We start from the raw sequence: 57,538 nt of genomic DNA on the forward strand, positions 1-57,538 counted from the left end.
GGGGGGGGGGGGGGGGGGGGCCCGCGCGGCGGGGGGGGGGGGGGTGGGGGGGGGGGGGGCCCCCCGGGGGGGGGGCCCCCGGGGGGGGGGGGCCCGGGGGGGGGGCCCCCCCCGCCGCCGTTCGGTCGGTGACCGGTGGACCTTAGATCAGGCCGTCCAGCTCGCGCAGCAGTGCGGCCTTCGGGCGCGCGCCGGTGATCTGCTTCACCGGCTGGCCGCCCTTGTAGAGGATCAGGGTCGGGATCGAGATGACGTTGTACTCGGCGGCGGTCACCTGGTTGGCGTCCACGTCGAGCTTGGCGACGGTCAGCTTGTCACCCTGCTCGGCCGCGATCTCCTCGAGGATCGGGGCAACCTGGCGGCACGGGCCGCACCAGGTGGCCCAGAAGTCGACCAGTACGGGCTTCTCGCTGTCCAGGACGTCGGACTTGAACGTCGCGTCGGTGACGGTGGTGGTGGCGCCGGCCACGGGAACTCCTCGGGTTCGGACGGAGGGGGCTGCCAGGAGAACAACGGGAGGGCCGTTTCTGTTTCTGCCTGGCCGGGGCGGGGTGTTCCACGTGGAACACCCCCGCGGGGATCGCTCGGTGGCGAGGGGGTCAGACCGCCACGGCGGCGGCCTTGGACTCCAGGTCGTCCAGCGCGGCGAGGTAGCGCTCGGCGTCCAGTGCGGCGGAGCAACCGGTGCCGGAGGCGGTGATGGCCTGGCGGTAGGTGTGGTCCACGACGTCGCCGGCGCCGAACACGCCCTCGATGTTGGTCCGGGTCGAGGGGGACTCGACCTTGAGGTAGCCCTCCGCGTCGAGGTCCAGCTGGCCCTTGAACAGGTCCGTGCGCGGGTCGTGGCCGATCGCGATGAACAGGCCGGTGACGGCCAGCTCGCGGGTCTCGCCCGTGGTGGTGTCGCGCAGGGTGACGCCGGTCAGCTTCGGGTCGCCGTGGATGGCCTCGACCGCGCTGTCCCACTCGAAGCGGATCTTCGGGTCGGCGAAGGCGCGCTCCTGCATCGCCTTCGAGGCGCGCAGGGTGTCCCGGCGGTGGATGATCGTGACGCTCTTGGCGAAGCGGGAGAGGAAGGTCGCCTCCTCCAGGGCGGTGTCGCCGCCGCCGACCACCGCGATGTCCTGGTCGCGGAAGAAGAAGCCGTCGCAGGTCGCGCACCAGGAGACACCGCGGCCGGAGAGCTTGTCCTCGTTCGGCAGGCCGAGCTTGCGGTGCTGGGAGCCGGTGGTGACGATCACGGCGCGGGCCTTGTGCACATTGCCCTCGGAGTCGGTGACGGTCTTGATGTCACCGGTGAGGTCGACCGCGACGATGTCGTCCGGGATCAGCTCGGCGCCGAAGCGCTCGGCCTGCGCCCGCATGTTGTCCATCAGCTCGGGGCCCATGATGCCGTCCCGGAAGCCCGGGAAGTTCTCGACCTCGGTGGTGTTCATCAGGGCACCACCAGCGGTGACGGCCCCCTCGAAGACCAGCGGCTTGAGGGAGGCACGGGCCGTGTAGAGCGCAGCCGTGTACCCGGCCGGGCCGGAACCGATGATGATCACGTTACGGACGTCGCTCACTGCTTCTCCTGGTTCGCATCGCGACCCGCGTTTGCTGCGGGGAGGGCGGTCCTGCTCCGCCGCCCGGGACAACGACTGACCAGTCTCTCGCATTCCCAGGCCGATCAGTACCATGCGCCCGGAGTGTGGGAGCGGCGTGGCGTCCTGGTCGTCGATCGCATGGGAACGGTCCCGCGACGGCTGGGAACGCCTGGTCAGCCCTTGGGGACGGTCCGCTGCAGCACGATCGGGCCGCAGTCGGGGGAGCGCAGGTAGACGTCCACGAACCCGGGCCGGCCGGGGGCCGGGTAGACCAGGACCTCGACCGGGGCACCCTGGAAACTGCCCCGGTCGGTGGCCAGCGGGGTGCCGGCGGCGGGGGCCGGACAGGGGGCCGGGGTGTTGAGCTCCGGCCGGATGCCCTCGGCGGGTGCCGCGGCGTCGGACTTGGCGGGTCCGGTGGCGCGCAGCCCGGGAGCGCTGCCGGAGCGGGCCAGCAGCTGCTGCACCTGGGCGGTGAGTTGGTCCTCCCGGTAGACGGTGACCGGACCGGTGCTGCGGGGGGTGCGGGCGCTCTGGTCGCCGGCGGAGGTGCCCGCCGGGGCGCCCGCGGCGACCGAGGGGCGGTCGGCCGGGGCGGAGGAGTTCAGCAGCAGTGCCCCGCCGAGCCCGAGGGCGGCCAGTACGGCGGTCGCGCCGAGGAGCAGACCGGCCCGCCGCCGACGCGGGCGAGGGCGAGGGCGGCCGGGCCCGGTGGCGGAGACGGGGCGGGACGGGGGCGCGGAGGGCGCTGCTGCGGCCCGTACGGGCGGAGCCGGGGTGACCGTCCGGCGGTCCGTTCCGGCGGCCTCCTGGGGGCGGTCGGCGGCCTCGGTGCGGGCGGCCTGGGCCAGGGCGGCGTCCAGCCGGGCGGCGATGTCGGCGGGCATCGGCTCGGGCTCGACGGCACCGAGCAGCGCCTGCACCTCGGCCAGCGCGTCGACGGTCTCCCGGCACTCGGCGCAGCCGTCCAGGTGCCGGCGCAGCGCCTCGGCGGTCCCGGCGGGCTCGATCAGGCCCTCGGCGAGGTCGGCGAGCTCCTCGACGGAGGGGTGGGCGTCGGCGGGTTCGGGGGAGGAGATGGGGGCGGTCGTCATCGCGTGCTCGCATCTCCTTCCAGCATCGTCCGGCCGGTGCTCGGGCCTGCCCCTGTGACGGTGCGGGGGCCCGACGGGTTCCCCGGGGTGCCCCGGCGTGACGGCGGGGCCGCGCCGGGGGCGCTCGGTGTCTCTCGTACGGGTGCCCCGCGTCCCGGCGTTCCGCGCGCCGGTGTTCCACGTGGAACACCGGACTCGTCGTCCGCCTCGCGCAGGTGCCGGACCAGCGGCAGCAGCCGGGCCCGGCCGCGCGCGCAACGGCTCTTCACCGTGCCCACCGGGACGCCCAGCAGCTCGGCGGCCTCGGCGACCGGGTAGCCCTGCATGTCGACCAGGACCAGTGCGGCCCGCTGCTCGGGGGGCAGTTCGGCGAGCGCCGCGGTCAGCTCGCGGTGCACCTCGGCCCGGACCACCGGGGAGTCGGCCGGTTCGGCGGAGCCGACCAGGGTGTCCAGCCGCTGGGGGTCGTCGTCCAGCGGGGTGGTGCGGCGGGTGGCCCTGCGCCGGGCGCGGTCCAGGCAGGCGTTGACCACGATCCGGTGCAGCCAGGTGGTGACCGCCGAGCGCCCCTGGAAGCCGGCGGCGGCCCGGAAGGCGGAGACCAGGGCGTCCTGGAGGGCGTCCGCGGCCTCCTCGCGGTCGCCGAGGGTGCGCAGGGCGACCGCCCAGAGCCGGTCGCGGTGGCGGTTCACCAGGAGGCCGAAGGCCTCCCGGTCACCGGCGACGTGCCGGGCGAGCAACGCCGCGTCGTCGTCCGCCACTGTCACCCCTTGTCGCCGTCGTCCGGTGCGTGCGGGCGCGCGGTCAGCCGAAGACCTTCACCTCGTTGACCACACCGCGATAACCGCCACCCGTATCCTTCGGCAGGCTGGTCAGCCAGATCAAGAGATAACGCGTGTTCGTCGGGCTGCTCAGGGTGAAGTCGACCGTGCTGCCGCTCTGCTTGTCCAGCACGTTGTAGGCCTCGGGCTGGGCGCCCTGCGGGCTGACGGCGGCCTGGGCGTTCGGCACCCGCAGCTCGGCCGTGGTGGTGCCGGTGAACTGGACGTTCACCGAGCTGACCGACTGCGCCGAGCCGAGGTCGATGAGCAGGCCGGTGCCGTCCTTGAACGGTGGCTTGGGGCCGAAGGGGTCGTTGTAGGTCTTGGTCACCCAGGCGGTGTTCGGGTCCCCGTCGAAGACCTTCGGAAGCAGCCAGAGGGACTCCGGCGAGTCGCCCCGCGGGTTGTAGGAGAAGGCTTCCTTGATCTGGATCGGCACCGGGGTGTGCGCCGTCGGTTGCGCGCTCGGCGCGGTGGTGCTGACCGTGGGCTGAGGGGTGGCGACGGTCTGACCGGGGGTGTTGCGCAGGCTGCCGACGAACTGCCAGGAAGCGACGCCGATCGCACCCAGCGCGATCGTCCAGGCGGTGGCCTTGACCACCCGGCGCAGCCGCCGCTTGGTGCGCCGGGAGGCGGTCGGCCGGGAGGAGGGCGGCAGCGGGGAGACCGTCGTGTCGGCCACCCGGGTCGGGTTGGGCGCGGTGGGCAGCGCATGGGTGTTGTGCCGGGGCGGGGCCTGGAAGGCGGGCAGCTCCGGTTCGGGCTGGCGGATCTTGGGCAGCCGGGCGATCGCCCGGACCAGCTCCTCCGGGGTGGTGATCGGCTCGGCGTGGTGCGGCGGGTGGTCGAACAGGGCCCGCGCGGCGAGCTCGGACAGGCCCTTGTGGACGCCCGCGCGGACCTGGTCCGGTGCGGCGTTCTGCAGGCCCTTCGGCAGCCCCTGGAGGTCGTAGCGGTCCTCGGGGTACGGCCAGCGGTGGGTGAGCGCGGTGAACAGCAGTGCGCCGATCGCACGGGTGTCGGTGCGCTGGGCGTCCTCGTCGGAGTCCTCGGCGGGCAGCCCGCGCAGGGCGGCGTCCACCGCGATGCCGTTGATCCGGTACTGGCCGCTGTCGGTGCGCAGCACACAGCGCGGGGTGAGCCGCAGGTGGGCCTGGCCGCGGCGGTGGGCGGCGGCGACCGCGTCGGCGACCTGGCGGACCATCTGGTACGCCTCGTGCGGCTCCATCGGGCCGTTGACGAGCAGCTTGGCGAGGTCGGAGGCGCGCGGCAGCCACTCCCGCACGACGTAGACCAGCTCGCCCTCCTGGACGGCGTCCAGGACCTGTACGAAGCGCGGGTCGCCGAGCAGGGCGGCGGACTTGGCGGCGGCCAGCACCTTGCGGGCGCGCTGGTGGCCGGAGGCCATCAGGTGGACACCGACGGCCCGGCGCAGCTTCTCGTCGACGGCGCGCCAGCTGCTGAAGGTCTCGGTCTGGGAGATGCACTCCTCCAGCCGGTACCGGTGGCCGATCATGTCGCCGCTGTGCCGCATCGGCGCCGGGAGGGTGCGCGGGAGGGTGGCGGTGTCGCGCGGGTCGACCGTGGGCTGCGGGTCGGTGGGACGGCGCTTGGCGGCGGCCGGCTCCGGGGCGGGGGCGGGCTTCTTCGGGGCGGAGCCGGCGGCCAGTTCGGCGGCGATCTCCTGGACCGAGAGCGGTGCGGTGATCTCCGAGGTCTCCTCGCTGACGGAGGCCTCCGGTCGGGGCTCCGCGGGAGTGTCCGCGTCGTCGGCCGCGGGGGACTCGTCGGCCTCGGCGGCCGCCTCGTCGTCGGTCTCGTCGTCGGCCTCGGGGGCGTTCGCGGAGGGTGCGTCGGCGGAGGGGGCGTCGGCGGCGTCCGCCGGGGCGGCCTTCCCGCTCCCGAGCTCATCGATCGCCGCGGCCAGCGCGGCCTCGTCCGCCGCCGCGTCAGCTGCTGACGTGTCGACGACCGCCTTGGTGCCATCAGCCACCGTGGTCCTGCCTCCCCTTGTGTCGCCCCGGCTCGAGAGAGTCGCTGGAGCCCGCGGATTGGCCGCCCTGTGCTCCAGGACAATTGTGCCCACTCTTCTCCACCGGGTACGACCGCTGAAAGGTCCGCTCGGTTGCGTAGGGGTGGAGAGATGTGGTGCAGATCCGACACCGGGCCGCCACCTTGTGGGCCCGGGGGCGCCCGGTACGGGTGGCGGCACAGCATTCGGCCGGACGGGCGGAGGGGGTGGTCGCCCCGGTTGACGCCCGGTCAGGGCGCCCGCTCGTCCGGCCGGTTGACGCGGCGGTCAGCGGCCCAGTCGGCCTCGGACCATGCCCAGCATGGCGTTCATCTCCTCGATCCGCAGGCGCTTCGCGATGAACACAAACACCAGCATCTGGAGGCCGCCGCCCAGGACCACCGACAGCACGCTGGTCACCCAGCCGGCGAGCACCTGCTGGACCGCCAGGCTGACGCCGAGGCCGACCACCGCGGCCGGGACGCAGGCGGCGGCCAGCCGGCTGTAGGTCTTGCCGATCCGCTTGGTGTCCAGTCCACCGATCTTCTTCTTCAGCTTCGGCAGGGCGACCGTCACTCCGACGGCGTAGGCGAGGCCGTAGCCGAAGGACATCCCGATCACCGCCCACTGCGCGGGCAGCACCAGCCAGCAGATCACCGAGAAGCCGGCCTGGCAGGCCGCTACCCAGACGGTGTTGCTGAACGGCGTCCGGGTGTCCTCGTAGGCGTAGAAGCCGCGCAGCATCACGTACTGGGCCGAGTACGGGATCAGCCCGAGTGCGAAGGCCGAGAGCATCAGACCGAGGTTGGTCGCGTTGCTCAGGGCGGTGGTGCCGCCGCCGATCGCGTAGATCGAGCGGCCGATCGCCGGGCCGAGCGCCAGGAACAGGAAGGCCGCCGGGACGACCGCCACCGCGGTGGTGCGCAGTCCGTACGACAGGTCGTCGCGGACGGCTCCGGCGTCCTCGTCGGCCGCCGCTCGGGAGAGTCGGGGGAGCACCGCGCTCATGATCGAGACGGTGATGACGGCCTGCGGGAGCTGCCAGATCAGCAGGGCGTTGGAGAAGGCCGAGAGGCCGACGCCCTGGTGGCCGGTCTTCTCGGCGGCGTCGCCGGCTGCGGTGGCCAACTGGGTGATGACCAGGTAGCCGGCCTGGTTGGCGAGCACGAACAGGAAGGTCCACTTGGCCAGCCGGGCCGCCTTGCCCAAGCCGTGGCCGCGCCAGTCGAAGCGCGGCTTGTAGTGGAATCCGGCCGCCCGCAGGTACGGGATCATCGACAGTGCCTGGACGGCCAGGCCGAGCAGGGTGCCCAGGCCGAGCAGCCGGATGCCCTGCGGTGAGATGGTCTCCGGGGTCACGCCGGTGTTGCCGTAGCCGCCGTAGACCCAGGTGTACGCAGCGAAGGTGAAGATCACCACGATGTTGTTGAGGACCGGGGTCCACATCATCGCGCCGAATCGGCCGCGGGCGTTGAGGATCTGGCCCATGACCACATGGACGCCCATGAAGAAGATCGTGGGCAGGCAGTACCGGGCGAGTGCGACCGTCGTGTCGGCGCGGGCAGGGTTGGTCATCATCGAGTGCGAGATGACCTGCACCAGCAGCGGCGCCCCGAGCACAGCGAGAAACACCACGCCGCCGAGGCCGACGATCACCAGGGTGAGCAGCCGACTGGCGTAGGCCGCGCCGCCGTCCTCGTCGTTCTTCATGCTGCGCACCAGCTGCGGCACGAAGACCGCGTTCAGTGCGCCGCCGCCGATCAGGATGTACAGCAGGGTCGGCAGGGTGTACGCGGCGTTGTACGAGTCACCCATCACCGCGACGCCGATGGCTGCGGTGATCGCCATGGTCCGGACGAAGCCGGTGCCCCGGGAGACCAGGGTGCCGGCCGCCATGATCGCGCTGGAGTTCAGCAGGCTGGCGACCTTGCCGCCACCCCCGCCGGCGGCCGGGGCCGGCTCGGCGGCCTGCTCCTGCTCCTGCGGCTGCGCGGCGTGCTCCCCGGCGAGGTCCGCCGGCGGCTCGACCGCCGGGGGCACCGCCACGGCGGCCACCTGCATGGTGGCCTCCTCCTCGGAGAGCGGCGGGTCGAACTCGATCGGCGGCACGAAGGGGCGCTGCCCGTCCGGGCCGCCGTACTGCGGCGGCCCCGGGTAGCCGCCCGTGGGCGGGAACGGCGCGGGGGCGGCCGGCGGGACCGGCGCGGCCGGGAACGGCGCGGCCGGGGGCACGGGCGCGGTCGGTTGGGCCGGGGCGGGCTGGGGCACCGGCGGCGGGCCCGCGGGCTCCGCCTGGTGGCCGCCGAACAGCGCGTCCACCCCGACGTACTCGGTGGTCTCGCTGTCCCAGGCCGAGTGCGCCGGGCCGGGCTCCCACTGCGGCTGGGGCTGCTCGGCGCCGCCCCACTGGCCGCCCGCCGGGGCCGGCGGCTGCTGCTGCGGCCAGGCGGCCTGCGCCGGGGTGTCCCAGCCGGGCTGCGTCGGCGGCACCGGGGGTGAGAACGGGGTCGGCGACGAGAACTGGGCCGGCGGCACCGGCGTCGGGTAGCCGCCGCCCTGCGGCGGCAGCTGCGGCGGCACGTCGTACGCGGTGGCCGGCGGCTGCGGGGCCGCGGGCCGCCCGGCCCGAAGGCCGTACGGGTCCTGGTCGTCCTGCGGGGTCCCGTACGCGTCGCCCGCGTACGGGTCCTGGGCGTAGGTGTCGGCCACGTACCAGTCGCCGGACGGCGACTCGGCGCCCGGCCGGCTCTCACCGCGGCCAGGCGGCCGCTCCTCGCTGCGCCCGGTCATGTCACCTCTTCGCTGTCGTGGGGGGAGGCCGGCCCGGCGTTACGGGGGGTCGGCGGTATCAAGGACCAACCTTCTCATCACTGGCGGTCCGATCCCGGCCATCCGGGCTGCTGGCGCGTGGTGTCTGCGCGGGACCGTCGCCGGCGGAGTCGTCCGCCGGGCCCTCTTCCGGGCCCTCCTCCGGGGCCTCCGGCTCCGCTTCGGCGGCGTCCCCGGTGCCGTCCGTCGCGGGGCCGTCCCCGACCGGCTGGTCGCCGTCCTCGTGCGGCTGCCCGCCGCGGCGCTTGCGCTGGCGGACGAAGCGCAGTGCGGCCAGCAGCAGCAGGACGCCGGCGCCGGCGAAGACGTACAGCACCCCGTTGGTCACCGAGGTGACCTCGACCCGGAACGTCTTGGCCTCGCCGTACTTCTGCGGGTTGGGGCCGGTGGTATACAGCTGGGCGGTCATGGTGACCGGGCCGTTGTTGCGCGCCTCGGCCGGGAACCGCAGGGTGACGCTCTGCGAGGCCGGGATGACCAGGTCCTCCGCCTTGCCCACCCACACCCTGTTCTGCTGGTTCGAGCTGAGCACCAGCTTCAGGTTGGTGACCGTCTGGGTGAGGTCGTTCTTCACGCTGACCTGCAGCAGGCCGGTGTTCCCGGCCAGGGTGACCACCTTCTTGTCCGGCACCTTGACGGCGCCGGTGAGGTCGTCCAGGTACTTCTTGACACTGTCGCGGTAGGCGCTGCCGGCCGGGCCCTGGGCCCGCCACTCGGTGGAGAGCGAGCGGACCATGGCGGCGCTGAACGGGCCGCGCACCCGCTGCGGCAGGGTGAGTACCCGCATCAGGATGTCCAGCTTCTGCTGGATCTCGTCGGTGGTGCTCAGGTCGGCGGCCGACAGCTCGGTGGCCCGGGCCTGGGTCGGGTAGTCGGCGGGCGAGGGGACGGCGGTGTTGGCCTTCGGGTCCGGTGCGGACTGGGCGAGCGTGTCCAGCTTCACCGGGGTCAGCCACTTGTCGGTCGCCGTCTGCAGCGCGCCGGCCAGCACCTTGGCGGTGGCGGCGGACAGCTCGCGCGGCGGCATGACCAGCAGTCCGCGCTGGTTCTGCGGCTGCTCGTGGGTGATCGTGTAGGTCTCGGCCAGGAAGCGCTGGGTCGCCTCGGTCTGGTCCTTGGGGCTGGTCAGGTCCTTCTGGAAGAGCGAGGAGACCGCGTCGTCGGCGACCAGGGCGTTCTGTCCGTTGCCGATCGGGCGCACCGCGGTCGGGGTGTAGTTCACCGAGTCCGGCTCCGGCATGCTCGCGCCGTTGACCAGCACCAGCCCGTCGCCCGCCTGCCGGGCGATGCCGGCGATCTGCTGGTCGAGGTAGCCCTGGTAGGGCCAGGCGACGTCCGAGCGGGTGTCCACGGACAGCCGGCCCTCGACGGTCAGCCGGCCGGCGGTGGCCGCCTTGTTCAGGGCGGTGCCCATCCCGGTCAGATCTGCGCCGTTGTGCGCGATCGAGGCGAGGTCCGGGTCGGCGTACGGCAGCGCGACCACCTGGCTGCCCTGCTTGGCGACGGCCGCGCGCAGCTTGTCCAGCCAGGCCGTGGCGGAGGTCGAGCCGGTGCCCGGGACGGTGTTGTCGTCCCTGGCCGGCTTGCCCGGATCCGTGCCCGGCTTCTGCACCCGGTACTGCTTGTTGGTCATCGCGAACGCGGCGTCCAGCAGGTCCGGGTCGACCACCCAGGTCAGGTTGGACAGCTTGGAGCCGGTGTCCACCAGCTCGTACAGCCGGCCGCCCGGCGCGAACTCGGCGGCCAGGCTGTCGTCGCGCAGCACCGGGACGGTCTGGTCGTTGTCGGAGACGGTCTGCGCGGCCAGCACCGGGGCGTGCACCAGCGGCCAGAGCGTGGTGATCTTCGTCGGCTGGGCCTCGGTGCCGCCCTGGCTGTACGGCAGGAAGCTGCGGGCGATGCCCAGGGCCCGGTCGCGCGGGTTGTCGGCGGTCGCGCCCCAGGCGTCCACCGCGAGCTCGTAGACGCCGCTGTCGGACAGCCCGAGGTCGCTCACCGCGACGCTCAGGGTGTACGGCTGGCTCTGGCCCGGGTTCAGTTCCGGCAGGGCGTACTGCGGGCTGTCCAGCTCCACGCCGTCGGCGCTGCCGGGCGCGTTGCGGGTGGCCACCAGCTGCAGCTCGCTGCGCCGCTGCAGCGGTTTGCTGGAGGCCGGCCTGCGGATCGCCGCGTGGGCGCCCTTGAGCGCCGACTTGCCGGCGTTGGTGACGTGCCCGCTGATGCTCACGGTGCCGTTCGGGGCGGCGACCTGCGGGGCCACCGTCTCGATGGTCAGCGCCACCGGGTACTCCGCGGTGGTCGTGGCGTCGGCGGCCGGGCGGATGTCGCCGCCGGTCGGCAGCGCCACGGCCGGGGCGGCCGTGAACAGGGTCAGGGCGGCCGCGCAGGCGGCGGCGAAGCGGCGGGCGCGGTGGCCCCGGTTCCGTCCGTCGGCGGCGCGTTCCGCGGGACGTTCGGCGGGGCCCGCGGCCCGTCCAGGCTGTCGGTGCGCCCCCAGGCCCGAGTGCCGTGCCGGCTCACTCACTCGCTTCGCCCTCGCCGTTCTCGATCGATCGCTCGCTGCTGATGCTGATGCTGTCCGCCCGGCGCTGCCGCCGGACGTTCCCCGCTCGACGTTCTTCGCCTGACGCCGTTCGCCGCACTGCTGCCGCGGAGGGTTCCGTCGGCGGTGGCGGCACGCGACACCGCATCCCCGGTTCCGGTGCGCGAGACTCGTCCACCGGCATGGTAACGATCCAGCCAGGCGTGCAGTGTTGCGGGCTGTGGGGTGAGACGCCCAAAACGCGCGGGCGGTTGACCTGTCGGGGCACGTACCCTTGTGAGCCGTGTCCACTGCCAATGAGTCCAACGCGCGCACCGATCGTTCCAGCACCGCCGTCCAGGTCGTCCCAGGCCTGAGCGAGGCCCAGACCCTGGGGCTGCAAGAGCTGCTGCGGGTGTCGCCGGTCGCCGACGAGATCGCCCGCCGGTTCCAGGCGGCCGGTCACCGGCTGGCGCTGGTCGGCGGCTCGGTGCGGGACGCGCTGCTCGGCCGGCTCGGCAACGACCTGGACTTCACCACCGACGCCCGCCCGCAGCAGGTGCTCAAGCTGGTCAAGGGCTGGGCGGACGCGGTCTGGGACGTCGGCATCGCCTTCGGCACGGTCGGCGCCCGCAAGGACACCGCCGAGGGCTCCTTCCTGATCGAGATCACCACCTACCGCTCCGAGGCCTACGACCGCACCTCGCGCAAGCCCGAGGTGACCTACGGCGACACCATCGAGGAGGACCTGGTCCGCCGGGACTTCACGGTCAACGCGATGGCTGTCGACCTGCCCGGCCGCGGCTTCGTCGACCCGCACCACGGCCTGGACGACCTGGAGGCCCGGGTGCTGCGCACCCCCGCCACCCCCGAGGAGTCCTTCTCCGACGACCCGCTGCGGATGATGCGGGCCGCCCGCTTCGCCGCCCAGCTGGACTTCGACCCGGCGCCCGAGGTGGTCGCCGCGATGACGGAGATGGCCGAGCGGATCGCCATCGTCTCGGCCGAGCGGGTCCAGGCCGAGCTGAACAAGCTGCTGCTGGCCAAGTACCCGGTGAAGGGCCTGCGGCTGCTGGTCGACACCGGGCTGGCCGGGTACGTGCTGCCGGAGCTGCCCGCACTGCGGCTGGAGCGTGACGAGCACCACCGGCACAAGGACGTCTACGAGCACTCGCTGACCGTCCTGGAGCAGGCCATCGCCCTGGAGCAGGACGGCCCGGACCTCGCCCTGCGGCTGGCCGCGCTGCTGCACGACATCGGCAAGCCGCGCACCCGCCGCTTCGAGCTGGACGGCCGGGTCTCCTTCCACCACCACGAGGTGGTCGGCGCCAAGATGACCCGCAAGCGGATGCGCGAGCTGAAGTACTCCAAGGAGCTCACCGAGGACGTCTCGCGCCTGGTCGAGCTGCACCTGCGCTTCCACGGCTACGGCGGCGGCGAGTGGACCGACTCCGCGGTGCGCCGCTACGTGACCGACGCCGGGCCGCTGCTGGAGCGCCTGCACAAGCTGACCCGCTCGGACTGCACCACCCGCAACCGCAAGAAGGCCGCCGCGCTGTCGCGCACCTACGACGGCCTGGAGCAGCGGATCTCCGAGCTGAAGGCGCAGGAGGAGCTGGACGCCGTCCGCCCGGCGCTGGACGGCAACCAGATCATGGAGCTGCTCGGCGTCAAGCCCGGTCCGCTGGTCGGCAAGGCGTACAAGCACATGCTCGAACTGCGGCTGGAGCACGGCCCGATGGAGCACGACGAGGCGGTCGCGGCGCTGCGGGCCTGGTGGGCCGGGCAGCAGGGCTGACGTCCGTTCACGACGCGAGGGGTGGTCCCGGCACTCGGCCGGGGCCACCCCTCGCGGTCGTACCGGCGCCGGTTACTTGAGCTGCTTGAGGCAGAGCACGTAGTCCAGGGCCGGGAGGCTGGGGTGCTTGCTGGTGTACCAGCTGTCCGCCTTCGGCTGCTTCTCGCAGACCTTCTGGTCGGAGGTGGCGAAGTACTTGTACACCACCTTGTACTGCGCCTTGGAGTCGGTGCAGGGCAGCACGCTGACCTTCGGGTGGCTGTCGGTGGTCTCGCTGGTGCCGTTCTCGTTGCGCAGGCAGTCGCCGATCTTGGCGTCGTCCGGGCCGTCCGTCGAGTCGGTCGGGGTGGGCGTGGTGACCGGCGGCAGGGTGATGCTCGGCAGCGGCGGCAGGGTGAAGGTCGGCGAGGGGAAGGGCGGCGGGCTGTAGGTGGGCATCGGCAGCGGCGACGGCGAGAAGGTGATCGGCGCCGGCGTCGGGCCCGGGTTCGCGTTGTTGTTGTCGTCCTTCGGGCCGAGCACGCCGGTGGCGGCCAGGATCACGGTGACGACCAGGGAGACCGGCAGCAGCAGCATCGCCATGTGCGGCCGCCGGCCCAGCGGGACACCCGGGTCGAGCTGCGGCCCGTGGGTGCCCGGCATCGGCGGCGGCAGCCGCTTGATCCGGCCGTTGGCGCCGAGGTTCAGCAGCAGCGTGATCGGTGCCAGGATCAGCGACGCCGGGCTCCACCAGCCCTGGACCAGGGTCCGGGCGGACATGTCGCGCACGGTGGCCGTCCCGCAGGTGCGGCAGAACGGACCGTGCATCCGCAGCATCCGGTAGGCCAGGACCAGGCCCTGGTGGCCGCGGACGGTGGCGCTCACCGCCGGGTAGCCGCCGCAGAAGCGGCAGGTCTGGCCGTCCATCGGGGCCGGCGGCGGGTATCCGTAGCCGTAGCCGGGCGGCTGGGCGTCGTACGGCGGCTCCGGCGGCGGGGCGCTCGGGTAGCCGTACCCGGGCGGGCCCGCGGTCGGCGGGGGCGGCGCGCCGTACGGGCTGCCGCCGGAGTACGGGTTGCCGTCGCCCGGCGGTGGGCCGAACGGCATCTGGGGCGGAGGCGGAACGGACAAGTGGTCCCCCCGGAGAAGGGTGGTGGTGGACGAGTTCAGGACTTCTTCACCGGCGGGTAGCCGGTGGTGCTGGGTGCGGTGGGGGCCAGCGAACCGAGGCAGAGCACGTACCGCTTGGTGTTCCAGCGGCGGCCGGTCTTGCCGTAGACGGCGCGGGTGGTCTGCGGCGTCTGCTGGCAGCGGTTCACGTCGGTGGTGCCGGTGAACTTCGCCAGCACCTTGTAATTCGCCTTGGAGTCACTGCACTTGACGATTTCGACATCGCTGTGGCCGCTCACCCGGACGCAGTCGCCGACCTTGGCGCTGCTGACGCTCGGGCCGACCACGAAGTAGGCCACGGCCAGCCCGGCGGCGCAGACGGCCCCAAGGGCGATCCGCACTTTGGACCGGAGGCCGCGTTCGGCGGTTGGCGCCGAGGGAGCGGGGGCGGGCTGTGGCTGCGGGTACGGCTGCCCGTAGGGAGCCTGGGCGTATGGCTGTTGCCCGTACGGGGGCTGGGCGTACGGCGCCTGCCCGTACGGGGGCTGGGCGTACGGCGCCTGCCCGTACGGGGGCTGGGTGTACGGCGCCTGCCCGTAGGCCGGTGGGGGCGGCCCGAAGCCGGCCGGGGCCGCCGGCGTGGGTGGTGGCGGCCCGTACGGGCCGGGCGGTGTGCTCATCAGTTCGTCCCCCGAGACCAAGTGCTGTCGCTCCGACAGGTCTACGTACCCTAGCGACTGGGTCGGACGCAATCCGTCCGGAGCCCACAAGGGGTTTCGGGACCAGGCGGTTTCCATTCCGGGACAGCGCGGTTTCGGACAACGCGGTTGCCGGGCGCGGCGGTTCGCCGCACCGGGGCCTTCGGCGGCGCGGTTTCAGGAGTGCCGGTCGCCGGGCAGCGGACCGGAGCGGCGGGCGGCCCGCAGGTAGAGCACCGCGGTGAACGCGTACACCGCCGCGACCCCGACGACCACCCCGACCGACCGGCCGGACAGCGGCAGCACCAGGGCGGTGACCATGGCGGCGGCCACGAAGGCGACGTTGAACAGCACGTCGTAGATGGCGAAGACCCGGCCGCGGTACTCGTCCTCGACCGACTCCTGGACCACGGTGTCGGCGCAGATCTTGGTTCCCTGGGTGACCACCCCGAGCAGCAGCGCGGCGATCAGGCAGGGCGCCGGGGCGAAGAACAGGCCCAGCGCGGGGACGAAGACGACGGGGGCGAGCAGGCAGACCGTCATCCAGCCGGTCAGGCCCAGCCGCCGGGTGCACCAGGGGCTGACCACGGCGGCGACGAAGAATCCGGCGGCCGACAAGCCGACCGCCTGGCCGAGGGTGGCCAGCCCGGCGGCGCTGTCGGCCGGGTCGTTGAAGGTGTACCGGGCGAGCATCACCACGACCACGATCAGCACGCCGTAGCAGAACCGGGCCGCGGTGACGGCGGCCAGCGCGTGGACGGCGCTCCGGCAGTCCCGCCGCAGGTGGCGCAGGGCGGCGCCGAGTTCGACGGCGGCCCGCACCAGCGCCTGGCTGAGCGCCGGGTGGTCGCCGTGCTTCTCCGGGCCGAGCAGGTCCCGGTCCATCCGGCGGGCGGCCAGCGCGGCCGACAGGTAGAGCAGCGAGGCGACCGTGACCAGCGCGGCGTCCGCCCGCGGCCCGGGGGTCATCACCTGGTGCAGCAGGAAGCCGATCCCCCCGCCCGAGGCGGCGGCAACCGTCCCGAGGGTGGGGGACAGGGCGTTGGCGGTGACCAGGTGGTCCTGCTCCACCACCCGGGGCAGGGCCGCGGACAGGCCGGCCAGGATGAACCGGTTGAGCGCGGTGACCAGCAGCGCGGAAGCGAAGAACAGCCAGGTCGGGGCCTGGACCAGGAGCAGCGCGGCGGTGCCCAGGCCCAGCCCGAAGCGGGCCAGGTTGCCGAAGTAGAGCACCTGGCGGCGGCGCCAGCGGTCCAGCAGCACCCCGGCGAACGGGCCGATCACCGAGAACGGCAGCAGCATCACGGCCAGCACCGAGGCGATGTCGGCGGGCGAGGACTGCTTCTCGGGGGAGAAGACCACGTAGGCGGCGAGCGAGACCTGGAAGACGCCGTCCGAGAGCTGGGAGAGCACCCGGGCGGTCAGCAGCCGTCGGAAGTCCCGGCCGCGGAGCAGACCGAGGAGCGTGGCACGGTGCGCGGACTGGTGTGTGCTGCCGTTCTCGGTGATCGCCACCCGCCCAGGGTGCCATGGAACCGGGCACCGTTTCACGTGAAACATTGGCCGCGAAATGGTGAAGGGCCCACGATCCGGTGATGGTGGGCCCTTCTAGGGAGCTATGAGCGACGACGAGTCGTCGGCTCAGCGCTCAGTGCTCAGTGCTCAGCGCTCGACCTCGCCGCGGATGAACTTCTCGACGTTCTCCTTGGCCTCGTCGTCGAAGTACTGGACCGGCGGGGACTTCATGAAGTACGAGGAGGCCGACAGGATCGGGCCGCCGATGCCGCGGTCCTTGGCGATCTTCGCGGCGCGCACGGCGTCGATGATGACACCGGCGGAGTTCGGGGAGTCCCAGACCTCGAGCTTGTACTCCAGGTTCAGCGGGACGTCACCGAACGCGCGACCCTCCAGGCGGACGTACGCCCACTTGCGGTCGTCCAGCCAGGCCACGTAGTCCGAGGGACCGATGTGGACGTTCTTGGCGCCCAGCTCGCGGTCGCGGATCTGCGAGGTGACGGCCTGGGTCTTGGAGATCTTCTTGGACTCCAGGCGCTCGCGCTCGAGCATGTTCTTGAAGTCCATGTTGCCGCCGACGTTCAGCTGCATGGTGCGCTCGAGGATGACACCGCGGTCCTCGAACAGCTTGGCCATCACGCGGTGCGTGATGGTGGCGCCGACCTGGGACTTGATGTCGTCACCGACGATCGGCACGCCGGCCTCGGTGAACTTGTCCGCCCACTCCTTGGTGCCCGCGATGAACACCGGCAGGGCGTTCACGAAGGCGACCTTGGCGTCGATGGCGCACTGGGCGTAGAACTTGGCCGCCTGCTCGGAACCGACGGGCAGGTAGCAGACCAGGACGTCGACCTGCTTGTCCTTGAGGACCTGGACGACGTCGACCGGGGCCTCGTCCGACTCCTCGATGGTCTCCAGGTAGTACTTGCCCAGGCCGTCGAGGGTGTGGCCGCGCTGGACGGTCACGCCGGTCGGCGGCACGTCGCAGATCTTGATGGTGTTGTTCTCGCTGTTGCCGATGGCGTCGGCCAGGTCGAAGCCGACCTTCTTGGCGTCGACGTCGAACGCGGCGACGAACTCCACGTCACGGACGTGGTAGTCACCGAACTGGACGTGCATCAGCCCGGGGACCTTGCCGGCCGGGTCGGCGTCCTTGTAGTACTCGACACCCTGCACCAGCGAGGCGGCGCAGTTGCCCACGCCGACGATGGCTACGCGAACCGAACCCATTTCCGGTTGCTCCCTGTGATCTCATGAGTACCGCCGAAATCGGCGGTACTCGTCCTGCTTCTTCGATGACTGCTTGTCCGGGCGCGAGGCGCCCTCTCCTGCCGCGTGGCACAGGGCTGACGCGGTGTCAGCGCTCCTGGGCGGAGCGCCCCGGGCGGTCGTACGGTGGCCCGGACGGGTCCGGGGACCCGGTCTCCTGGCCACGGCCGTCCGAAGTCTGGTGGGGTCCGGCGGCGGTGCCGCCGGTGGCGGGCCCGGTCCGGCCGGTGCGGTTGGCCCGCTCGGTCTCGATCAGCTCGTTGAGCCACCGGACCTCGCGTTCCACCGACTCCAGTCCGTGCCGCTGGAGTTCGACGGTGTAGTCGTCGAACCGTTCGCGGGCCCGGGCCAGTGAGCTGCGCATCCGCTCCAGACGCTCCTCCAGCCGGCTCCGGCGACCTTCCAGGACGCGCATCCGGACCGCCCGGTCGGTCTGGCCGAAGAATGCGAAGTGGACGCCGAACCGCTCGTCCTCCCACGCATCGGGGCCGGAGTCGGCGAGCAGCTCCTCGAAGCGCTGCTTGCCCTCGGGGGAGAGCCGGTAGACGATCTTCGACCGCTTGCCGTTGAGCGCGGTGGCCGGGACGTATTCGACGTCCGGGTTGTCCTCGACCAGGAAACCCTGGGCGACCAGGCTCTTCAGGCACGGGTAGAGCGTTCCGTAGGAGAGTGCCCGCAGTGCTCCGAGCAGGATGTTGAGCCGCTTGCGCAGTTCGTAGCCGTGCATCGGGGCGTCATGGAGCAGGCCGAGAACGGCGAACTCCAGCACTCCTGAGCGCCTGCCCACTGCCGTCGTTCTCCTCCCTCTCGACCTTCGTCCCGGCCGCTGCATCTGGCGGTATACCGCTTCGATGTATCGGCTCGATATATCGAGAACAGTAAACCCGGCCCTCGGAACGGGCAAGGGGGGCACGCGTGAATGTGATCACAAGCCGACGCGCGGGTGGGGTTGGCAACGGGCGTGTAATGATCTGTCGCCGTTTTGCGGTAATTGACGGCTGATGCCCGATTAGTTGCTATTCCGTGCTGCGTACGCTGTCGCGTGTGCACGAGGACCAACCTCCGGGGTTAGGGCGGTCCGGGCATCGGACGTGAACCCTGCCTTCAGGCTGGACAGGCCTGGCGAGGAGTGGCTGGAACATGAGCGAGCGACGGCGAAGGACGCCCAACCCGGGCGGTGACGGGCAGCAGCCCCCGGGAGGCGGTGGCCGTCGGGGTGGACCCGGTCCCGACGAGCTGAGCTCGGAAGGGCTCGGCCGTCGGCGCCCGCCCGGCGTCCGGGAGACTGCTCAGCAGCCCCGGATGGGCCGTGCCGAGATGCGCAAGGCCGCGCAGAATAAGGGCAAGGGGGGCGGCCGACGGAATGCCGCCGCCGCTTCCGCCGCCGCGGCCGCCGGCCCCGGCAAGAAGCGCTTCATCGACTACCCCCGGTGGGGCAAGACCGGCGTCCGGCGCTGGCTGCCGTCCTGGAAGCAGTGGCTGAGCGCCTTCCTGCTCTTCTTCGCCACCGGCGTCGGCATCGTGTTCTACCTCTACCAGACCACGACGGTCCCGGACCTCAAGGACCTGGTGAAGGAGCAGAACACGATCTACTACTGGGCCGACGGCAGCGAGATGACCCGCAAGGGCGACACCAACCGTCAGATCGTCGAGCTCAGCGACATCAGCCCCAACCTGCAGAACGCCGTCATCTCGGCGGAGAACGAGACCTTCCGCACCGACAGCGGCATCGACCCCAAGGGCATGCTGCGCGCCGTCTACAACATGGCGAAGGGCGGGGAGACCCAGGGCGCCTCGACGATCACCCAGCAGTACGTCAAGAACGCATACCTGAGCCAGGAGCAGACCCTCAGCCGCAAGCTGAAGGAGTTCTTCATCACGCTGAAGATCAACCAGCAGATGGGGAAGCCCGACATCCTCAAGGGCTATCTCAACACCAGCTGGTTCGGCCGCAACGCCAACGGCGCGCAGGCCGCCGCCCAGGCGTACTACGGCGTCAACGCCAAGGACCTGAACCTCTGCCAGAGCGCCATGCTGGCCGGACTGCTGAAGGGCGCGAACTACTACGACCCCTCCAAGCCGGCCAACCACGACCGCGCCGTGGAGCGCTGGAAGTGGATCCTGGACCGGATGGTGATCACCCACAACACCACCCCGGAGGAGCGTGCCAAGTGCACCACGTTCCCCGAGCCGATCCAGCAGAAGCCCAGCTCCAACATGAACGGTGAGGTCAGCTACCTGGTCGACACCGTCAACCAGTACGTGATGTCCACCGACAAGTCGATCACCCAGCAGATGATCGACAAGGGCGGCCTGAAGATCTACACCACCTTCGAGAAGGACAAGGTCGACGCCCTGAAGAAGGCGGTCGACGACGTCAAGGCGGAGAACCTCAACCCGCAGAAGCGCCCCGACAACGACACCTTCATCCAGTTCGGCTCGGCCAGCATCCGCCCCGGCGACGGTGCGATCGTCGCCCTCTACGGCGGTGACGGCGTGGAGAACGGCCACTTCGACAACAACGCCAACGCGACGGGCGTCCAGGTCGGTTCGACCTTCAAGCCCTTCGTGCTGGCCACCGCGATGCAGGTCGGCGTGCAGACCGCGAAGGGCGACGACGGCAAGCCGAAGCGGATCAACGCGGACAGCCGCTACCTCTCCGACGACCTGTCCGAGATCCGCAAGCCGGACGGCTCGCTGGTGATCGGCGACGACGGCAAGCCCTACCGGCAGAAGAACGAGGACGCCGGCAAGCGCGGCTACGTCTCGCTGCGCCAGGCCATGCAGTTCTCGTACAACGTGCCCTTCGTCCAGCTGAACCAGGACGTCGGCGGCCAGAACGTGGCCGACATCGCGGTGCAGATGGGCATCAAGAAGGACAGCCTGGCCGACCCGAAGACCCCGACCTTCCCGCTCGGCACCTCCACCATCAGCCCGATCCGGATGGCCACCGCCTACGGCACCCTCGCGGCCAGCGGCAAGGAGGCCGAGCCCTACTCGGCCACCAAGGTCGAGGTGGACGGCAAGGAGCGCCCGGGCTTCGGCAAGAAGGACACCAAGGTCGCCCTGGAGCCGGCCGTCGCCGACAACGTCACCGACGTGCTGGTGAACGTGGCGAAGAACGGTACCGGTACCAAGACCAACACGCTGGGCCGCCCGGTGGCCGGCAAGACCGGTACCACCGACCAGAACAAGTCGGCCTGGTGGGTCGGCTACACCCCGCAGCTGGTGACCAGCGTCGCGATGTGGCGCGAGGACCCGAACAAGCACGACCGGCTCTCGCTGAACGGCACCGGCGGCAAGGAGTCCATCCACGGTGGTGACATCCCGACGGACGTCTTCACCCGGTACATGAAGGCCGCGCTGGCCAACGAGAAGAAGATGGACTTCCCGAACCCGCAGCCGGTCGGCACCGAGGTGGACTCCTCCGGTGCGCCGTCCACGGCCACGGCCACGCCGACCCAGACCCCGACCCAGACCGCGACCGAGACCCCGTCGGCCCAGGCGCAGCCGACCCAGGCGCAGCCGACCCAGGCGCCGCCGCCGCAGCCCACCCAGGGCGGGGGCTGTGTGCCGGGTGTGGACTGCCAGCCGACCCAGGCCCCGCCCCACCCGCCCCACCCGCCGACGCCCACCTGCGGCCTGTTGGGCTGCACGACACCGACGCCGACCGACACCAACCCGCCGGGTGGCGGCAACGGTGGCGGCAGTGGCGGTGGCAAGCCGACCACGGGCGGCAAGCCGACTCCGAGCAGTACGGCCACGCCGTAGGGCACGGCCGGTCGGTGAGACGCTGAAACGGCGGTGGCGGTCCTCCTCGGAGGGCCGCCACCGCCGTTTCGTCACCTTTCGCCGCCCGCGCCCCCTGCGTACCACCCGTACCGCCGGGGCCACCGCGGGGTCCTCCTCGTCCCGGCGCATCCGGTGCGGCAGGATGTCCGGCATGACGTCGAGCGATCGTGACGAAACCGCGGGCCCGCACGGGCCCGGCGCCGCCGCAGGGCCCACCCCGGCAGCCGTCGCCACGGCCGCGCCGCCGGCCAACACCGTGGTCGTCCCGGCCGACGAGGACCGGGTGGCGGCGGCCGGCAGCGAGGTGTTCGGCGGCCCGCCCGGCCGCCGCGCGCTGCTCGGCGTCTCCTGGTGGATCCCGGCGCGCTTCCTGGCGCTGGTGGTGATCGTGGTCTCGGCGCTCGGCATGGTGCACAACCTGCCCTGCTACCAGCAGGCCTGGTTCCAGCCGGGGTCGCCGCAGTACATCCACGCCTGTTACAGCGACATCCCGCACCTGTTCTCCGGCCGCGGCTTCGCGGCCGGGCTGCACCCGTACGTGGACCGCATCCCGGGCAGCTCGGGGGACCTCCAGTACCTGGAGTACCCGGTGCTGACCGGTCTGTTCATGCAGGTCGCGGCCTGGCTGACGCCCGGCGGCGGCGACCAGCAGAGCCAGGAGCAGTGGTTCTGGGCGATCAACGCCGGGATGCTGATGGCCTGCGCGGTGGTCGCGGTGGTGGCGCTCTCGCGCACCCACCGCCGCCGCCCCTGGGACGCCCTGCTGTTCGGGCTCTCGCCCGTGCTGCTGCTGAACGGCACGGTCAACTGGGACCTGCTCGCGGTCGCCCTGGCCGCCGTGGCGATGGCCTGGTGGGCGCGCTCCCGGCCGGGCTGGGCCGGGGTGTTCATCGGCCTGGCGACCGCCGCCAAGCTCTACCCGCTGCTGCTGATCGGCCCGCTGCTGGTGCTCTGCTGGCGGGCCGGGAAGTGGCGCGAGTTCCGGGTGATGCTGGGCGGCGCGGTGGGCGCCTGGCTGGTGGTCAACCTGCCGATCATGCTGGCCAACTGGCAGGGCTGGTCGACCTTCTACGTCTTCAGCAAGCACCGCGGCGAGGACTACGGCTCGTTCTGGCTGATCCTGATGCAGAACCGCGGCGTCGGGCTGGCCGACCTCGACCTCTACATCGGGGTGCTGATGGTGCTGGGCTGCGCGGCCATAGCGTGGCTGGGCCTCTCGGCGCCCCGCCGGCCGCGCCTCGCGCAGCTGGCCTTCCTGGTGGTCGCGCTGTTCGTGCTGGTCAACAAGGTGTACTCGCCGCAGTACGCGCTCTGGCTGCTGCCGCTCGCGGCGCTGGCCCGGCCGCGCTGGCGGGACATCCTGATCTGGCAGGCCTGCGAGGTGCTGTACACCCTGGGGATCTGGTCCCACCTGGGCTTCGTGACCGGGCCCAAGCAGCACGGGATCGGCGAGCCCTGGTACCACTTCGCGATCGTGCTGCACCTGCTCGGCACGCTCTACCTGGTCGTGCTGGTGGTCCGCGACGCCCTGCACGCGGACCGCGACCCGGTTCGCTGGGACGGCAGCGACGACCCCTCCGGCGGGGTGCTCGACCGTGCCCCGGACGTGTTCGTGCTGGGCGCCGCCCGGCGGCTGCACGAGGAGGAGAGCTACGCCGCCTACGCGCCGGCCGGCTCCGAACAGTGGCTCAAGGAGCCCGAACTGCCGAAGCCGGCCGAGAAGCGGTAAGACCTCGAACGAGCCGTTGGGCCGCGAGCGAGCCGAGCCCCCAAAAAGGGGGCGTCGCTCAGCGGTCCACCACGCGGTCGAAGTGCGTGGTGGTGTGCCGGACCTGGAGGCCCAGCTCCTCGCCGATCGCGGGGGGCGTGGTCTCCCCGTCCAGGAACAGCAGCGAGACCTGCATGTGCGGCGGCTCGGCGAACCAGAGCTGCTTGCCGGCCCAGTGGAACGGCGACTTGGTCTTGTTGACGGTCGCCAGACCGGCCCGGGCGATGCCCTTGGCGCGCGCACCCATGCTCGCCACGTACTTGGGCGCCTCCAGGCCGATGCCGTGCGCGGTGCCGCCGGCGACCACCAGGATGTGGCCGTCGGAGGGCGCCGGGTGCTGGCGGTAGCCGTAGCGGTCGCCCTTCTTCAGCGGGGTGACGTCCAGCACCGTGGCCCGGACCTCCAGCGCGGCGTGGTCGCCCAGCCAGAGCCGGGTGCCGATCCGGGCCCGGAAGACGGTGCCCGGGTAGCGCTGGGTCAGCTGGTTCATGCCGGCCGCGCCGAGGTGGCTGACGAAGACGGTGTGCACCGGGATGCCGGCCGCCTTGGCGGTGTCCACCCAGTACGCGACCTCCTCGATCGGGCTGGAGCCGTCCGGCCGGTCCATCGGCAGGTGCAGCGCCAGGCCCTCGAAGGAGACCCCGTCCAGCTCGCCGGCCACCGTCCGCAGGTCGGCCGCGCTCACGCCGTGCCGGCGCATGGTGGTCATGCACTCCAGCACCACTCGGGCGCCGTGCAGCGCCCGCAGCGCGTCCACGCTGGCCACCGTCCGGATCACCCGGGCGTGCGGCAGCGGGAGCACCTCCTCGCCGATCCGGTACGGGGTGAGCACCAGCAGCTCGCCGCCGTACCACTCGGCGGCGTCGGCCGCCTCGTAGGCGGTGCCGACGGCCAGCACCCCGGTGCCGAGCAGCATCGCCTCCTCGGCCAGCCGGTGGTTGCCCAGGCCGTAGCCGTTCCCCTTGGCGACCGGCACCAGGCCGGGGAACTCGGCCAGCACGGACCGCTGGTGGGTCCGCCAGCGTTCGGTGTCGAGGTAGAGCGACAGCGTCATCGGGGCAGCCTCCTCAGCGGCGGGACATGTAGAGGTCGAGGGCCTTGTGCAGCAGCTTGTTCAGCGGGAAGTCCCACTCGCCGAGGTACTCGGCCGCCTGGCCGCCGGTGCCGACCTTGAACTGGATCAGACCGAACAGGTGGTCGTTCTCGTCCAGGGTGTCACTGATTCCGCGCAGGTCGTACACGCCGCCGCCGAGGGCGTAGGCGTCGCGCATCATCCGCCACTGGATCGCGTTGGACGGCTTGACCTCGCGCTTGTGGTTGGCCGAGGCGCCGTAGGAGTACCAGACGTGCTCGCCGACCACCAGCATCGTGGTCGAGGCCAGCGGCTCGCCCTCGTGGTAGGCGATGTAGAGCCGCATCCGGTTCGGGTCCTCGGCGTTGAGGGCGTTCCACATCCGCTGGAAGTAGGACAGCGGGCGCGGGGTGAACTTGTCGCGCTCGGCGGTCACCAGGTAGAGCTGGTGGAAGATCGGCAGCTCGTCGTAGCCGCCCTGGACCACCTCGACGCCGCTCTTCTCGGCCTTCTTGATGTTGCGGCGCCAGAGCTGGTTGAAGCCCTTCTGGATGTCGTCCAGCGAGCGGTTGGCCAGCGGCACCTGGTAGACGTAGCGCGGCTGGACGTCGCCGAAGCCGGCGCCGCCGTCCTCGCCCTGCAGCCAGCCGGCCTTGCGCAGTCGGTCGGCCACCTCGAAGGCGCGCGGCTCGTACCAGTCGGCCTCGATGTCGCGCAGGCGCTTGGCCTGCTTGCCGGCGATGGCCTCCTTGATGGTGGGGGCGTTCCAGCGGCGGATGACCACCGGCGGGCCCATCTTCACCGAGAACGCGCCCTGCGACTTCAGGTGCGCCAGCATCGGGGAGAGCCAGCGGTCGAGGTCGCGGTCGAACCAGTCGATGACCGGGCCCTCGGGCAGGTAGGCGAGGTAGCGCTTGACCTTGGGCAGCTGGCGGTAGAGCACCAGGCCGGCACCGACCAGCTGGTTGTGCTCGTCGAACCAGCCGATCGACTCGGAGCGCCACTCGGCCTTCACGTCACCCCAGGCCGGCACCTGCATGTGGCTGGCCGAGGCGCGGCTCCTGATGAAGGCGAGGTGCTCCTCGCGGGTGATCGTCCTCAGGCGAAGGCTCATTGCTCGGTGCTCCTCGTCGGTCGGGCTGCGGTGGCCCCAGGTTCTCGGGGTGACCCTATCGTCCGGGGTCCGGGGGCTCGCTGCTGCGGGCACGACGGCGCCCCCGTCGCGTACCTGTCTTCTTGCAGATACGCGACGGGGGCGCCGAGGGTTCCGTGGGCCCGCCGGCTCAGCCCACCAGACCGCCGCGGGCGATGCCGAGGTAGAAGCCGATCGCGGAGGCGCCGAGCGTGATCATCAGGACGAAGCGCTCGGCGGTGGTGACCGAGACGTACATGCCCCAGAGCCCCGTGACGATCCCGGCCAGGCCGGTCCACGAGGTCAGCACGTGCAGGTTGTGGAAGAACGAGGTGGTGAAGGCGATCACGCCCAGCACGGCGGTCAGTGCCACCAGGGTGTTCTCGCGGGGGTGCGGGTGGCCGTCGGTGTTCAGCGTGAGCGCGGGCATGCGGTGGACGGACTGGGCCATGAGTCCCACCTCCTGGCGTGGAGACGAACGGGCAGGAATCCCGTTCCGTCCAGATTGCGGCGGTTGGGTCGCTCTCACAACCCCTATGCGTTTTGTTCGGCCGTCCGGGTGCAGGTAGGCTGTGCCGTCTGCACTGGTGTAGTTGTGCCCCCTTCTGCCCTCTTCCGGGCGACATCCTCTTTCGGGTGAGCGGGGGCCGACTGTCGGACCCGGCCGCTACGGTGGGCCGGAGTCGTCACTGCTCCGGTGCCGACGCTACGCACAACCCTCCTGCCACGGAGAGACCGTGGCCGCTGAGTCCAAAGGAGGTGGGTTACTCATGCGTCACTACGAGGTGATGGTCATCCTCGACCCCTCGGTCGAGGAGCGCGCTGTCTCCCCCCTGATCGAGAACTTCCTCACTGTCGTCCGCAACGGCGGCGGCAAGGTGGAGAAGGTCGACACCTGGGGTCGTCGCCGTCTGGCTTACGAGATCAACAAGCAGTCCGAGGGCATCTACTCGGTCATCGACCTGAAGGCCACGCCTGAGCTCGTCAAGGAGCTCGACCGCCAGATGGGTCTGAGCGAGTCGGTTCTGCGGACCAAGGTCCTGCGCCCGGACACCCACTGAGCCACCTCTGAGGCCTTCGGGTCTCGGGTAGCTCGCGACCGTTGTTTCACGTGAAACAGCGGTGAACGGACATCTTCCCGAGAGGTCATCACCACCATGGCAGGCGAGACCGTCATCACCCTCGTCGGCAATCTCGTCGACGACCCCGAGCTGCGTTTCACCCCGTCGGGTGCGGCGGTCGCGAAGTTCCGCATCGCGTCCACCCCCCGCACCTTCGACCGCCAGACGAACGAGTGGAAGGACGGCGAGAGCCTCTTCCTCACGTGCAACGTCTGGCGTCAGCCGGCGGAGAACGTGGCCGAGTCGCTGCAGCGCGGCATGCGCGTCATCGTGCAGGGCCGACTGCGCCAGCGGTCTTACGAGACCAAGGAAGGCGAGAAGCGGACGGTCTTCGAGGTCGAGGTCGACGAGGTCGGCCCGAGCCTGCGCTCGGCGACCGCGAAGGTCACCCGGGCCAACCGGTCCGGTGGCCCCGGTGGTCCCGGCGGCGGCTTCGGCGGCCAGCAGGGTGGCGGCCAGGGCGGCTGGAGCGGCGGTGGCGGCCAGCAGGGCGGCGGCTGGGGTGGAAACTCCGGCGGCGGCCAGTCCGGCCCCTCCGACGACCCGTGGGCGTCCAGCGCCCCGTCCGGTGGCAACCAGGGCGGTGGCTGGGGTGCCCCGTCCGGTGGCGGCTTCTCGGAAGAGCCCCCGTTCTAAGAGCTGACAGATTTCGTGCGGCCCGGCCGTCGGCGTCCCCGGACGCCCGCCGGGCCGTGAACCCCAAATGGAGCACACCATGGCGAAGCCGCCTGCTCGCAAGCCGAAGAAGAAGGTTTGCGTCTTCTGCAAGGACAAGGTCAACTACGTTGACTACAAGGACACGAACCTGCTGCGGAAGTACATCTCCGACCGCGGCAAGATCCGTGCCCGCCGGGTCACCGGCAACTGCACCCAGCACCAGCGTGACGTCGCCACGGCCGTGAAGAACAGCCGTGAGATGGCGCTGCTGCCCTACACCAGCACCGCGCGCTAAGAGAGGGTGACCGAGTAATGAAGATCATCCTCACTCACGAGGTGCCGGGTCTCGGCTCCGCCGGCGAGGTCGTCGAGGTCAAGGACGGCTACGCCCGCAACTACCTGGTCCCGCGTGGCTACGCCATCCGCTGGACCAAGGGTGGTCAGAAGGACGTCGACGCCATCCGTCGCGCCCGCAAGATCCACGAGATCCAGACCCTTGAGGCCGCCAACGAGGTCAAGGGCAAGCTCGAGGGCGTCCAGGTCAAGCTGGCCGTTCGCTCGGGTGACGCCGGCCGTCTGTTCGGTTCGGTGACCCAGTCCGACGTCGTCGAGGCCATCAAGGCCGCCGGCGGCCCGGCTGTGGACAAGCGCGCCGTCGCGATCGCCTCGCCGATCAAGACCGTGGGCACCCACAAGGTCTCGGTCAAGCTGCACTCGGACGTCGTGGCCAACCTCGACGTCGCCGTCGTGGCTGCCTGAGTTCCGTAGCAGTGGCCTGAGGGCCGGACTCCCCCCGGGGAGTCCGGCCCTCGGTCGTTTTCGAGGGGGCGGGCGCTAGCCTCGGACGGCGCCGGTGACCAGCCAGCCGCCGCCGCGGGCGCGGGCCGCCAGGAAGACCGCGCGGACCAGCATGAACAGGTTCATCGCCCACCAGAGCCCGGCCAGCCCGGTGCCGGTGGCCGGAACCGCGGCCGCCGCCGGGGCGAAGACCGCCAGCGTCGCGAGCGCCGCCCAGGCCAGGTACGGGCCGTCGCCGGCGCCCATCAGCACGCCGTCCAGCACGAAGACCAGGCCGGCCACCGGCTGGCTGAGCGCGAGCAGCAGCAGGACGGTGTCCAGCTGTGCCTGCACCGACGGATCGGGCGTGAACAGCGGGACGTACAGCGGGCGGGCGAGCACCACCAGCAGGCCGAGCACCACCCCGGAGCCGACACCCCACTGGACCATCCGCCGGGTGGCGGCCTTGGCGCCCGGGACGTCCGAGGCGCCGAGGTAGCGGCCGATGATGGCCTGCCCGGCGATCGCGATGGCGTCCAGCGCGAAGGCCAGGAGGCTGAACAGCGTCATGGTGATCTGGTGCGCGGCCACCTGGTCGTCGCCGAGCCGGGCGGCCACCGCGGTGGCGATCATCAGCACCCCGCGCAGACTGACGGTCCGGACCAGCAGCGGACCGCCCGCCCTGGCACTGGCCCGGATGCCCGTCGCGTCGGGCCGCAGCGAGGCCCGCTCGCGGCGGGCGCCGCGCACCACCACGGTCAGGTAGACGGCGGCCATCCCGGTCTGCGCCAGCACGGTGCCCCAGGCCGAGCCGGCCACCCCGAGCCCGGCGCCGTACACCAGGCCGACGTTCAGGCCGAGGTTGGCGGCGAAGCCCGCGACCGCCACCAGCAGCGGTGTGCGGGTGTCCTGGAGCCCGCGCAGCACACCGGTGGCGGCCATCACCAGCAGCATCGCCGGGATGCCCAGGGAACTGATCCGCAGGTACGTCACCGCGTACGGCGCGGCGGTCGGCGAGGCGCCCAGGAGGTCGGCCACCCGGGGGGCCAGCAGCAGGGTGAGCAGGACCACCGGGACGGCCAGCCCGAGGGCGAGCCAGAGGCCGTCGACCCCCTGCTGGACGGCGCCCCGGCGGTCCCCGGCGCCGATCCGGCGGGCCACCGCAGCGGTGGTGGCGTAGGCGAGGAAGACGAACACGCCGGTCGCGGTGGTGAGCGCGGCGGAGGCGACGCCGACCCCGGCGAGCTGGGGGGTGCCGAGGTGGCCGACGATCGCCGAGTCGGCCATCAGGAACAGTGGCTCGGCGACCAGTGCGCCGAAGGCCGGGATCGCCAGGGCGAGGATCTCGCGGTCGTGTCGGCGTATGGAGGGCTCGGTGGGGGCGGCGGTCATGGGCTCCAGGGTACTCATCCACAGGTAATGACTGCTAGCCGATTGCAGTCATTACTCGATACCTTGAGCGACGAGCTCCGTCCGCTGTGCGCCCACAGCCGTTCGGAGGTGTGTGAAGAATTTCTCATGCACAGGCCCGGCAAGAGGTAATCGCAGGTCAGCCGGTTGACGGTGGATCGATCGTCCGGTTATCCACAGGAGCTTCCACAGGGGTGTCCACAGCTTTGCGGCAGTTCTCCACAGCCCAGGGCCACTCGTCCACACCCCCTGTGGATAACCGCCTTGGCGCAAGGGCTCCCGGCGCCTTAGCGTGGGCTCTCCGCCCGACACTCCCGCCCGCCTCGGCGTCCGATTTGTCGGTGCCGTGGCGTACAAAGAGGAGCGGATCCGCTCCACCCAGCCACCGGCAAGGCCCGCTCCAACTCGCACCACTCGCTGATCGGGGAACACGCGTGACCGGCCCCCAGTACGACGACCACGACGCCCCGCCGCCGGAGGAGGACTGGCAGACCGCCGAGGACCCCTTCCCGGTCGGCGCCTTCGACGACGCCCCCTTCCCGGACGGGCCCGGCGACCGGCTCCCGGTCTCCCGCAACCGCGGCGGTCAGGGTGGCCAGGGTGGCGGCCGGGGCGAGGGTTTCCGCAAGGGCGGTGGCTTCAAGAAGGGTGACCGCCGGGACGACCGCGACCGCCGCGAGGACGAGGGCCAGGGCGGCGTCGACGGCTTCGAGCGCGTTCCCCCGCAGGACCTCGCCGCCGAGCAGTCCGTCCTGGGCGGCATGCTGCTGTCCAAGGACGCCATCGCCGACGTCGTCGAGGTGCTCAAGCCGGCCGACTACTACCGGCCCGCGCACGAGATGGTCCACGGCGCGATCCTCGACCTCTACGCCCGCGGCGAGCCGGCCGACCCGATCACCGTGGCCGGCGAGCTGACCAAGCGCGGCGAGCTGCAGCGCGTCGGCGGCGCCTCCTACCTGCACACCCTGGTCAACTCCGTCCCGACCGCGGCCAACGCCGAGTACTACGCCCAGATCGTCCACGAGCGGGCCGTGCTGCGCCGTCTGGTCGAGGCCGGTACCCGGATCGCCGGCATGGGCTACGCGGCCGAGGGCGACGTGGACGAGATCGTCAACGCCGCCCAGGCGGAGATCTACGCCGTCACCGAGCAGCGCACCAACGAGGACTACGCGCCGCTGGCCGACATCATGGAGGGCGCCCTCGACGAGATCGAGGCGATCGGCTCCCGGCAGGGCCAGATGTCCGGCGTGCCCACCGGCTTCGCCGACTTCGACCAGCTCACCAACGGCCTGCACCCCGGTCAGATGATCGTCATCGCGGCCCGTCCCGCCATGGGTAAGTCCACCCTCGCGCTGGACTTCGCCCGGGCCTGCTCGATCCACCACAAGCTGCCGAGCGTGATCTTCTCGCTCGAAATGGGCCGCAACGAGATCGCCATGCGTCTGCTCTCCGCCGAGGCCCGGGTCGCGCTGCACCACATGCGCTCCGGGAACATGACGGACGACGACTGGACCCGGGTCGCCCGCCGGATGCCCGACGTCAGCGAGGCGCCGCTGTTCATCGACGACTCGCCGAACCTGTCGATGATGGAGATCCGCGCCAAGTGCCGCCGGCTCAAGCAGCGCAACGACATCAAGCTGATCGTGATCGACTACCTCCAGCTGATGCAGTCCGGCGGCTCCCGCCGGGCCGAGAACCGCCAGCAGGAGGTCTCGGACATGTCCCGTAACCTCAAGCTGCTGGCCAAGGAGCTGGAAGTCCCGGTCATCGCGCTCTCGCAGCTGAACCGTGGTCCCGAGCAGCGCACCGACAAGCGGCCGATGGTCTCGGACCTGCGTGAGTCCGGCTCCATCGAGCAGGACGCCGACATGGTCATCCTGCTGCACCGCGAGGACGCGTACGAGAAGGAGTCGCCGCGCGCGGGCGAGGCCGACCTGATCGTCGCCAAGCACCGTAACGGTCCGACCGCCACCATCACCGTGGCCTTCCAGGGCCACTACTCGCGCTTCGTCGACATGACCCGGGACTGAGCCCGTCGGTCAGTCGTACGCGGAGCTCCCGTGGTGGAGCCGTCGCCGCGCCCGCGGCACCGGCCCGGGGCGTACCGGCCCCGGTGGCTCCGACCGAGCCGAGGGTTCCCGCCGGGGCGGGTTCGCGCAGCGGCTGAGCGGCTCGCGGCAGACATCGAGGGCCTGTACCCCGGCCGGGGTACAGGCCCTTCGTCGGTCCGGGGCGCCGGGTCAGATGCTGACGGTGGCGCGGAAGAGCGTGCTGCCGGTGCCGGTGAGGCGGGTCGGGGCGCCGGTGGCCGGGAGGAAGGCCGACTGGCCGCGGGCGAGGTCCAGGGCGGTGCCGTCGGTGGCGGTGAGCCGTACCGCGCCCTCGGTGCAGAGCAGGATCTGCGGGGTGCGGCCGTCGATCTCGCGCTCGACGCCGTCCAGCTCGAAGCGGGAGAGCCGGAACTCGTCGACCGGGACGGGGTAGAGCTGCTCGCCGGGAGTCTCCGCGACGGGGACGGGACGGACGACCCTGGCCGCGTCGGGCTCGAAGACCACGATCTTCAGCAGCTCCGGCACGTCGATGTGCTTGGGGGTGAGACCGGCCCGCAGCACGTTGTCGGAGTTGGCCTGCAGTTCGACGCAGACGCCGGACAGGTAGGCGTGCGGCACCCCGGCGCCCAGGTAGAGCGCCTCGCCGGCACGCAGCCGGACGTGGTTGAGCAGGAAGGCCGCGATCAGGCCGCGGTCCTCCGGGAAGTCCTTGGCGATCCGGGCGTACGGGGCGTATTCCCAGTCCGGGTCGCCGTCGTCGCTCTCCGCCAGCGCCTGGGTGGTCTCCCGGGCGATCCGCTCGGCGGTCCGGTCGTCCATGGTGAGGACGGCGGCCAGGGCTCCGCGCAGCGCCTCGGCCTCGTCCTCGACGGACAGCAGGTCGATCAGCGGGGCGTGCCCGGGCACCGAGAGCCCGGCCATCAGCCCGGCCGCCTCGGCGGGCCGGCGGAAGCCGCACAGGCCCTCGAACTCGCCCAGCGCGCAGACCATTTCGGGCTTGTGGTTGTCGTCGCGGTAGCTGCGCTCGGGGGCGTTCAGCGGGATCCCGCGGGCGTTCTCGGCGGCGAAGCCGGCCCGGGCCTGGTCCGGCGTGGGGTGCGCCTGGATGGACAGCGGGATGCCCGCGGCGAGCACCTTGAACAGGAACGGCAGGGTCGGGCCGAACCTGGCCACGCTCGCCGCGCCGAGCTCGCCCTCGGGGTCGGCCGCGATCAGCTCGTCCAGCCGCCGCGGGCCCTCGCCGCGGTCGGCGTGGGACGGGTCGCCGGGGTGGGCGCCCATCCACAGCTCTGCCTGCGGTTCGCCGGTCGGCTGCTGCCCCAGCAGCTCGGGCAGGGCCGTGAGCGACCCCCAGGCATACGGGCGGACGGTGTTGACGAGCCTGTCCATGCGCGCGGTCCTACTCCTTCGCTGTCTGGGCGGGTCTGCCGGATCGCCGAGGCGGGCCCGGCGGTGCGGGGGGTCCGGGCACGGGGCAAGGGCATCGACCCTAGCCCACCTGCCGTACCCACGGGCAAACGGTGGTCATCCGGTGGGAGTGCCGTGGTCGGACCGGTGGTTCCCGGGCGCGGTAGTAGGATGCCAGGACGCAGTAGTCCCAGCCCCGCACAGCATTCTCCACCGTGGTCAACCCGTCGGCGGGCTGTCGGCGGGACCGCGTTCCAGAGTGCGGGCGACGGTGTTCTGATACTCCCCGCCATCGGCCGAGAGGTTTGTACGTGACCGTGAACCAGCAGAGTTTTGCTGATCTCGGCAGGGTCCTGGTGATCATCCCGACCTACAACGAGGCGGAGAACGTCGAGCGGATCGTCGGCCGGGTCCGCGCCTCGGTGCCCGAGGCGCACGTGCTGGTCGCCGACGACAACAGCCCCGACGGCACCGGCGAGCTGGCCGACAAGCTGGCCGCCGAGGACCAGAACGTGCACGTCATGCACCGCAAGGGCAAGGAGGGCCTGGGCGCCGCCTACCTCGCGGGCTTCCGCTGGGGCATCGACAACGGCTACGACGTCCTGGTCGAGATGGACGCGGACGGCTCGCACCAGCCCGAGGAGCTGGACCGGCTGCTGGGCGCGCTGCGCGGCGCCGACCTGGTGCTCGGCTCGCGCTGGGTGCCGGGCGGCCGGGTGGTGAACTGGCCGAAGTCGCGCCTGCTGCTTTCGCGTGGCGGCTCCACCTACTCGCGGCTGATGCTGGGCGTGCCGATCCGGGACGTCACCGGCGGCTACCGGGCCTTCCGCAAGGAGACCCTGCAGGGGCTGGGCATGGACCAGGTGGCTTCGGCCGGGTACTGCTTCCAGGTCGACCTGGCCTGGCGCACGGTGAAGGCCGGGTTCAAGGTCGCCGAGGTGCCGATCACCTTCGTCGAGCGCGAGCTGGGCGCGTCCAAGATGAGCCGCAACATCGTGATCGAGGCGCTCTGGCGGGTCACCTCCTGGGGTGTCGCCGACCGGGTGGCCCGACTGCGTGGTCGCCTGACCAAGCGCTGAGTCCTGGGCGAAGGGCCCGTCCGCCGGTTTCCGGCGGGCGGGCCCTTCGTCGTGTCCGGGGGTTTTCGGCTGCTGCGGCCCGGGCCGGTCAGCAGCCGCCCTTGAGGGCGCTCTCCGGCAGGTAGCGGTCGGCCCAGACGGCCAGTTCGGTGAGTGCGGGCTTCAGCGCGATGCCGCCCTCGGTGAGCCGGTAGCTGACCCGCAGCGGCGGGCCCGCGTCGACCTCACGGACGAGCATCCCGGCCTCGGCCAGCTCGGACAGCCGGTCGGAGAGCATCCGCTCGCTGATGCCCGGGATCGCGCGGCGCAGCTCGGAGAAGTAGGCCGGGCCGCTCTGGGCGAGCACGCCCAGCAGCAGGCCGGTCCAGCGCTTCCCGAGCAGGGTGAACACCCGGGTGAGGGCCAGCTCGACGTTGCCGCAGCCGCCCTGCTCCCCGGCGGCGGCGCACGCCTCCACGGCGGTGGGCGCCCCATCGGTCACTACCTCGTGCTCGGCCATGGCATCCAGACTACTCGACCTGTCACTAGTGACTGCAGAAAAGTAAGCTGCTACGGTACTTGCAGCTGCAGCGAAAACAGTAGCTACTTATTCTCTGGAGGTCCCGCCATGCCCACGCTTCTGCACATCGACTCCTCCGCGGTCGCCGACGGCTCCGTCTCCCGCGAGGTCACGGCCGCCTTCCGGGCCGCCTGGCTGGCCGAGCACCCCGAGGGCACGGTGATCTACCGGGACCTCGCCGTCGACCAGATCCCGCACCTGGACGTCCACGGCATCACCAGCGGGTTCGTCCCGGCCGAGGGCCGCAGCGCCGAGCAGAGCGCCGCCTTCGCGCTGCGCGACGAGCTGATGGTCGAGCTGGAGGGCGCCGACGCCGTGCTGATCGGCACCCCGATGTACAACTTCACGATCCCGTCGACCCTCAAGGCCTGGCTGGACCAGGTGATCCTGATGGGTCGCACGGCCGGCGAGGAGCCCTCCGCCAAGGGCACCCCGGTCACCGTGGTCGCCGCCCGCGGCGGCTCGTACGCGCCCGGCGCCCCGCGCGAGCCGTACGAGTTCGTCACCACCTACCTGGAGAAGGTGCTGACCGGCATGCTCGGGCTGGAGGTCGACTTCATCGTCCCGGAGTTCACCCTGGCCGGGGCCGTTCCGGCGATGGCCGACTTCGTGCCGAAGGCCGCCGAGTCCAAGGCGCAGGCGCTGGAGCAGGCCGCCCGCCGCGGCAAGGAGACCGCCGCCCGCGCCGCGGTGTGAGCCGGCTGAGCCGCGTGAGCCGCGTCGGAAGGCGCGCCCCGCCGGGCGCGCCTTCCGCGCGATCGGCCGCCGGTACTCCCATGCTGTAGGGCGCAGGGAGTCCGACCGCCGACCAGAGGGAGCAGCCCGTGACGTCGTCCCCGCCCGAGGAGAGCGCCGGTGCGGACCGGGCGGACGCCGAGCCCGCTGCGACCGACCCCGGGGTGGCCGGCGCCGCCGCGCAGGCCGAACGGCCCGCGCGACCGCTGGAGGTCGCCGTCTTCACCGGTCCCGAGTCGGCCTTCTTCACCACCTCCACGCTGATCATCGGCGAGCGGACCGCGATCCTGGTGGACGCCCAGCTCACCCGCAGCGCCGGGCGGGAACTGGCCGAGTGGGTCGCGGGCAAGGGCCGCCGGCTGCTCGCCATCGTGGTCACCCACCAGCACCCCGACCACTACTTCGGCGCCGAGGAGGTGCTGAAGCTCTTCCCGGACGCCCAGCTGCTGGCCGCGCCGGCGGTGGTCGAGGGCATCCGGCGCACCGTCGCCGCCAAGGTCGCGCAGTGGAAGCCGGTGTACGGCGACGACATCCCCGACCACCCGCTGGTCCCGGCCCCGCTGCTGCCGCAGCCGCTGATGCTCGACCGCCAGGTGATCCCGGTGCTGCTGCTCGGCCAGGCAGACTGCGGGGAGTCCTCGGTCGTCCACGTGCCCGGCATCCGGACCGTGATCGCCGGGGACTTCGTCGGCAACGGCACCCACGTGTGGACCGCCGACACCACCCCGGCCCAGCGCGCCACCTGGGGGCGCAACCTCGGCCGGATCGCCGACCTCGGGGTGGAGCGGGTGATCGCCGGACACCGCGCCCCCGAACAGGGCGACGACGCGGCCCGGGTGCTCGCCTTCACCGGGGAGTACCTGCGGGACTTCGACCGGGCGCTGGCCGCGCACCCGGCCGACCCGGAGGCGCTGGTCACGGCGATGAACGAGCGGTACGGGGGGCTGACCCTGCCGTCCTTCCTGGAGCTGGGCGCGGCGGCGAACACCGCCCGGGCGGCGGCGGAGGCGGAGGACGGGATCATCGACGCGGAGATCGTCGAGGACGACCCGGCCGAGTAGTGCCCGGCCGGGTAGGGCCCGGCGCGGCCGGGCGGATACTGGCCGCATGACGCCGTACGACGTGATCGTTCCCGCGGGTGGGGCCGCCTGCCGCCTCGGCGGGGTCGACAAGCCCGGTCTGACCGTGGGGGAGACCACCCTGCTCGACCGGGTGCTCGCCGCCTGCACGGGCGCCCGCACCACCGTGGTGGTCGGTCGCGCTCGGCCGACCGCGCGCGACGGGGTCCGGTGGACCAGGGAGCAGCCGCCCGGCGGCGGGCCGGTCGCCGCCGTCGCGGCCGGGCTCGACCTGGTCACCGCGGACACCGTGCTGCTGTTCGCCGCCGACCTGCCCTTCCTGGACCGGAGGACGGTGGACCGGCTGGTCGGTGCCCTCGACGCGGCCGACCCGACCGTGGCGGCCACCGTCCTGGTCGACGCCGGCGGACGCGAGCAGCCGCTCGCCGCCGCCTACCGGACCGCCCCGCTGCGGGCCGCGCTGGCCGGGCTCGGCGACCCGGACGGGCTGCCGCTGCGCCGGCTTGTCGGAGGGCTGTCCCGGCTGCTGGTGGCCGACACCGACAACGTCGCGTACGACTGCGACACCTGGGAGGACCTGGAGCAGGCCCGGGAGCGGGAGAAGTCCTGAGGGTTCGCCGCGCGGCGGTCGGCAGGAACCTCACGGGGTCCGTCGTCGGCCGGTGAGGGAAACGACGCGCCTTGCACACGGGGTGAACACCTCGGGGAAACCGCCGATCAGGCAGCATGGGCGCATGGAGCGCACGCTGGAAGACTGGATCGCCGAGGTCAAGGCCGACCTGGGTATCGACCTGGACGTGGACGTCCGGGGCCTGCTCGACATGGCCCGGGTGGTCGCGCACGGGGTCGCCCGGCCGGCCGCGCCGCTGACCGCCTTCCTGATCGGCTACGCGGCCGCGCAGCAGGGCGGCGGGTCGCAGGCCGTGGCCGAGGCGTCCCGGCGGACCACGGCGCTCGCCGAGAGCTGGAGCGCCGCCGCCGGGCCGGGCGAGCCGTGAGCGAGCTCGGGCGGACCACCGTGGCCACCCCGTCCACCGGCCCCGGCCTGCTGAGCTGGCCGCGGGCCCGGGAGACCGCGCGTCGGGCCGGGCTGCGCCCGCTGCCGGTGATCGGGCTGCCGCTGGCCGAGACGCTCGGCCACACCCTCGCCGAACCGCTGGGCGCGCTGACCGACCTGCCCGCCTTCGACACCTCCGCGATGGACGGCTGGGCGGTCGCCGGTCCCGGGCCCTGGCGGGTCGCCGGGCGGGTGCTGGCCGGCCGCACCGAGGCGACGCCGCTGGCCGACGGCAGTGCCGTCGAGATCGCCACGGGGGCCCAACTTCCGCCCGGCGCCACCGCCGTACTGCGCCGCGAGCACGGTCGGACGGACGGCGTGCTGCTGCACGACCGCGGCCCGCAGCAGCTGACCACCGGTCAGGACGTCCGCCCGCGCGGCCAGGAGTGCCGCCGGGGCGAGGAGCTGCTGCCGGCCGGGACGGTGATCGGCCCGGCGGTGCTCGGCCTGGCTGCGGCCTGCGGCCACGACCGGCTCGCCGTGCGCCGCCGTCCGGTGGTCCAACTGCTGGTGCTGGGAGACGAGTTGCTCGCCTCCGGGATTCCCGGGCCGGGGCTGGTCCGGGACGCGCTCGGTCCGTTTCTGCCGCCCTGGCTGCGGGCGGCCGGTGCGGAGGTGGCCGAAGTCCGGTGCGTCCGCGACGACTTCGGGCTGCTGCGGGACGCGCTGCGGCACTCCACCGCCGACGTCGTGGTGACCACCGGCGGGACGGCTGCCGGGCCGGTGGACTTTCTGCACCGGGCGCTCGCCGAGTCCGGTGCCCGGCTGCTGGTGGACGGCGTCGCCGTGCGGCCCGGGCACCCCATGCTGCTGGCCGAACTCCCTGGCGGGCGCCACCTGGTGGGCCTGCCGGGCAACCCGCTGGCCGCGGTCGCCGGGATGGTCACGCTCGCCCTGCCGCTGCTGCGCGCCCTCGTCGGGCGGTCCGTCGCCGCCCCCGCGCTCGCGTCGGCGGCCGTGCTGCTGCCCGGGCACCCGGTGGACACCCGGCTGCAGCCGGTGCGGCGCACCGTCGAGGGAGTCGTACCGCTCGCCTTCGACGGGCCCGCGATGCTGCGCGGCCTGGCCCGGGCGGAGGCGCTGGCCGTGGTCCCGCCTGGCGGGGCGGCGGCCGGGCAGGCCGTCGAGCTGGTGGAGGCGCCGTGAGCGAGCGGTGGAGTCTCCCCCGGCCTCCGGCCGGGGGAGAGGTGGGCGCATGAGTCGGTTGCGGCGGATCTCGGCGCCGGGGACCGAACCGTGGGCGGACGCCGGGATCGTGCTGCCCGCCCGGCGGACCGCGCCGGCGCTCCGGCAGGTCGGCTCGCGGCTGCTGCTGGCGCTGGCCGTCCTGGTCGCCACCTCGGTGATCGTGTACCTCGACCGGGGCGGCTACCACGACAACGCGGGCGGCGAACTCAGCTTCCTGGACGCGGCGTACTACGCCACCGTGACACTCTCCACCACCGGGTACGGCGACATCACCCCGTTCAGCGACAGCGCCCGGCTCACCAACATCTTCGTGATCACCCCGCTGCGCGTGCTGTTCCTGATCATCCTGGTCGGCACCACGTTGGAGGTGCTCACCGAACGGACCCGTCTGCAATGGCGGTTGAACCGCTGGAGGTCCACCGTGCGCGAGCACACCGTCGTCATCGGCTTCGGGACGAAGGGGCGCAGCGCCGTCGACACCCTGCTCGGACAGGGGGTGAAGAAGGAGGAGATCGTCGTCGTCGACCCGCAGCGCAAGGTGATCGAGTACGCCTCGCAGCACGGCCTGGTCGGGGTGGTCGGCGACGCGACCCGGACCGACACCCTGGTGCGGGCCGCCCTGCCCACCGCGGCCCGGGTGGTGGTCGCGCCCGAGCGGGACGACACCGCCGTGCTGATCACCCTGACGGCGCGGCAGTTGAACAAGGCCGCCACCGTGGTCGCGGCGGTGCGGGAGGACGAGAACGCGCCGCTGCTGCGGCAGAGCGGCGCCGACGTCGTGGTCACCAGCTCCAGTTCGGCCGGGCGGCTGCTCGGGCTGTCGATGCTCAGCCCGCACGCCGGAGCGGTGATGGAGGACCTGCTGACGTACGGGAACGGGCTGGACGTGGTGGAGCGGCCGGTCACCCGGGCCGAGGCCGGGCACAGTCCGCGCGAGTGCGCGGACCTGGTGGTCGCGGTGGTCCGGGGCCGACGGGTGCTCAACTACACCGAGCCGGAGGCCGCCGTGCTGCAGCTGACCGACCGGGTGATCGTCATCAAGTCGACCGACAGGCGAGGGGCCTGACCCCCGAACTGCCGTGAGTCGCAGTAGGTTCGGGGCATGTATGCGATGACGATTCCCGTACCCGGCGGCCCCGAGGCACTGGTGTGGGCCGAGGTGCCCGATCCGGTGCCCGGCGAGGGCGAGGTCCTGGTCGAGGTGGCGGCCACCGCCGTCAACCGGGCCGACCTGCTTCAGCGGCAGGGCTTCTACAACCCGCCGCCCGGCGCCTCGCCCTACCCGGGGCTGGAGTGCGCCGGGCGGATCGTCGCGCTCGGGCCGGGGGTGTCCGGCTGGGCGGTCGGCGACGAGGTGTGCGCGCTGCTGGCCGGCGGCGGGTACGCGCAGCGGGTCGCGGTGCCGAGCGGGCAGCTGCTGCCGATGCCGAAGGGGCTGAGCGCGGAGCAGGCCGCGGCGCTGCCGGAGGTGGCCTGCACGGTCTGGTCCAACGTGTTCCTCACGGCTCACCTGCGGCCCGGTGAGACGGTACTGCTGCACGGCGGCGCGAGCGGCATCGGAACGATGGCGATCCAGCTGGGCAAGGCGGTCGGCGCGCGGGTCGCGGTGACGGCGGGCAGCGCGGAGAAGCTGGCCCGGTGCGTCGAGCTGGGCGCGGACATCGCGATCGACTACCGCGAGCAGGACTTCGTCGAGGTGCTCCGGGAGGCCACCGACGGGGCCGGGGCGGACGTGATCCTGGACATCATGGGCGCCAAGTACCTGCAGCGGAACGTGGACGCGCTGGCGGTCAACGGACGGCTGGTGATCATCGGGCTGCAGGGCGGGGTGAAGGGCGAGCTCGACCTCAACGCGCTGCTGCGCAAGCGGGCGGCGGTGATCGCCACCAACCTGCGCGGGCGGCCGCTGGCGGAGAAGGCGGCGATCGTGGCGGCGGTGCGGGAGCACGTGTGGCCGCTGGTCGAGTCCGGCGTGGTGAAGCCGGTGGTGGACCGGGTGCTGCCGCTGGTCGAGGCCGGTGCGGGGCACCGGGTGCTGGAGGCGGGGGAGCAGGTCGGGAAGGTCGTGCTGAAGGCCTGAGCGGCGGGTCCGCGGGGCGGCGGGGTGGCCCGGGTTGTCCGAAATGCCGCATTAGGCGGAATGTGTGAGGCTGGTCCGGAGCTGTCCCGCCGCCGGCCTTGCCTCCGGGCGCGGTCGGCCGTCGGAAGGACTCCGACCGTGGCCGCACCATTCCACTCATCCCTCGGGCCGCTGCCCGCCGCGCCGCACCACCGTCGTACCCACCGCACCCAGAGGCTGTTCGTGGTGGCCGTGCTGGGGCTGATGCTCCCGCTGGCCGTCGCGACGGCGGCCCCCGCGACGACGACCGTCGCGGGGGCCCTGTCGGACACCGGGCTGAGCGTCGGGGCGGAGCCCTCGGCCGCACGGCCGCAGCATCAGGGGCCCAGGCAGCGCCGGGCCGCCGGCGACTTCCCCCGTGCCCACCGCCACCGCCTGGCCTCGGCGCCGGAGCGCCCCGGCGCGGCGGTCGAGCAGGCGCCGGACCAGGCCGTCCAGCAGCCTCCCGCGCAGGCCCCGGAGCAGGTCCGGGACCAGGCCCCCGGCCGGGCCCAGGACCGGAGCTTCGAGGCCGACCGCCCGGACAGCGACGCGGGCTCCCCGGCCCCCGCCGACCCCACCGCCCCGGACACCGTCACGGGCGCCTCCGACCAGCCCGTCGCAGCCCCCGCTGTCCCCGCCGTCCTCCCGGCACGCTGGCAGGACCCCTCCACCCTCCAGCTCCCCCTGGGCGTCGGCCTCGGCCTGATCGGCTGCGGCCTCGGACTGATCGGCCTCCGCCTGCGGAAGGGCTGAACCGGGGCCCGCTTCGCCCCGCTTCGGCCCGTCGAGAACACTCCTCCGGCCCTGCCGGAGGTGGAGGTTCGGTGCGGGTTCCGGGGCGGGCTCCTGGGGGCCGTGCGGCGGGAGTCGGTCGGGGTGGGGCGGGAACTGAGTATCCGTACGGATTCCCGCGCGGGGCGTGGGGGCGTACCGTCGTGACGGGGTGGCGCAGGACGGCGGGACGAACGGGGGCTTCCGCCCGACCAACCCCAGTGAGAGAGAATGTTGTTCATGACGAATCCGATGAACGAGCGCTCGTCGCAGGAGCCCTTCCGGGCCGCCGGCGGGCAGTCGCAGGACGGCCAGAAGGTGCTGATCGTCGGACCGGACGGGCTGCCGGTGGGCCAGGGGTTCGCCGGGCCGGCGGGAGACGGGGACGACGAGGGCGACCTCCCGCGTGAGCTCCCGGTGACCGAGATGGTCGAGCAGCCCGCCAAGGTCATGCGCATCGGCAGCATGATCAAGCAGCTGCTGGAGGAGGTCCGGGCCGCGCCTCTCGACGAGGCCAGCCGGGCCCGGCTGAAGGACATCCACGCCAGCTCGATCAAGGAGCTGGAGCTCGGGCTGGCCCCGGAGCTGGTCGCCGAGCTGGAGCGGCTGTCGCTGCCGTTCACCGAGGACAGCATCCCGACCGAGGCCGAGCTGCGGATCGCCCAGGCCCAGCTGGTGGGCTGGCTGGAGGGCCTGTTCCACGGCATCCAGACCGCCCTGTTCGCCCAGCAGATGGCCGCGCGGGCCCAGCTGGAGCAGATGCGCCGCGCCCTGCCGCCCGGTCTGCACGGCGGCGAGCCGGACGAGGAGGACCCTGGTCACGGCCGCGGCATCCGTTCCGGCCCCTACCTCTAGACCGCAGCCTGTGGACCACAGCCTGTAGGCCGTCGCCGGACCGGACGTACCGCGACGATCCGCCCCGGGTCACAGCGCCGTGGAGGGGCGCCGACGGCCCGGGGCCAGGATCGGCCCTGCACCGATCACCGTCGGCGAGAGCCGATACCCTGACCCCTGTCGCCGGCCGGTCGAGCCGCCGCGACAGGGGTCCGCCAGGCCAGCGGGCCGGGCCCACCACGCACGGACGAGACCGAACGTCACGGCTGCGGCAGCACGGCCGCGCCGAGGGGGAGCAGAGGACCATGAGCGAGCACGGCAACGCGGCGGTCGAGGGCTTCTCCCTGGGCAACGGCCGCTATGTGCTGCAGCGGCTGCTGGGTGAGGGCGGCATGGCCTCCGTGCACCTCGCGTACGACAGCGTGCTCGACCGGCAGGTCGCGCTGAAGAGCATGCACAGCGAGCTGGGCCGGGACGACTCGTTCAAGGAGCGGTTCCGCCGCGAGGCCCAGGCGGTGGCCCGGCTGGAGCACCCCAACATCGTCACGGTGTACGACAGCGGCGAGGACGTCGCCGCGGACGGCTCCAGCACGCCGTACATCGTCATGCAGCTGATCGACGGCAAGGGCCTGCGCGAGACGATCAACGAGGCGGTCGCCCAGTACGGCGCGGTGCCCACCGAGGAGGCCCTGAAGGTCACCGTCGGCGTGCTGAACGCGCTGGAGGCCTCGCACGACATGGGCCTGGTGCACCGCGACATCAAGCCCGGCAACGTCATGTTCGACCGCAAGGGCAACGTCAAGGTCATGGACTTCGGCATCGCCCGGGCGCTGGAATCCGGCGTCACGTCGATGACCCAGACCGGCATGGTGGTCGGCACCCCGCAGTACCTCTCGCCCGAGCAGGCGCTGGGCAAGCCGGTGGACGCCCGCTCCGACCTCTACTCGGTCGGCGTGATGCTCTTCGAGATGCTCACCGGCCAGCTGGTCTTCGACGGCGACTCGGCCTTCTCGATCGCCTACAAGCACGTCCAGGAGGAGCCGCAGGCGCCCTCCAGCCTCAACCGCTCGATCACCCCGGCCGTGGACGCCTACGTCGCCCAGGCGCTGCGCAAGGACCCGGCGCACCGCTTCCAGAGCGCGGCCGCGATGCGGGACGAGGCGGAGCGGCTGATCGCGGAGCTGAAGGGCGGCGGCGGACACTCGCTCCAGGCGAGCACCCCGCTGATGATCAAGGAGGGTCCGCTTGCGGTGCACGCCGCGCCGCAGGCCCCGCAGGCCCCGCAGACCCCTCACCCCTTCCCCCAGCAGCCGCAGTACCGGACGCCGCCGCCCGCCTACCAGACCCCGGCCCCGCAGGCTCCGCACACGCCGCACCCCCAGTACCTCCAGCAAGGGGGGCAGCCGCAGTACCGGACGCCGCCGCCCGCCTACCAGACCCCGGCCCCGCAGCCGCAGTTCCACCAGCAGGGCGGGCAGCGGCCGATGCACACCCCGGTGCCGCAGCCGATGCCGCCGTACCAGCAGCCGAAGCCCAACAGCGGCGGCTGCTCCACGGCGTTCGTGGTCGTCGCGATCATCGTCGGTGTGCTGGTGCTGGCCGGCATCATCATCGCGATCGTGGTGAACAACGCGCAGGACAAGACCAAGACCAAGTTCGGTGGGCACGCGGAGCGGCCGGCCGCGGTGCTGGTGCTGGACCAGCCGACCGACCGGAATGGCCTGCTCTGACGGATTCCGGCAGGTTCGGGCTGTCACGGGTGCGCGCCGGAAGCGGTAGCGTTCGGGGATACGAAAGCGACAGGGCACCGCGATTCCGAGCGAACGCCCGGGGCGAGGAGCGATGGCACAGACGCAGCAGCCGGACGACGACGCGGGTGCCCGAGCGGACGGACGGACCGGCGGGACGCCGAGGATTTCCGAGCCGGGCAGCGAAGCCGCGACCTCCGCGCTGCCGCCGTTCGGCCGGAGCGGGCCGCAGACCCCCGGCCGCGGCACCGCCGCCCCGCTGGGCACGGTCGGCGACGGCCGCTACCGGCTGACCCACCGGCTCGGCCGCGGCGGCATGGCCGAGGTCTTCGCCGCCGAGGACGTGCGGCTGGGCCGCACCGTCGCGGTCAAGCTGCTCCGCGGCGAGCTGGCCCAGGACGACGTCGCCCGACTGCGCTTCACCCGCGAGGCACACGCCGTTGCGGCGCTGAACCACCACGCGATCGTCGCGGTCTACGACACCGGCGAGGAGTACGTCGGGGACGAGTCCACGCCGTACATCGTGATGGAGCTGGTCGAGGGCCGGACCGTCCGCGAGCTGCTGGTGGACGAGGAGGCGCCGCCGGTCGACCAGGCGCTGATCATCATTGCCGGGGTGCTGGAGGCGCTGGCCTACAGCCACCGGAACGGCATCGTGCACCGCGACATCAAGCCCGCCAACGTGAGCATCACCAACGCCGGCGCGGTCAAGGTGATGGACTTCGGCATCGCCCGGGCGCTGACCGGCGGGGCCACCACGATGACCCAGACCGGCATGGTCATGGGCACCCCGCAGTACCTGTCGCCCGAGCAGGCGCTCGGCAAGGCGGTCGACCACCGCTCCGACCTGTACGCGGCCGGCTGCATGCTCTACGAGCTGCTCACGCTGCGCCCGCCGTTCACCGGCGACACCCCGCTCTCGGTGGTCTACCAGCACGTCCAGGACCCGCCGGTGCCGCCCTCGCAGGCCAACAGCCGGGTGCCGTACGGGCTGGACGCGCTGGTGCTCCGCTCGCTCGCCAAGAACCCGGACGACCGCTTCCAGGACGCCGACGAGTTCCGCGCCCACGTGCAGCACGCGCTGCGCGAGATGCACGGCGCGGCCGGCTGGGTCGGCGCGGAGGCCGGCGACACCGGCGCCACCCAGGTGATCCGCCCGGACCAGTCGGCGGCCACCCAGGCCTTCGGTGCGGTCGGCGCGGGCGACCAGACCTCCGTGCTGCCGTACTCGACGGGCGGCCCGCACACCCCCTCCTCGCCCTACCCGGCGGCCGGCGGCCCGTACGGCGGCGGTGGCGGCGAGGACGACGGCGACCACGGCGACCACGGCTCCGGCCGTCGGCGCGGGCCCTGGGGCTGGGTGGTCGGCGGGCTCGCCGTGCTGCTCGCGGCCGGCGCCGGGATCGCCTTCGCGCTCAGCGGCAACGACAACAACAACACGATCACGCCGAACACGCCCGCCCCGGTGGTCAGCACCACCGAGGCGACCACGCCGACCCAGAGCGGCCAGGCGAGCCCGTCGCCGTCCGTCCCCGGCAGCCGGCGGACGCAGCAGCCGACCGACAACGGCAGCTACACCGGCAACAGCGGTGGCTACAACAACGTGTCGCCGTCGCCGAATTCGGGCAGGCACACGCCGACCCAGACGCCGACCCAGACGCCGACGTCGACGCCCACCCACGTCCCCACGGCCACCTCGACGGGGACCAGCGGGCCGACCTCGGGGGGGTCGACGCCGACCTCGGGCGGCGGGGGCAGCACGCCCACCAACCCGGCGCCGCCGACCTCCAAGCCGACCGGTGGCGGAGGCGGCACGGTGCCGCCGCCGTCGGGGCTCTGACGACCCCCGGCTGACGGGCTCAGTTGGCGAAGGCGTCCAGGACCTGCTCGTACTCCTGGCACCACCACGCCAACTGGCCCGCCGAGGCGGGGTAGAGCGGGTCGGCCCGGTGGTCGGCCCGCTGGTAGCGCCACTGCAGCATCCAGAAGTCGTTCAGCCGCTCCCACCAGACCCGGTGGACGGCGGCGGCCAGGTGCTCGGCGGTGGCGGCCCCGGAGGCCCGGTAGGCCTGTGAGTAGCGGCGGACCCGGACCAGGTCGAGGGCGCCGGTGGTCCGGTCGTTGAAGAGCAGCGTGGCGCCGCGGACGGCCTCCTCGGCGCGTGGCTGGGGGCCGAGCTTGTCCCAGTCCAGGACGGCCGTGACCCGGTCGCCGTCGTACAGCAGGTTGAGGCCGTGGAAGTCGCCGTGGGTCCAGCCGGTGGGCGGGACGGCCTGCGGGTCGGGGCGGCGGTGGGCGTGGTCGGCGAGCAGTTCCAGTCGTTCGGCGAGCCGTTGTTCGACCAGGGTGTCCAGTTCGTCGTACGGGCGGTGCTCGCGGGCGTGGCGGCGCAGTTCGCGGGCGAGTTCGGCGCTGTCGAGGGGGTCGGCGCTGCGGTAGCCGGCGGGCTGGTCGAGGGGGGCGCAGACGTCGTCGAGCGCGCCGTGCAGTCGGCCGAGCAGCGCGCCGAGCGCGTCGCACTGCGGCAGGGGGAGCTCCGTACCGTGCTGGTGTCGGCCATCGACCCAGGGGAAGAGCGCGAACAGCCGGCCGGCCAGGCCGGCCACCGTGCCGGCGCGTTCGGTGCAGGTCAGCGGGGGTGAGACGGGCAGTCCGAGGGCGTGCAGGTCGGTCATCGCGCGGTGGTGGGCGAGGATCTTCGGACGGTTGGCGGTGGCGGCGTCGACGTAGCACTTCAGGAAGTACGCCCCGGCCTCGGTGGTGACCCGGTAGCCCCGGTTCAGCAGGCCTTCGGCGACGGGTTCGGCGGTCAGCAGCCTCCCCACCCGGTAGCGGGCCAGGACCTCGTCGAGTGCGCTGCGCGGGACGGGCGGGCTGAGGGTCCCTATCGGCGGGGCGGAGAGGTCGGGGCGGGCCGGGGCGCAGGCGAGGGTCTGGCTGAAAGTCACGTGCAGAGGTTATGGCCCCCTGGTGGGGGCCCTTGACAAACCGTCAGATGTGTGAAGTGGCCAGATCAGTACTGATGGTCGGCCTGGTGTCGTGCCACGAAAGCGGCCGCCTGGGTGCGCCGCTCCATGCCCATCTTGGCGAGCAGACTGGAGACGTAGTTCTTCACCGTCTTCTCGGCCAGGTGCAACTCGTTGCCGATCTGACGGTTGGTCATCCCCTCGCCGATCAGATCGAGGATCCGCCGCTCCTGCTTGGTGAGTTGGGACAGTCGCTCGTCCTCCTTCTCGCCGCCGTCGCGCAGCCGGGCGAGCACCCGGCTGGTGGCGACCGGGTCGAGCAGCGAGCGGCCGGCCGCGACGTCCCGGACGGCGGTGATCAGGTCGGTGCCGCGGATCGCCTTCAGGACGTAGCCGGAGGCGCCCGCCATGATCGAGTCGAACAGCGCCTCGTCGTCCGAGAAGGAGGTCAGCATCAGGCACTTGATCTCGGGCAGCCGGGAGCGGACCTCGCGGCAGACCTCGACCCCGTTGCCGTCCGGCAGCCGGACGTCGAGCACCGCGACGTCGGGGTGGACCGCCGGGATCCGGGTGAGCGCCTCGGCGGCCGTGCCGGCCTCGCCGACCACCTCGATGTCGTCCTCGACCGAGAGCAGGTCGTGCACGCCCCGTCGGACGACCTCGTGATCGTCGAGCAGGAACACCCTGATTTGTCCGTTATCAGTCACGTCCAAAGCCTCCCATATCACCCTACATAAGGCCTATCGTTTGCATCGGCGTAAAGACGTGATCCGGCCACAGTCGCCGAAACCGATACCGAGAACCCCCTTTCGTACGGGCGTCTGCCCGGATAACGTGCGCTGGTGTCCTGAAGGCGCTCGAATTGAGAGCTGCGTCACGCCGACCGTCACCCCCACCCTTCCGACGGCGAGCCCCGGCGCGGCACCCTCGGGGTTGTAGGCCCTGAACAAGTAGGACGTCCTAGCGCAAGCGCGCCAAGGGCGGACGCTGGGTAACGTTCTCGTGAGGGACGCCGTCGGAACAGGATCACCACCTGCCACGCAGTAGGTGCGCACACCCACGCGCGCCCCGCGAGGCGGTGACCGGACCGGTCACCGGCGACCCCGGGCGGCCGGACAGACCGAGGAGTGAACGTGACCGTCAAAAGCACGGCGAGGGCTCGCAAGAAGGCGGCCCCCGCTGTCCCTGACACCCTCCGCGCCACGGGTAAGGACGCCCAGCCGGAGCTCGTGCAGCTGCTCACCCCGGAAGGCGAGCGGGTCGAGCACCCGGACTACCCCCTCACCATCACTCCGGAGGAGCTGCGCTCCCTCTACCGCGACCTGGTGCTGGTGCGCCGGTTCGACGGCGAGGCGACCGCCCTCCAGCGTCAGGGCGAGCTGGGCCTGTGGGCCTCGCTGCTCGGCCAGGAAGCCGCCCAGGTGGGCTCCGGTCGCGCCATGCGCACCGGCGACTACGCCTTCCCCACCTACCGCGAGCACGGCGTGGCCTGGTGCCGCGACGTCGACCCGCTGAACCTGCTCGGCATGTTCCGCGGCGTGAACCACGGCGGCTGGGACCCGAACGAGAAGAACTTCCACCTGTACACCATCGTGATCGGTGCGCAGGCCCTGCATGCCACCGGCTACGCGATGGGCATCACCAAGGACGGCGCCGACGACGCGGTGATCGCGTACTTCGGCGACGGCGCCTCCAGCCAGGGCGACGTCAACGAGGCCTTCACCTTCGCCTCGGTCTACAACGCGCCGGTGGTGTTCTTCTGCCAGAACAACCAGTGGGCGATCTCCGAGCCCACCACCACCCAGACGAAGATCCCGCTGTACCGCCGCGCCTCCGGCTTCGGCTTCCCGGGCGTGCGGGTGGACGGCAACGACGTGCTGGCCTGCCTCGCGGTCTCCCGCTGGGCGCTGGACTACGCCCGCAGCGGCAACGGCCCGGTGCTGATCGAGGCTTTCACCTACCGGATGGGCGCGCACACCACCTCCGACGACCCCACCCGCTACCGGCTCGCCGAGGAGACCGAGGCCTGGAAGGCCAAGGACCCGATCCTGCGGCTGCGCACCCTCCTGGAGAAGGAGGGCCTGGCGGACGAGGAGTTCTTCGCCGCCGTCGACGCCGAGAGCGAGCAGCTGGGCCTGCGGGTGCGCGAGGGCGTGCGCAGCATGCCGGACCCGGACCCGACGCTGATCTTCGACCACGTGTACAGCGAACCGCACGCGCTGGTCGATGAGGAACGGGCCGAATACATCGAGTACGCGGCCTCTTTCGAGGCGGGGGAGAACCACTGATGGCCGGTCAGCTGAGCATCGCCAAGGCGCTCAACGAGGCGCTGCGCAAGTCGCTGGAGAACGACCCGAAGACCGTCCTGATGGGCGAGGACATCGGCAAGCTCGGCGGCGTCTTCCGGATCACCGACGGCCTGCAGAAGGACTTCGGCGAGGGCCGGGTGATCGACACCCCGCTGGCGGAGTCCGGCATCATGGGCACCGCGATCGGCCTCGCGCTGCGCGGCTACCGCCCGGTCGTGGAGATCCAGTTCGACGGCTTCGTCTACCCGGCCTTCGACCAGATCGTCTCCCAGCTGGCCAAGATGCACGCCCGTGCGCTGGGCCACGTCAAGATGCCGATCACCGTCCGCATCCCCTACGCGGGTGGTATCGGCGCGGTCGAGCACCACAGCGAGTCGCACGAGGCGTACTTCGCGCACACCGCCGGTCTGCGGGTGGTCACCCCGGCCAACGCGCACGACGCGCACTGGATGCTGCGGCAGTCCATCGAGTCGGACGACCCGGTCATCTTCCTGGAGCCCAAGCGGCGTTACTGGGACAAGGGTGAGGTCGGCGCCGCCGCCGACCTGGGCCTGCACGACGCCCGGATCGTCCGCCCCGGCGCCGACGCGACGCTGATCGCGTACGGTCCGATGGTCAAGGTCTGCCTGGAGGCCGCCGCGGCCGCCGAGGAGGACGGCCGCCGGCTGGAGGTCGTCGACCTGCGCTCGCTCTCCCCGGTGGACTTCACCACCCTGGAGGAGTCGGTCAAGCGCACCGGGCGGGCCGTCGTAGTGCACGAGGCTCCGGTCTTCATGGGCATGGGCGCCGAGCTGGCCGCCCGGCTCACCGAGCGGTGCTTCTACCACCTGGAGGCGCCTGTCCTGCGGGTCGGCGGCTACTTCGCGCCGTACCCGCCGTCCCGGGTCGAGGAGTCCTTCCTGCCCGACCTGGACCGCGTGCTCGACGCCGTCGACCGCGCGCTCGCGTACTGATACCGGGGAGCGAAGATGGCCACCGAAGTTCGCTCGCTCCGCGAGTTCAAGATGCCCGACGTGGGCGAGGGCCTCACCGAGGCCGAGATCCTCAGCTGGTACGTCAAGCCCGGTGACACCGTCACCGACGGGCAGGTCGTCTGCGAGGTCGAGACCGCCAAGGCGGCCGTGGAGCTGCCGATCCCGTTCAACGGGGTCGTCGAGCAGCTCTTCTTCCCGGAGGGCGCGACGGTCGACGTCGGCACCGTGATCATCTCGGTCGCGGTGGCCGGCGAGGCGTCCGCTCCGGCCGCTGTGCCCACGCCGGCCCCCGCCGCCGAGGCGCCGGCCGACGAGGCCGAGCCGGAGCGCCGGGAGGTGCTGGTCGGGTACGGCCCGCGCACCGGCGGCAGCCAGCGCCGGGCCCGGCGGACGACCACCACCAAGACCGTCACCGCGTCGAAGCCGGCTCCGGCCGTGCCCGCCGCCCCGGTCGCCCCGGCTCCGGCCGCGCCCGCCCCGGTGGCCGAAGTGCCGCTCGGTGAGCGGCCGTTGGCCAAGCCGCCGGTGCGCAAGCTGGCCAAGGACCTCGGCATCGACCTGCGGGCCGTCACCCCGACCGGCCCGGACGGCGTGATCACCCGCGAGGACGTGCACGCCCACGCCGCGGCCCAGGCCGCTCCGGCGGCTCCGGCCGTCGAGGTGGCCGAGGTCGCCGCGGTCGAGGTGCCGGTGTCCGCCCCCGCCGCGGGCGACGTCCGGGTGCCGATCAAGGGCGTCCGCAAGGCGACCGCGCAGGCGATGGTGGCCTCGGCCTTCACCGCCCCGCACGTCACCGAGTTCGTGCAGGTCGACGTGACCCGCACGATGAAGTTCGTCCGCCGGCTCAAGGAGAGCGGCGAGCTGGGCCGGGACGTCCGGGTCAGCCCGCTGCTGCTGGTCGCCAAGGCGCTGCTCACCGCGATCAAGCGCCACCCGGAGATCAACGCCCAGTGGGACGAGGCGGCCCAGGAGATCGTGATCAAGGGTCAGGTGAACCTCGGCATCGCCGCGGCCACCCCGCGCGGCCTGATCGTCCCGAACATCAAGGACGCCGGGTCCAGGACCCTGTCCGGCCTGGCCGTCGCGCTCGGCGAGCTGGTGGAGACCGCCCGCCAGGGCAAGACCTCGCCGGCCGACATGCAGGGCGGCACGGTCACCATCACCAACGTCGGCGTCTTCGGCGTCGACACCGGCACCCCGATCCTCAACCCGGGCGAGGCGGCCATCCTCGCCTTCGGCGCGGTCCGGGAGCTGCCGTGGGTGCACAAGGGCAAGGTCGTCCCGCGCCAGGTCACCACGCTCGCGCTCTCCTTCGACCACCGGCTGGTGGACGGGGAGTTGGGCTCCAAGGTGCTGGCCGACGTGGCCGCGCTGCTGGAGCACCCGAAGCGCCTGATCACCTGGGGCTGACGGCCCGGAAAGAACGCTGAAGGGGCCCTTCTCCGCACCGCCGTGCGGAGAAGGGCCCCTTCGTCCTGCCTACCCGTCGACTACCGCTGGGAACGGAGGCGGCGGACGGCGATCAGGACGCCGGCGCCGAGCGCGAGGAGCGCGGCGGCGGAGACAGCGAGGAAGGTGTTGGTCTCGGAGGCGCCGGTGTGCGCGAGCTCGGGGGTGCCCGCCGGCGCGGTGGTTGCCGGGGCGGCGGACGGGGTGGCGGTGGGAGCGGCCGGGTCGGCAGCGGGCGCCTTGGTGGACTCGGCGGCCTTGGCGGGGGTCTTGTCGGCGGCGGGCTCGGCCGGAGCGGGCTTGGCGGGCTTGGCCGGCGCGGCGGGCTTGGTGGGCTTGGGCTTGGCCGGGGCGGTCGGCTGGGCGGGGGTGGCGGTCCGGGCCACGTGGAAGGTGTGGGCCTCGCCGGGCTCGGTCGGGAAGCCGGGGGCCTCGGCGCCCGTGCCGATCTGGATCTCGGTCAGGTCCTTCGGCGCCTTCGCGGAAAGGCCCACCCGGAACATGAAGTTGGCGGCCCGGCCGTTCTCCAGGCGCGCGGTGGTGGTGGCGGGGGAGTCGACGGTGAAGATCGTCGGGTCGCAGCCGTGGCGGAGGGCGACGGGCTTCCAGCCGCCGGCGGTGGCGACCTCGACCGTGAGGTCCTCGGTCCGGAGGTCGCCCGACTTCGGGCTGAACAGCGCGAGCATCGCGGAGACGTTCTGGTACGGGGCGCCGGTGAAGTTGGTGACGCCGACGCCGATCTCGACCTTGGCGCCGCCCGCGGTGATGGTCTGGCCGTCCGGGGTCATGTGGAAGCCGGCGGAGTAGTTGCCGTCGTGCTGGGCCGGGGCGGCGGCCGGGGAGGTGACGGCGGTGGTGTCGCCGGCCTCGTTGCCGCAGGCCCAGGCGGTGTCGCTCATCGCGAGGACCTGCACACCGCCCGCGAGGACGGTGGTGGCGGCGAGGACGGCGATGCGGCGGCGGCCGGAGAAGGAGCGGTCGTTCTTCGCAAAACGGGTGATAACGGACGTGCGCATGACGTGACTCCCCAGGGTCATGGTCTGACGGTGTGTGGGTGAAGACGACCGGCCCCGCTCCTCGTGAGCGGAAGCGCCCCCCGGCTCCGCCGGTCTCGCTCTCCGTGCCTTCATCCGTATAGACGCGCATCCCTGTCGGGGGTTGCAGGTCGGTTGAAAAGTTTTTTCGGGAGTCTTCGGCCGGGCTTCGGGATACTGCTGAAATGACGGATGAGCTGACGATCCGACCGGAGAAGACGGCGGTCGAGGGCGGGGAACGTCGGTTGCTGCGGCGGGACGTGTCGGGGCCGGCGCTGCTGGCGGGACTGGTGTGCGTCGCGGTGTCCTTCTCGGGGCCGCTGGTGGTGGTGCTGGCGGCGGCGGCCGCCGGGCGGCTGGACCAGGCGCACACCGCGTCCTGGATCTGGGCGGTGGCGATCGGCAGCGGGGTGAGCGGCTTCGCGCTCAGCTGGTGGACCCGGACGCCGGTGATCACCGCCTGGTCCACCCCGGGGACCGCGCTGCTGGTGACCAGCCTGGGCGACTACCCGTACCGGGAGGCGGTCGGGGCGTTCCTGGTGAGCGCCGCGGTGGTGACGCTGTTCGGGGTGACCGGCTGGTTCGGCCGGCTGATCGCGGCGGTGCCGGTGGGGATCGTGAACGCGATGCTGGCGGGCATCCTGTTCTCCTTCGGCGCCGGGATCTTCGGCGCCGTGCACAGCGCGCCGGTGCTGGTGGTGGGCGGCTTCGCGGCCTTCCTGCTGGCCAAGCGGTTCGCGCCCAGGTACGCCGTACCGGTCGCGCTGCTGGTCGGCGGGGTGCTGGCGGCGCTGACCGTCGGGCTGCCGCTGCACCTGGGCTCGGGCGGGCCGACCGTGCCGGTGCTGACGGTGCCGGCCTTCTCCTGGTCGGCCCTGGTGGGGCTGGCACTGCCGCTCACCATCGTCACGCTGGCCTCGCAGAACGCCCCGGGCCTCGGGGTGATGCGGGCCTTCGGCTACCAGGCGGACGACCGGCTGCTGATCGGCTCGACCGGTGCGATGGCGATGCTGATGGCGCCGTTCGGCTCGCCCGGGGTGAACCTGGCGGCGATCACCGCGGCGATCTGCTCGGGTCCGGAGGCCCACCCGGACCCGCGCCGGCGGTACGTCGCGGGGATGTCCTCGGGCGTGCTGTACGTGCTGGTGGGCAGTTTCGGCGGGGTGCTGGTGAGCCTGTTCACCGGGCTGCCGAAGGAGTTGGTCGCGGTGATCGCCGGGGTCGCGCTGCTGGCCTCGCTGCAGGGGAGCCTGGCGGCGGCGGTCGCCGAGGAGCGCGGGCGGGACGCGGCGGTGGTGACCTTCCTGGCGAGCGCCTCGGGGATGAGCCTGTTCGGCATCGGTTCGGCCTTCTGGGGGCTGCTCTTCGGGCTCGGGACGCACCTCGTGCTGAACCTGGGGAAGCGTTCCCAGGAGTGATGCAGCTGGACTGATTGGTATGAATGGCGCGATAGGAATCGTTCGGCCAGGTCGGTGACATTTTCTTCGGCCGGTTGGGGCGACACACCGGTCCGGGTACGTCTCCGCTCCACCACCCGGGCGACGCCGGGTGACCGGAGCCCCGAGGACGAACCCGTATGCCTTCTGGCACCCCAGGCCGTCTCGTCCGGAGTCTGGCCGCGTTCGTGCTGGTGTCCACCGCCGTACTCCCCGCTGCTCTGGAGGCGGTCGGCCCCTCGCCGTTCGGCGTGATCGGGGCGGGCGCCCCGGCCGATCGGGCGGTGCCGCCGCACACCTCGCACCGCCCCGACCAGCGAATACCCGCGGCCGCCCCGACCTTCGACATACGCCGCACCGGGGACCCGGCCAACCGGATCACCCTGGTCCTGCTCGGTGACGGCTACACGGGCGACGAACAGGAACTGTTCCGGCAGCAGGCCGACAAGGCCTGGCACGCGCTGATGGACATCGAGCCGTTCCGCACCTACCAGGGGTTCTTCAACATAAGGCGGGTCGAGGTGGTCTCCCCGGTCTCCGGGATAGCCGAGACCGAGAGCCGCGGCCGCAACCCCGCCACCCCGCTCGGGATGCACTTCTGGTGCGAGGGGACCGCCCGGCTGCTCTGCGCCGACGAGTCCGCCACCGCCCGGTACGCGGGGGACAGCGCCGGGCCGCAGTACCTGATAGCGCTGGCCAACTCCGCCGAGTACGGCGGCGCCGGGGGCACCGGGGTGACCACCCTGGCCGGGGGCAGCCCGGACTCCGGGCGGATCATCCAGCACGAGATCGGGCACACCGTCGGGGACCTCGGGGACGAGTACGACAGCGCCCCGGAGGACGCCGACTACCCGAACCTCTCCACCCTCAACGCCGACGACATGCGCAAGAAGCAGACCAAGTGGTGGCGCTGGCTGGGCGTCGACTCCCCGGACGGCGCCGGGACCGTCGGGGCGTACCGCGGCGCCAACGGCCTCTACCGGCCCACCCCCGACTCGGTGATGCGCACCCTGGGCAGCACCTACAACCTACCCTCGCGCGAGGCGATCATCGAGGAGATGTACCGCAAGGTCCGGCCGACCGACGCCCCCTCGCCGCCGCCCGGCGAGGTGACCGGGCGCCCGCGGCTGGACGTCCGGCCGCTGCCGCTGACCGGCACCCGGCAGCTGAAGGTGGAGTGGAAGGTGGACGGGGTCCCGGTGGCGCCGCAGGCTCCGGACGGCGGCTCGCTGGACACCGCGCAACTGGACCTGGCCCCGGGCCGGACGGCCACCGTCACCGCGACCGTCCAGGACACCACGGACTGGGTGCGGGACGAGGCCTTCCGGGACCGCTACATGACCAGGTCGGTGTCCTGGACGGTGACCGGCTGAGGGCCCGCCCTCGCCCCAGGCTGGGCGTCCAATCATGGGATGACTAATCTGGTCGAACTATGACCGTGGAGCCAGCTCGTTCAGCCCCGTCCCTGTCCGTCCCCGCTCCCCGACCCGCCGTCGAGCCCTCGACCGCCACCGCGCCCTCGCCGCCCGGCGGCCGCGCGGCCTGGCTGGCCTGGTCCATCGGCGTCAGTGTCTACATCCTGGCCGTCATCCACCGCACCAGCCTCGGCGTGGCCGGACTGGACGCCGCCGAGCGCTTCGGCATCGGCGCCTCGGCGCTGTCCACCTTCTCGATCCTCCAGGTGCTGGTCTACGCGGCCATGCAGGTCCCGGTCGGGCTGCTGGTCGACCGGTTCGGGCCGCGCCGGGTGCTGCTGCTCGGCGTGCTGCTGCTGAGCACCGGGCAGCTGGCCTTCGCGTTCAGTTCCTCCTTCGCCCCGGCGCTGGCCTCCCGGGCGGTGCTCGGCTGTGGCGACGCGATGACCTTCATCAGCGTGCTGCGGATCGCCGCCCGCTGGTTCCCGGCGGCCAAGAACCCGTTCGTCGCCCAGCTGACCGGCCTGGCCGGGATGGGCGGCAACCTGGTCACCACGGTGGTGCTCGCCCAGGCGCTGCACAGCGAGGGCTGGACGCCCACCTTCGCCGCGATCGCGCTGCTCGGCGTGGCGGTGTTCGCGCTGGTCGCGCTGTTCCTCAAGGACGCACCGCCGGTCGTACGACCGGCCGACCCGCCGGCTGCCCGCCCTGAGGTCCGACGGCAGGTCCTGGACTGCTGGCGGGAGCCGGGCACCAGGCTGGGCCTGTGGGTCCACTTCACCACCCAGTTCCCCGGCAACGCCTTCGGCCTGCTCTGGGGCATGCCCTACCTGGTCGAGGCGCAGGGCATGTCCCGGACCGCGGCCGGCGGGCTGCTGACCCTGCTGGTGCTCTCCAACATGACCTGCGGCTTCGTCTTCGGCCGCCTGCTCTCCCGCACCGCCCGGGCCCGCATGCCCATCGTGCTCGCCGTCATCGCCACCACCGCGCTCGGCTGGGCACTGGTGCTGGCCTGGCCCGGCGGCCACCCGCCGATGTGGCTGCTGGTCGGGATCATCCTGGTGATGGGCAGCAACGGCCCGGCCTCACTGGTCGGCCTCGACTACGCGCGCTCCCGCAACCCGGTCGAGCGGCTCGGCACCGCCTCCGGCATCGTCAACATGGGCGGCTTCATCGGCACGATGATCACCCTGTTCGGCATCGGCGTGCTGCTGGACGCGCTCTCCCCGGCTGGCGCCGGGGCGTACTCGACCACCGCCTTCCGCTGGGCGTTCTGCTGGCAGTACGTGCCGCTGGCGGTGGGGACGCTGATGATCCTCCGGCTGCGGCGGCGGGTGATGGTGACGGGACCGTAGGGTTTCTGACCTGCGGAAACGCCTGTCCCCTCAGAATTTCTGAGGGGACAGGCGGAGAGATCAGCGGCCGTACCCGCGCATGAACGCGGCCATCTGCGGCGGCGTCCCGAAGACGCGGGCACCGTGCAGTTCCGCGTACATCGGGCCGTGAATCGGTACGGGCTCCGTGACGGGCACGGGCTGCGCCTCGCTCCGCAGGCGGATCAGGTCCACCAGCTTCAGCTTCGGGCAGCCCGGGACGATCCGGCTGCCCCGGATCCCGACCCGCTCCCCGCCCGGGCAGGCGAAGTACGCACCGAACGGTGGTCCGCCGTCCTCCTCCCGGCTCGGCAGGTGGAGCACCATCTCGCCGTGCAGGCAGTGGACCGTCCCGTCCGAGCGGACGGTCAGGCCGGGCCAGTCCTCGTGGTCGATCTCCGCGACGATCTGCACCTGCTGGCCGATCGCCTCGGCCAGGGTCTCCGCCATCCGCTGCTGCTGGGCCGGAATGTCGGTGTCCCCTCGGCGGACGGAGGGGAGGAGCTCTTCCGTAACCCATGCTCGGAACTGGCGGGAAGAGCTCTTCTCCGACCTCATGAGAAGGCTGTACAGACCTGCCTCGCTTACCACGCCGAGTAGCGGGTTTCCTCGCCAGTAGGGCTTCTGGCCTGCGGAATCGTTGTAACCCTCGCTTTGAGCGAGGGCTACCGACCGCAGATCGATCGTGCGGTGCTGGTGGGCCTCCAGCCCCTTGGTGGTGTCGGTCGGATTACGTCGACCCAGGATCCGGCACACGTCCGCCGTGACGAACCACGGCTTCCCATCGATCATGACGACGCGGATCGGCTGCCCCGTGACCGGGAAGCTCGACCGCACCAGCACCATCTGTTCCTGCTGTTCCTGTTCGTCGTCCATGGGGACGCTCCTCCTTCTTCCGGGTGATGTCAGGACTGCCCGGAACAACGAGGCCAAACAGGTGAGGTGGCTGGTGCTGGGTTGACGCATGGATGCACGAGTGGTGCCGACCCGGCGTGCGGTCGTGCGTGTACGCC

47 protein-coding genes and 1 pseudogene are annotated in these 57,538 nt (G+C 72.3%); 26 read left to right on the plus strand and 22 right to left on the minus strand.

Translation table 11 applies throughout. The annotated features are described in order from the left end of the window. Positions 1–142 precede the first annotated feature (142 nt). The 7 genes from trxA to ACIRYZ_RS00965 form a co-directional block, all read right to left on the minus strand. Positions 143–469 (minus strand): thioredoxin, encoded by a 327-nt coding sequence (trxA, locus tag ACIRYZ_RS00935; protein WP_393023677.1) that lies wholly within the window; start codon positions 467–469, stop codon positions 143–145. Between the two features lie 130 nt (positions 470–599). After that, positions 600–1,565: a thioredoxin-disulfide reductase gene (gene trxB / locus ACIRYZ_RS00940; RefSeq protein ID WP_380608871.1), complete on the minus strand. Its 966-nt coding sequence runs from the start codon at positions 1,563–1,565 to the stop codon at positions 600–602. A 194-nt stretch (positions 1,566–1,759) separates the two neighbouring features. Beyond that, positions 1,760–2,680 carry a hypothetical protein gene (locus ACIRYZ_RS00945; protein ID WP_402937830.1) on the minus strand — a complete coding sequence of 307 codons (921 nt, stop codon included), beginning with the start codon at positions 2,678–2,680 and terminating at the stop codon, positions 1,760–1,762. Then, on the minus strand, positions 2,677–3,441 hold the full coding sequence (gene sigM / locus ACIRYZ_RS00950; protein ID WP_402937833.1) for an RNA polymerase sigma factor SigM: 765 nt from the start codon (positions 3,439–3,441) through the stop codon (positions 2,677–2,679). The genes ACIRYZ_RS00945 and sigM overlap by 4 nt, the downstream gene beginning before the upstream one ends. Positions 3,442–3,484: 43 nt before the next feature. Next, positions 3,485–5,494: a serine/threonine protein kinase gene (locus ACIRYZ_RS00955; RefSeq protein ID WP_402937836.1), complete on the minus strand. Its 2,010-nt coding sequence runs from the start codon at positions 5,492–5,494 to the stop codon at positions 3,485–3,487. A 306-nt stretch (positions 5,495–5,800) separates the two neighbouring features. After that, entirely contained in the window at positions 5,801–8,302 is a 2,502-nt protein-coding gene (gene murJ, locus ACIRYZ_RS00960; RefSeq protein WP_402937839.1) for a murein biosynthesis integral membrane protein MurJ, read from the minus strand. Between the two features lie 58 nt (positions 8,303–8,360). After that, entirely contained in the window at positions 8,361–10,865 is a 2,505-nt protein-coding gene (locus ACIRYZ_RS00965) for a DUF6049 family protein (RefSeq protein ID WP_402937842.1), read from the minus strand. A gap of 370 nt (positions 10,866–11,235) precedes the next feature. Between ACIRYZ_RS00965 and ACIRYZ_RS00970 the strand changes: the two genes are divergently transcribed. After that, on the plus strand, positions 11,236–12,660 hold the full coding sequence (locus tag ACIRYZ_RS00970; RefSeq protein WP_402938506.1) for a CCA tRNA nucleotidyltransferase: 1,425 nt from the start codon (positions 11,236–11,238) through the stop codon (positions 12,658–12,660). A gap of 72 nt (positions 12,661–12,732) precedes the next feature. Here the strand turns inward: ACIRYZ_RS00970 and ACIRYZ_RS00975 are convergent, their stop codons facing one another. The 5 genes from ACIRYZ_RS00975 to ACIRYZ_RS00995 form a co-directional block, all read right to left on the minus strand. Next, on the minus strand, positions 12,733–13,770 hold the full coding sequence (locus ACIRYZ_RS00975; RefSeq protein WP_402937845.1) for a hypothetical protein: 1,038 nt from the start codon (positions 13,768–13,770) through the stop codon (positions 12,733–12,735). 35 nt (positions 13,771–13,805) lie between these two features. After that, a complete protein-coding gene (locus ACIRYZ_RS00980) occupies positions 13,806–14,429 on the minus strand; it encodes a hypothetical protein (protein ID WP_402937848.1) in 624 nt (207 codons plus the stop codon). A 195-nt stretch (positions 14,430–14,624) separates the two neighbouring features. Further along, positions 14,625–15,962: an MFS transporter gene (locus tag ACIRYZ_RS00985; RefSeq protein ID WP_402937850.1), complete on the minus strand. Its 1,338-nt coding sequence runs from the start codon at positions 15,960–15,962 to the stop codon at positions 14,625–14,627. A gap of 147 nt (positions 15,963–16,109) precedes the next feature. Next, positions 16,110–17,192, minus strand: a complete 1,083-nt coding sequence (locus ACIRYZ_RS00990) for an inositol-3-phosphate synthase (protein ID WP_387613266.1) — start codon at positions 17,190–17,192, stop codon at positions 16,110–16,112. A 127-nt stretch (positions 17,193–17,319) separates the two neighbouring features. Next, entirely contained in the window at positions 17,320–18,018 is a 699-nt protein-coding gene (locus ACIRYZ_RS00995) for a helix-turn-helix transcriptional regulator (protein WP_387613269.1), read from the minus strand. A gap of 515 nt (positions 18,019–18,533) precedes the next feature. On the opposite strand from ACIRYZ_RS00995, the gene ACIRYZ_RS01000 reads away from it, so the two are divergent. Together ACIRYZ_RS01000 and ACIRYZ_RS01005 are read left to right on the plus strand one after the other, a co-directional pair. Continuing rightward, a complete protein-coding gene (locus tag ACIRYZ_RS01000) occupies positions 18,534–21,002 on the plus strand; it encodes a transglycosylase domain-containing protein (protein ID WP_402937854.1) in 2,469 nt (822 codons plus the stop codon). Between the two features lie 172 nt (positions 21,003–21,174). Beyond that, positions 21,175–22,752: a glycosyltransferase family 87 protein gene (locus ACIRYZ_RS01005; RefSeq protein ID WP_402937857.1), complete on the plus strand. Its 1,578-nt coding sequence runs from the start codon at positions 21,175–21,177 to the stop codon at positions 22,750–22,752. A gap of 58 nt (positions 22,753–22,810) precedes the next feature. Here ACIRYZ_RS01005 and ACIRYZ_RS01010 read toward each other — a convergent pair whose 3' ends face one another. The 3 genes from ACIRYZ_RS01010 to ACIRYZ_RS01020 all read right to left on the minus strand — a co-directional run bounded on the left by ACIRYZ_RS01010 (position 22,811) and on the right by ACIRYZ_RS01020 (position 25,446). Beyond that, entirely contained in the window at positions 22,811–23,845 is a 1,035-nt protein-coding gene (locus ACIRYZ_RS01010; protein WP_402937859.1) for an alanine racemase, read from the minus strand. A 13-nt stretch (positions 23,846–23,858) separates the two neighbouring features. Continuing rightward, positions 23,859–24,977, minus strand: a complete 1,119-nt coding sequence (locus ACIRYZ_RS01015) for a lipid II:glycine glycyltransferase FemX (protein WP_393023639.1) — start codon at positions 24,975–24,977, stop codon at positions 23,859–23,861. Positions 24,978–25,146: 169 nt separating this feature from the next. Then, positions 25,147–25,446, minus strand: a complete 300-nt coding sequence (locus ACIRYZ_RS01020; protein WP_393023636.1) for a hypothetical protein — start codon at positions 25,444–25,446, stop codon at positions 25,147–25,149. Between the two features lie 319 nt (positions 25,447–25,765). Here ACIRYZ_RS01020 and rpsF point away from each other — a divergent pair, with 319 nt between their 5' ends. From rpsF to rplI, 4 genes are all read left to right on the plus strand, one after another. After that, positions 25,766–26,056 carry a 30S ribosomal protein S6 gene (gene rpsF / locus ACIRYZ_RS01025; protein WP_402937862.1) on the plus strand — a complete coding sequence of 97 codons (291 nt, stop codon included), beginning with the start codon at positions 25,766–25,768 and terminating at the stop codon, positions 26,054–26,056. A gap of 96 nt (positions 26,057–26,152) precedes the next feature. Next, complete coding sequence (locus tag ACIRYZ_RS01030) at positions 26,153–26,752, plus strand: single-stranded DNA-binding protein (protein ID WP_402937865.1); 600 nt, start codon at positions 26,153–26,155, stop codon at positions 26,750–26,752. Between the two features lie 79 nt (positions 26,753–26,831). Then, positions 26,832–27,068 carry a 30S ribosomal protein S18 gene (rpsR, locus tag ACIRYZ_RS01035; protein ID WP_030059640.1) on the plus strand — a complete coding sequence of 79 codons (237 nt, stop codon included), beginning with the start codon at positions 26,832–26,834 and terminating at the stop codon, positions 27,066–27,068. A 17-nt stretch (positions 27,069–27,085) separates the two neighbouring features. Continuing rightward, positions 27,086–27,532 (plus strand): 50S ribosomal protein L9, encoded by a 447-nt coding sequence (rplI, locus tag ACIRYZ_RS01040; protein WP_270145722.1) that lies wholly within the window; start codon positions 27,086–27,088, stop codon positions 27,530–27,532. Positions 27,533–27,607: 75 nt separating this feature from the next. Here the strand turns inward: rplI and ACIRYZ_RS01045 are convergent, their stop codons facing one another. Further along, positions 27,608–28,942, minus strand: coding sequence for an MATE family efflux transporter (locus ACIRYZ_RS01045; protein ID WP_402937867.1), 1,335 nt, complete (start codon positions 28,940–28,942; stop codon positions 27,608–27,610). Positions 28,943–29,394: 452 nt separating this feature from the next. Between ACIRYZ_RS01045 and dnaB the strand changes: the two genes are divergently transcribed. Continuing rightward, complete coding sequence (gene dnaB / locus ACIRYZ_RS01050) at positions 29,395–30,990, plus strand: replicative DNA helicase (RefSeq protein WP_387613293.1); 1,596 nt, start codon at positions 29,395–29,397, stop codon at positions 30,988–30,990. 210 nt (positions 30,991–31,200) lie between these two features. On the opposite strand, the gene manA is transcribed toward dnaB, so the two are convergent. Continuing rightward, positions 31,201–32,400: a mannose-6-phosphate isomerase, class I gene (manA, locus tag ACIRYZ_RS01055; RefSeq protein ID WP_402937870.1), complete on the minus strand. Its 1,200-nt coding sequence runs from the start codon at positions 32,398–32,400 to the stop codon at positions 31,201–31,203. A 329-nt stretch (positions 32,401–32,729) separates the two neighbouring features. Here manA and ACIRYZ_RS01060 point away from each other — a divergent pair, with 329 nt between their 5' ends. Beyond that, positions 32,730–33,497: a polyprenol monophosphomannose synthase gene (locus tag ACIRYZ_RS01060; RefSeq protein ID WP_387613302.1), complete on the plus strand. Its 768-nt coding sequence runs from the start codon at positions 32,730–32,732 to the stop codon at positions 33,495–33,497. Positions 33,498–33,585: 88 nt separating this feature from the next. On the opposite strand, the gene ACIRYZ_RS01065 is transcribed toward ACIRYZ_RS01060, so the two are convergent. Continuing rightward, the gene (locus tag ACIRYZ_RS01065) at positions 33,586–33,996 is read right to left on the minus strand and encodes a winged helix-turn-helix transcriptional regulator (protein WP_393023608.1); all 411 of its coding nucleotides are present in this window, start codon (positions 33,994–33,996) and stop codon (positions 33,586–33,588) included. A gap of 108 nt (positions 33,997–34,104) precedes the next feature. Here ACIRYZ_RS01065 and ACIRYZ_RS01070 point away from each other — a divergent pair, with 108 nt between their 5' ends. The 11 genes and pseudogenes from ACIRYZ_RS01070 (at position 34,105) to ACIRYZ_RS01120 (ending at position 45,409) form a co-directional block, all read left to right on the plus strand. Further along, complete coding sequence (locus tag ACIRYZ_RS01070; RefSeq protein WP_402937875.1) at positions 34,105–34,752, plus strand: FMN-dependent NADH-azoreductase; 648 nt, start codon at positions 34,105–34,107, stop codon at positions 34,750–34,752. Positions 34,753–34,880: 128 nt separating this feature from the next. Continuing rightward, complete coding sequence (locus ACIRYZ_RS01075; protein ID WP_402937878.1) at positions 34,881–35,852, plus strand: MBL fold metallo-hydrolase; 972 nt, start codon at positions 34,881–34,883, stop codon at positions 35,850–35,852. A 46-nt stretch (positions 35,853–35,898) separates the two neighbouring features. Continuing rightward, a complete protein-coding gene (locus tag ACIRYZ_RS01080; protein WP_402937881.1) occupies positions 35,899–36,480 on the plus strand; it encodes a molybdenum cofactor guanylyltransferase in 582 nt (193 codons plus the stop codon). A 106-nt stretch (positions 36,481–36,586) separates the two neighbouring features. Further along, a pseudogene (locus ACIRYZ_RS01085) lies at positions 36,587–36,868 on the plus strand (DUF6457 domain-containing protein); the annotation flags it as partial. Beyond that, entirely contained in the window at positions 36,865–38,073 is a 1,209-nt protein-coding gene (locus ACIRYZ_RS01090) for a molybdopterin molybdotransferase MoeA (protein WP_402937883.1), read from the plus strand. The pseudogene ACIRYZ_RS01085 and the gene ACIRYZ_RS01090, both read left to right, overlap by 4 nt. Positions 38,074–38,122: 49 nt before the next feature. Continuing rightward, positions 38,123–39,181 carry a potassium channel family protein gene (locus ACIRYZ_RS01095; protein WP_402937885.1) on the plus strand — a complete coding sequence of 353 codons (1,059 nt, stop codon included), beginning with the start codon at positions 38,123–38,125 and terminating at the stop codon, positions 39,179–39,181. A gap of 36 nt (positions 39,182–39,217) precedes the next feature. Then, on the plus strand, positions 39,218–40,195 hold the full coding sequence (locus tag ACIRYZ_RS01100; protein WP_393023592.1) for an NAD(P)H-quinone oxidoreductase: 978 nt from the start codon (positions 39,218–39,220) through the stop codon (positions 40,193–40,195). A 138-nt stretch (positions 40,196–40,333) separates the two neighbouring features. After that, positions 40,334–40,969 carry a hypothetical protein gene (locus ACIRYZ_RS01105; RefSeq protein ID WP_402937888.1) on the plus strand — a complete coding sequence of 212 codons (636 nt, stop codon included), beginning with the start codon at positions 40,334–40,336 and terminating at the stop codon, positions 40,967–40,969. A 258-nt stretch (positions 40,970–41,227) separates the two neighbouring features. Then, a complete protein-coding gene (locus ACIRYZ_RS01110) occupies positions 41,228–41,842 on the plus strand; it encodes a bacterial proteasome activator family protein (protein ID WP_380608842.1) in 615 nt (204 codons plus the stop codon). A 284-nt stretch (positions 41,843–42,126) separates the two neighbouring features. Further along, a complete protein-coding gene (locus ACIRYZ_RS01115) occupies positions 42,127–43,551 on the plus strand; it encodes a protein kinase (protein ID WP_402937891.1) in 1,425 nt (474 codons plus the stop codon). A 112-nt stretch (positions 43,552–43,663) separates the two neighbouring features. Further along, the gene (locus ACIRYZ_RS01120; protein WP_402937894.1) at positions 43,664–45,409 is read left to right on the plus strand and encodes a protein kinase; all 1,746 of its coding nucleotides are present in this window, start codon (positions 43,664–43,666) and stop codon (positions 45,407–45,409) included. A gap of 19 nt (positions 45,410–45,428) precedes the next feature. On the opposite strand, the gene ACIRYZ_RS01125 is transcribed toward ACIRYZ_RS01120, so the two are convergent. Further along, positions 45,429–46,517, minus strand: a complete 1,089-nt coding sequence (locus ACIRYZ_RS01125; RefSeq protein ID WP_402937896.1) for a phosphotransferase — start codon at positions 46,515–46,517, stop codon at positions 45,429–45,431. A gap of 65 nt (positions 46,518–46,582) precedes the next feature. Further along, positions 46,583–47,242, minus strand: a complete 660-nt coding sequence (locus ACIRYZ_RS01130; RefSeq protein WP_380608838.1) for a response regulator — start codon at positions 47,240–47,242, stop codon at positions 46,583–46,585. Positions 47,243–47,668: 426 nt separating this feature from the next. Between ACIRYZ_RS01130 and pdhA the strand changes: the two genes are divergently transcribed. The 3 genes from pdhA to ACIRYZ_RS01145 are packed head-to-tail and all read left to right on the plus strand — an operon-like array spanning position 47,669 to position 51,228. Further along, positions 47,669–48,823: a pyruvate dehydrogenase (acetyl-transferring) E1 component subunit alpha gene (gene pdhA, locus ACIRYZ_RS01135; protein WP_393023576.1), complete on the plus strand. Its 1,155-nt coding sequence runs from the start codon at positions 47,669–47,671 to the stop codon at positions 48,821–48,823. Next, positions 48,823–49,797: an alpha-ketoacid dehydrogenase subunit beta gene (locus ACIRYZ_RS01140; RefSeq protein WP_387613343.1), complete on the plus strand. Its 975-nt coding sequence runs from the start codon at positions 48,823–48,825 to the stop codon at positions 49,795–49,797. The genes pdhA and ACIRYZ_RS01140 overlap by 1 nt, the downstream gene beginning before the upstream one ends. A 15-nt stretch (positions 49,798–49,812) precedes the next feature. Continuing rightward, complete coding sequence (locus tag ACIRYZ_RS01145) at positions 49,813–51,228, plus strand: dihydrolipoamide acetyltransferase family protein (protein WP_402937901.1); 1,416 nt, start codon at positions 49,813–49,815, stop codon at positions 51,226–51,228. Positions 51,229–51,308: 80 nt separating this feature from the next. Here the strand turns inward: ACIRYZ_RS01145 and ACIRYZ_RS01150 are convergent, their stop codons facing one another. After that, entirely contained in the window at positions 51,309–52,283 is a 975-nt protein-coding gene (locus tag ACIRYZ_RS01150; RefSeq protein WP_402937904.1) for an LPXTG cell wall anchor domain-containing protein, read from the minus strand. Positions 52,284–52,486: 203 nt separating this feature from the next. On the opposite strand from ACIRYZ_RS01150, the gene ACIRYZ_RS01155 reads away from it, so the two are divergent. From ACIRYZ_RS01155 to ACIRYZ_RS01165, 3 genes are all read left to right on the plus strand, one after another. Further along, positions 52,487–53,719 carry a benzoate/H(+) symporter BenE family transporter gene (locus ACIRYZ_RS01155; protein ID WP_402937907.1) on the plus strand — a complete coding sequence of 411 codons (1,233 nt, stop codon included), beginning with the start codon at positions 52,487–52,489 and terminating at the stop codon, positions 53,717–53,719. Between the two features lie 158 nt (positions 53,720–53,877). After that, positions 53,878–55,110: a M64 family metallopeptidase gene (locus ACIRYZ_RS01160; protein WP_402937909.1), complete on the plus strand. Its 1,233-nt coding sequence runs from the start codon at positions 53,878–53,880 to the stop codon at positions 55,108–55,110. A gap of 59 nt (positions 55,111–55,169) precedes the next feature. Continuing rightward, positions 55,170–56,507: a nitrate/nitrite transporter gene (locus tag ACIRYZ_RS01165; protein WP_402937911.1), complete on the plus strand. Its 1,338-nt coding sequence runs from the start codon at positions 55,170–55,172 to the stop codon at positions 56,505–56,507. 60 nt (positions 56,508–56,567) lie between these two features. On the opposite strand, the gene ACIRYZ_RS01170 is transcribed toward ACIRYZ_RS01165, so the two are convergent. Then, positions 56,568–57,401, minus strand: a complete 834-nt coding sequence (locus tag ACIRYZ_RS01170) for a Bro-N domain-containing protein (RefSeq protein ID WP_402937914.1) — start codon at positions 57,399–57,401, stop codon at positions 56,568–56,570. Positions 57,402–57,538 lie beyond the last annotated feature (137 nt).

The sequence above is a fragment of the Kitasatospora sp. NPDC101155 genome (assembly GCF_044768305.1).
Taxonomy (GTDB): Bacteria; Actinomycetota; Actinomycetes; order Streptomycetales; family Streptomycetaceae; genus Kitasatospora.

Coding starts and splice junctions, on each gene's coding strand:
- ACIRYZ_RS01110 (WP_380608842.1), top strand. CDS start 41,228: ATGACGAATCCGATGAACGAGCGCTCGTCGCAGGAGCCCTTCCGGGCC.
- ACIRYZ_RS01080 (WP_402937881.1), top strand. CDS start 35,899: ATGACGCCGTACGACGTGATCGTTCCCGCGGGTGGGGCCGCCTGCCGC.
- ACIRYZ_RS01030 (WP_402937865.1), top strand. CDS start 26,153: ATGGCAGGCGAGACCGTCATCACCCTCGTCGGCAATCTCGTCGACGAC.
- ACIRYZ_RS01170 (WP_402937914.1), bottom strand. CDS start 57,401: ATGGACGACGAACAGGAACAGCAGGAACAGATGGTGCTGGTGCGGTCG.
- murJ (WP_402937839.1), bottom strand. CDS start 8,302: ATGACCGGGCGCAGCGAGGAGCGGCCGCCTGGCCGCGGTGAGAGCCGG.
- ACIRYZ_RS01100 (WP_393023592.1), top strand. CDS start 39,218: ATGTATGCGATGACGATTCCCGTACCCGGCGGCCCCGAGGCACTGGTG.
- ACIRYZ_RS00990 (WP_387613266.1), bottom strand. CDS start 17,192: ATGGGTTCGGTTCGCGTAGCCATCGTCGGCGTGGGCAACTGCGCCGCC.
- ACIRYZ_RS01145 (WP_402937901.1), top strand. CDS start 49,813: ATGGCCACCGAAGTTCGCTCGCTCCGCGAGTTCAAGATGCCCGACGTG.
- ACIRYZ_RS01160 (WP_402937909.1), top strand. CDS start 53,878: ATGCCTTCTGGCACCCCAGGCCGTCTCGTCCGGAGTCTGGCCGCGTTC.
- ACIRYZ_RS01070 (WP_402937875.1), top strand. CDS start 34,105: ATGCCCACGCTTCTGCACATCGACTCCTCCGCGGTCGCCGACGGCTCC.
- ACIRYZ_RS01115 (WP_402937891.1), top strand. CDS start 42,127: ATGAGCGAGCACGGCAACGCGGCGGTCGAGGGCTTCTCCCTGGGCAAC.
- ACIRYZ_RS00945 (WP_402937830.1), bottom strand. CDS start 2,680: ATGACGACCGCCCCCATCTCCTCCCCCGAACCCGCCGACGCCCACCCC.
- ACIRYZ_RS00980 (WP_402937848.1), bottom strand. CDS start 14,429: ATGAGCACACCGCCCGGCCCGTACGGGCCGCCACCACCCACGCCGGCG.
- manA (WP_402937870.1), bottom strand. CDS start 32,400: ATGGACAGGCTCGTCAACACCGTCCGCCCGTATGCCTGGGGGTCGCTC.
- ACIRYZ_RS01005 (WP_402937857.1), top strand. CDS start 21,175: ATGACGTCGAGCGATCGTGACGAAACCGCGGGCCCGCACGGGCCCGGC.
- ACIRYZ_RS01165 (WP_402937911.1), top strand. CDS start 55,170: ATGACCGTGGAGCCAGCTCGTTCAGCCCCGTCCCTGTCCGTCCCCGCT.
- ACIRYZ_RS01020 (WP_393023636.1), bottom strand. CDS start 25,446: ATGGCCCAGTCCGTCCACCGCATGCCCGCGCTCACGCTGAACACCGAC.
- ACIRYZ_RS01140 (WP_387613343.1), top strand. CDS start 48,823: ATGGCCGGTCAGCTGAGCATCGCCAAGGCGCTCAACGAGGCGCTGCGC.
- ACIRYZ_RS01000 (WP_402937854.1), top strand. CDS start 18,534: ATGGGCCGTGCCGAGATGCGCAAGGCCGCGCAGAATAAGGGCAAGGGG.
- rpsR (WP_030059640.1), top strand. CDS start 26,832: ATGGCGAAGCCGCCTGCTCGCAAGCCGAAGAAGAAGGTTTGCGTCTTC.
- ACIRYZ_RS01095 (WP_402937885.1), top strand. CDS start 38,123: ATGAGTCGGTTGCGGCGGATCTCGGCGCCGGGGACCGAACCGTGGGCG.
- ACIRYZ_RS01155 (WP_402937907.1), top strand. CDS start 52,487: ATGACGGATGAGCTGACGATCCGACCGGAGAAGACGGCGGTCGAGGGC.
- ACIRYZ_RS01120 (WP_402937894.1), top strand. CDS start 43,664: ATGGCACAGACGCAGCAGCCGGACGACGACGCGGGTGCCCGAGCGGAC.
- ACIRYZ_RS01045 (WP_402937867.1), bottom strand. CDS start 28,942: ATGACCGCCGCCCCCACCGAGCCCTCCATACGCCGACACGACCGCGAG.
- ACIRYZ_RS01015 (WP_393023639.1), bottom strand. CDS start 24,977: ATGAGCCTTCGCCTGAGGACGATCACCCGCGAGGAGCACCTCGCCTTC.
- ACIRYZ_RS01150 (WP_402937904.1), bottom strand. CDS start 52,283: ATGCGCACGTCCGTTATCACCCGTTTTGCGAAGAACGACCGCTCCTTC.
- rpsF (WP_402937862.1), top strand. CDS start 25,766: ATGCGTCACTACGAGGTGATGGTCATCCTCGACCCCTCGGTCGAGGAG.
- ACIRYZ_RS01065 (WP_393023608.1), bottom strand. CDS start 33,996: ATGGCCGAGCACGAGGTAGTGACCGATGGGGCGCCCACCGCCGTGGAG.
- rplI (WP_270145722.1), top strand. CDS start 27,086: ATGAAGATCATCCTCACTCACGAGGTGCCGGGTCTCGGCTCCGCCGGC.
- ACIRYZ_RS01010 (WP_402937859.1), bottom strand. CDS start 23,845: ATGACGCTGTCGCTCTACCTCGACACCGAACGCTGGCGGACCCACCAG.